Consider the following 55,765-nt stretch of genomic DNA (forward strand, 5'->3'; position numbering starts at 1 on the left):
TTGTATTCGCCGAAATACTTCGTGATCGCTGCCGTCAGCGACGTCTTGCCATGGTCGACGTGGCCGATCGTGCCAATGTTAACGTGCGGCTTATTGCGCTCAAATTTGCTCTTTGCCATGGGGTCAAGTTTCCTGTGATCAATGAGAATGCACCATACCGGCGGCGCCGGTTTGGGGAGGCGTTTAAGGGTTTCGGGCGGAATGCGCAAGACTTAATTATTTTGCGCGCCGTCAAGGCCTTGCGGCCTGGATGAAGCCTATGTGGGGATGATGCTTGGCAATTCCAATGCCTGCCGCGCCGAAGGCGGAAGCAATCTCAAATCAACGGCTTGCAGAATTTTTTTAAAGCAAGGCCATAGAGGCAGCAGACGGTGGGAGCATTTTGATGGAGCGGGTAGCGGGAATCGAACCCGCGTATTCAGCTTGGAAGGCTGCTGCTCTACCATTGAGCTATACCCGCGGGTCAAGATCCGTCTGACAGAATGGTGGAGGGAGTTGGATTTGAACCAACGTAGGCTGAGCCAACGGATTTACAGTCCGTCCCCTTTAACCACTCGGGCATCCCTCCATTATTCTGTCGGGATCAAGCGACCAAGCTTTGCAGATCAAAGTGTTGTTTGCCGGGGCAAGTCAGCCCTTCAATCTGCGCCGGGTATATGACGGTCCCGTTTCATCCTGTCAACACGGCGCCTCAGAAAAAGTTGGGAAAATTGCGATAAAGATTGCCAGCTGCCGATTTCGCGAAAAACGGTTCCACGCGAACCGCATCGTCAGTATAAGACGGGTATGAGCAAAGATAATCCGGGCGACAAGAACGCCAAAGACACCCATTACGCCACTCTTCGCCGCGCGCATCGCGATGGCAAACGCGAACGCGGCGAAATTCCGACACCCGTGCAGGACAAGCGCAAGAAAAGCGCTGCACCAGACTGGAAGGCGCCGCAATTGGCGCCCGATCAGGTTCTGCTCTACGGCATCCATACGGTGCGTGCAGCCCTCGACAACCCCGAGCGCAAGATCACCAAGCTCTCCGTGACGCAGAATGCGCTGGTGCGGCTTGAAACCGGACCGATCGAAGACCTCGGCTTCCCCGTGGAAATCGTCACGCCGCAGGACCTCGACAAGATACTGGGACCGGACGCCATCCATCAGGGTGCGATGCTGGAAACGGTTCCCCTGCCCGTCCGCCGCCTTTCGGCACTCAATGACAGCCCTTTGATTCTCGTCCTCGACCAGGTGACCGATCCGCACAATGTCGGCGCCATCATGCGCTCGGCCGTTGCCTTCAATGCCGGCGCCCTGATCACGACACAGCGCCACAGCCCGACCGAATCGGGCGTCATGGCCAAATCGGCCTCCGGCGCTCTGGAAATGATCCCCTATATCCAGATCACCAATCTCGCCGACGCGCTGGAAGAGCTGCACAAGCTCGGCTTCGTCTCGATCGGTCTTGATTCGGAAGGCCCGGAGCCGCTCGAACAGACACTCTCCGGCGCAAAGATCGCACTCGTTCTCGGTGCTGAAGGCAAGGGATTGCGGCAGAAGACACGCCAGACCGTCAACGCGCTTGCCCGTCTCGACATGCCGGGCGCCATCAAGTCGCTGAATGTCTCCAACGCGGCCGCAATCGCCATGTACGCGGCACGCGGCCATCTGGCCAAAGCCTGACACGCTACCGTGTCAAAGGCAGCACGGCAACCGACAAGCGGGCTTCGGGGCATTCGTCCCGGAGCTTGCGCCAAGTCATGACGTTGAGCTCTTTTTCGCAGCGCGCCAGGTAGGCGGTGTCGCCCACCCGGATACAGGTCGTCTGGCCGAGTTCGAGTCTGGAACCGTCCCGGTTTCTGCAGGTGCAAATGGGATCGGCAGCAACGGACGCACTGAGAGAGGTTCCGGCAAAGGCCGAAACAAGCGCCACCATCCAGAGTGCCGGAACGCTTTTCATAAGCAGAGTGTAATACAAAAACGCGGTGCGTCGAGTCCCGCCGAACGTACCGACCGCAGTCCGCTGATCCTTGCGGCTCAGGCCTTCTTGAGAAACTCCGTGCGCAGCACCAAGCCCTTGATCTTGGCATGCCGGCATTCGACTTCGTCCGGATCTCCGGTCAGGTGGATGCCCTTGATCATCGTGCCGCGCTTCAAGGTTTCGGATGTGCCCTTGACCTTGAGATCCTTGATCAGCGTGACATTGTCTCCCTCGACGAGAATCGCGCCGTTGCTGTCCCTGACATCCGTCATTGCCATTCCAATCCGTTTTCCGTCGGGCCAGGCCCTCTGACGTCGGCTCTACCGCCTCGCGGCATCCCTGTCCAGCGCACGGTACGCCGTAATGGCGCCAACAAGTCACGCGAAAGCCGGGCACCTGTTGCCCGGCTTTCCCTCACACAGATTCAGCCAGTCGATCAGGCCGCGATATCGAAATGCCCCCGGCCGGCAATAGCCTTTTCAGCCTCGGTGATGGCGGCTTCCTTCGAGTCCGGGCTGATGGCCAAGCCTTCGGCACGGACGAATTCGACATTGGTGATGCCGATGAAACCGAACACCGTGTTAAGATAGGTTTCCTGGTGATCCATGGCGCTGATCGGCGACGCACCGGAATAGTGGCCGCCGCGGGTCGAGGCGACGATGACCTTCTTACCCTTGGCGAGGCCTTCGACGCCCGCCTCGGTATAACGGAACGTCGTTCCGGCCACGAGAATGCGGTCGATCCAGGTCTTCAGCTGGCTTGGAATGGCGAAATTGTACATCGGTGCGCCGATGACGACGACGTCGGCGGCAAGAAACTCGTTGAGCGAGGCGCGGGCGGCATCGAGCTCCGAAACCAGGGTCGGGTCGAGGCCTTCCGGGTTGGCGGAAGCCGCCATCAAATGGGAGCCGTTGAGATGGGCAAGCGGAGCGGCGGCAAGATCGCGGTAGGTGACGCTGTCACCGGGCCGTTCGGCCTTGATGCGCGCGACGATCGATGCGGTCAGACGGCGGGAAACCGAATGATCTCCGAGAATGCCGGAGTCGATGTGGAGAATGTTCATGATGGCACCTTTATGTGCGTGTGGCGTTTGGGTGCATCACATATGAATTTAAAACAATCCGCTGATAAGCTAACCCTTTTTCGACACGCCGTTTCCTGATAGAAACAATGGTGGCGGTCATCGATGGAAACGAAGGTGTGACATGCAGGACCTGAACGATATCGCGCTGTTTGCCGCAGTCGTGAAACACAAGGGCTTTTCCGCAGCTGCGCGTGCCCTCAACGTCCCCAAATCCAAGCTCAGCAAGCATGTGGCCCGGCTCGAGCAGCAGCTCGATGTCCGCCTTCTCGAACGCTCGACCCGCAAGCTGCGGGTGACGGAGATCGGCCAGGCCTTCTATGAGCGCTGCGAAACCATCCTGTCCGGCGTCGAGGCCGCCGAAGCGGTGGTTGCCGCAGCAAAGAGCGAGCCGACGGGTGTCGTGCGTCTTGCCTGTCCGATCGGCTTTGCGCCCCTCGTCGGCCATATCCTGCCCGCCTTTCATCGGCGCTATCCGGACGTCCGGCTGCTGATCACCGCCTCCAATCGCCGGATCGACCTGGTCGAGGAGCGCATCGACATTGCACTTCGGGCGCGCGCCCAACTGGATACGGACAACAACCTCATCGTGCGCAAACTGGGCGAGGCGCGTCAGTTTCTCGTGGCCAGCCCTGCACTGATGGCGCGGATCGGCAATGTGACGATCGAGACGCTCGGCACGATGCCGACGCTGTCGATGAACGAGCAGCATCTCTCCGATACCTGGCATTTGAACCACGCCGATGGAACGAAGCGGGACATTACCCATCAGCCCATCATCGGCTGCGGCGATTTCGGCATCCTCGAACGGGCGGCCATCGAGGGTGTCGGCATTGCGCTTCTGCCGGACCATCTTTGCGGCCGGGGAATAAGAACAGGCGTCCTGGTGCCAGTGCTGCCGGAATGGGGCTCGAACGCCACCATAGCCCACCTGGTCTTCACGTCCCGCCACGGCATGCTGCCATCGGTCCGCGCACTCATCGACTTCATTGCCGACAATCTGCCTAGTGCAATGTCGCGCTGCACCGAAATCGATCCACCGACAACTGTGCGGGAAGCGGCGGAATAGGAGCTGCCTCTTAAGGGGCCAGGCCTATGATGCGGGCGTTTCACACAATCGGATCATATCCGGCGGAGGCAAAGTAGAATCATGACACGGGAGCGGCGGCGGCGCATCATCCGGAAGCGGCGCACGGGACTTGGCATCGTCCTCGTCGCCGCCATCTCGTTTCTCGCCGGCATGACGGATGCGGCCGGCCTTCTGATTGCCGGCAGCTTCGTCTCTTTCATGAGCGGCAACACCACCCGCGCTGCCGTCGCGCTCGCCGACGGGAAGCCGGCCTATGCGGGAATTCTGCTCGGCGCCCTTTTGATGTTCGTCGCCGGCAACGCGCTCGGGATCATCATCGCCCACAACGCTGCCCGGCGGGCGTTTCGCGTCCTTGCCGGCGTTACCGTCCTGCTTGCGTTTGCCGCCGTCATTACCGATCCAGATTTTGCAACGCTGCAATTCTACGCGATCGTGCTGGCCATGGGGCTCGTCAATGCCGCCGTCGAGCACATCGAAGGACTACCGATCGGGCTGACCTACGTGACCGGCGCCCTCTCCCGTTTCGGTAAAGGCATCGGCAGCTGGATCGTCGGCGCGCCGCGGCCAGACTGGTCGCTGCAGATCGTCCCCTGGCTTGGCATGGTGTCCGGGGGCATCTGCGGTGCCTTTCTCGAACGGGCGCTTGGCGCTGGTGTACTTTGGCTGGTCTGTGCGCTGTCGGCAGCGCTGGCGATTCTCACTTTTTCCATCCCCCCGCGGCTGCAACGGCGCCTCGCTCACCGCGCGCCACTGCAGGCGGCAAAAATGCGGCCGACAAAACCCGGCCAGTAATCAGCGCAAAACCACGATCGTTGCGCACTCAACCCGTGCCGGTGCGAAAAAGCAGCTGCCGACAGCATTTTTGCTTTACACGCGACCAGAATATGCTAATTCCCAGCCGCAAGTGCTGCCCTTATAGCTCAGTTGGTAGAGCACCTGATTTGTAATCAGGGGGTCTCGGGTTCGAATCCTGATGGGGGCACCATTTTTCCGCTGGCAAAATCCTCATTACCCGAATGTTTTGGCAACTCGCGGTGAGTTGGCGTATCCGATGGATTTGCAATTGCACACTTAGAATCAGGTCGCAGCAAGCTTATATAAGCAGTCGCGATACGCCGTTGGAACGGGCTTGAACGCCTGAGCGAAAAGCCGCGGCGCGAAATGAGGAATGACAAGCATGACGGCGGATGTCCTGGCTGCAAGTGGCGGCGTGAAACAGATTATTTGCATCAACTGGGGCACGAAATACGGCGCGCCGTTCATCAACCGGCTCTATGCGATGGTGGCGCGCAACATCACGCCCCCCTTCACCTTCACCTGTTTTACCGACAATCGGGATGGTCTGCGGCCAGAAATTCACCTGGAGGACCTACCGCCGCTGAATATCGAAAAGATGCCGGTGAAAACCAAGGGCATCTGGCCCAAGGCGCGCCTGTGGGGGCCTACTCTCGGCAGTCTGACCGGCCCTGTGCTGTTCCTCGACCTCGACCTTGTGATCGTCGGCTCCCTCGACTCCTTCTTTGAAATGGGCGGGCCGGATGATGTGATGATCGCCCAGAATCAGACCACGCCATTCGAGCGGCTTGGCCAGACATCTTTGTTCCGGTTTCCGGTCGGCAAACTTGTACCGCTGCTCGAGAAATTCCGCGCCGACCCGCAAGGGGTCGCTGACAAATATGAATTCGAACAACGGTTTGTCACCCGCAACGCTCCGGGCGGCGTCAAATTTTTCCCTCGCCGCTGGGTCCTGCATTTCAAACAGGATTGCCGTTGGCCGATCCCGCTGAACTATTTCCTGGTGCCCCGCCTTCCTACGAACGCCAAGGTCATCCTCTTCCCGCGCAACTTCTTCCCGCAGCATGCGATTGATGGGCAGTTCGGCGAGAGCGGGCATGCCACAACACCTCTCGACCATATTTACGGCGTGTTTGACGCGAGCCGGCGGAAACGCAAGGCACCGTTCAAGTACCTGCGCCAATATATCCTTCCAACACCGTGGGTCGCCGATCATTGGCGGGAATGAAGTTCAATCTTTTCTTCCCCGCAATGTTCTTTTGTGCATGATAACGTCTGTATTCTCTGCAGCGGCGCCTTCTGTCGGACTTCCAGACGGACCACATTTCGGGCCTTTCCATTTGGAACGGCCCTTATCGTAAAACAGACAGGCATTTCATGGCTCGCACGTTCAAAACCATCGCCTTCGCCGCTTCCTCCACCGACGAAGCCCAGGCGGCGGCAGAGGAGCTGATCGCGCTATACGGCCAGGAAGATCCGGACGAAGCAGACGTGATCGTGGCGCTTGGCGGCGATGGCTTCATGTTGCAGACGCTGCACAAGACGATGAATTCCGGCAAGCTGATCTACGGCATGAACCGCGGCTCGATCGGCTTTCTGATGAACCGCTACAGCACCGAAAACCTGCACAAACGCCTGGCAGATGCCGTGGAGAACACGTTCCGTCCGCTTGAGATGCAGACCACCGATGCCGACGGCAACAGTTTCAAGGCGCTGGCGATCAACGAGGTCTATCTGTTTCGCCAATCCTATCAGGCGGCCAAGCTGCGGGTCGTGGTCGATGATCGCGTCCGGCTGGAGGAACTGATTTGCGACGGCGTCCTGCTTTCCACGCCCGCTGGGTCCACGGCCTATAACCTGTCCGCCCACGGGCCGATCCTGCCGCTAGAGGCCCCGCTTCTGGCTTTGACGCCGGTCAGCCCGTTCCGGCCACGGCGCTGGCGCGGCGCATTGCTGCCCAACAAGGTGACCGTCGATATCGCCATTCTCGAACCGGAAAAACGCCCGGTCAACGCGGTCGCCGATCATGTCGAGGTCAAGTCGGTGGTGAAGGTGCGCATCGCCGAATCGGAAAACACGACGGCGCATATTCTTTCGGATCCGGATTATTCCTGGTCGGACCGTATCCTTGCGGAACAATTTTCCAACTAGAAGCTGTAGGCGTCTTTGCTGTCTGCCGCCGCAATACTTTGATTTCGAATCGATTTCGGCCGGAAACTGTGGCAGGGTTGAGTATGCCTTGGTGCCGGCAACGGATCGGCGCAGCAGAGCATCCGGCTTTTCACACGAGTTTACCGAAGGCGACGACGATGCTCCCTATCCCATGTTTCAGCGTGCGTTCGCTTTGGCGGCGGTTGCTGCCGCAACAGCGCGGGTATGCGGCCCGGCCACGCGCAGCCCCACTTTCCGTGCAGTGTCTGGCTGCGCTCGTTTTGGTGTTGCCGTTTGCCGTGGGGGCACCTGCCCGCGCGGACGAGACCGTACTGATGCCTGCCAATATCATTTTCGTGACAAGCACGGGATATTGGGAGGAAAGCGGCGATCCGCTGGCCGTCGTGGATCCGAGTGCTGCCAAGCCGGCGCAGGGTCAACCGGCGGCGGCGCAGCGTGGTTATTACAAGCTTGTCGCCGTGCGCCAGCCCGAGGGCAACGCTCACGTCTTCCTGCAGCAGGTGGCGCTGGATGCGGCCGGTCCCAAAGTTGTCTCGTCGGCGGAGCTTGAGGAATTTTCCGCGATGAAGGCCTATATCACCGATATCAGGCCTGAGACATCCGATGGTATCTCTAACCAGCCCGGCCTGTTCGCCACCGTCTATCTGAAGACCGATCCGACGGCAGCCGAACCTGAGACCTGGACCGTGCTGATCGACGATATCGGCGACATCAAGGTCGAGCGCGAAACGAACTGACCGCACAGTCTTAAAAAAAGCCGGGCGTCCAAAAGAAAAGCCGAGCGATTGGCGGGCCCGGCTTTTCGGATTTTCAGAGGATATGAGAAACAGGCTCACGCCAGATCGTCGACCACGGCATCGGCGCCGCCATTGACGCGGTGGGCGAGTGCCGCCTCCATGAACGCGTTCAAGTCGCCGTCGAGCACATCATCAGGTGCCGTGCTGGCAACGCCGGTGCGCATGTCCTTGACCAATTGGTAAGGCTGCAGCACGTAGGAGCGGATCTGGTGGCCCCAGCCGATATCGCTCTTCGATGCGGCTTCAGCATTGGCAGCTTCTTCGCGCTTCTTCAGCTCCGCTTCATACAGTCGGGCACGCAACATGTCCCAGGCCTTGGCCTTGTTCTTATGCTGCGAACGTTCCTGCTGGCACTGCACGACGATGCCGGACGGCATATGGGTGATGCGCACGGCCGAATCGGTGGTGTTGACGTGCTGGCCGCCGGCGCCCGACGAACGGTAGGTGTCGATGCGGCAATCGCTCTCGTTGATATCGATCTGGATCGAATCGTCGATGACCGGATAGACCCAGATCGACGAGAACGAGGTGTGACGGCGGGCATTGCTGTCGAACGGCGAGATGCGCACCAGGCGGTGGACGCCCGATTCGGTCTTCAGCCAGCCATAGGCATTGTGCCCCTTGACCAGCAGCGTTGCCGACTTGATGCCGGCCTCTTCGCCATCATGAACTTCGAGCAACTCGACCTTGTAGCCCTGGCGTTCGGCCCAGCGCGTGTACATGCGCAAGAGGATGTTCGCCCAGTCCTGGCTCTCGGTACCACCGGCGCCGGAATGGACTTCCAGATAGGTGTCATTGCTGTCGGCTTCGCCGGACAGCATCGCCTCCACCTGCCGGCGGGCTGCCTCCGTGCGCAGAACGCGCAATGCGTCTTCGGCTTCCTTGATGATATCGGCGTCGCCCTCTTCCTCACCGAGTTCGATAAGGTCGATGGCATCCTGCATCTGCTGCTCGAAAGCGCGGACGCTGGTGATGCCGTCGTCGAGATGCTGGCGCTCGCGCATCAGCTTCTGGGCTTCCGCCGCATCGTTCCAGAGGTTCGGATCCTCCGACTTGTTGTTCAACCAGTCCAGCCGTCTTACCGCCTGATCCCAGTCAAAGATGCCTCCTCAGCAGGCTTATGGCCTGCTTGATTTCGTCGACAATGTTCTCGATTTCGGTCCGCATGATCCTGCTTCTTGCGCTCGTATGGAATGTGCGCCGTGAATAGCGACGCCTGCCGCTTATGTAAAGACCGGCAGGCGTCTGCAAATGGGAAGGGTGGGGTTAAAACAGCCCGCTGGAGCCGCGGTTGATGGCGTCGTTTGCCTGCGGCGACGCCTTCAGGATTTCCTCCGGCGGGATGTACTGGTCGGCTCCGCCGATGACCGAGAAAGTGTCGGCCGGGCCGGTGCCGGGCTTGAAGGCCTCGATGATCGTATCCGGATCGCCGTCGGCTGCAGCCATCCCGGTCTTGCGGTTGACCGGGATCAGGCTCATGCCTTCCGGAACGACAAACTGGACCGGGCGCGTGCCCTGCGTTGCGGCCTGCATGAAGTCGTTGAAGACGGGGGCAGCCAGACCGCCACCGGTCGCACCGCGACCGAGCGGTGCCGGGCTATCGAAGCCGAGATAGAGGCCTGCGACCAAGTCCGGCGTATAACCGACGAACCAGGCGTCTTTTTCGTCATTGGTGGTTCCGGTCTTGCCAGCCACAGGGCGATCGAGCTTGATCTTGCCGGCGGCAGTCCCGCGCGAAATCACACCTTCCATCATCGAGGTGATCTGGTAGGCGGTCATCGGGTCGAGAACCTGTTCGCGGTTATCGGTCAGAACAGGCTCTTCCTGTTCCTGCCAATCGGCAGCATTGCAATTGTCGCAGGTGCGATCTTCATGACGGAAGATCGTCTTGCCGTAACGGTCCTGGATGCGGTCGATCATCGATGGCTTGATCTGCTTGCCGCCGTTGGCAAGTACGGAATAGGCCGAAACCATGCGCAGGACCGTCGTTTCGCCCGAGCCCAGCGACATGGCGAGAACCGGCAGCATCTTGTCATAGATGCCGAAACGTTCGGCATATTCGGCGACGAGGTTCATGCCCATATCGTTCGCAAGCCGCACCGTCATCAGGTTACGCGACTTTTCGATGCCGAGGCGCAGGGTCGAGGGACCGGCCGAACCACCGCCGTAGTTTTCCGGGCGCCAGACCTGACCGCCGGTAACGAGCTCGAAGGGGGCATCGAGAATGACGGATGCAGGCGTATACCCGTTATCCAACGCTGCCGCGTAGACGAAGGGCTTGAAGGAAGAGCCCGGCTGGCGCATCGCCTGCGTCGCCCGGTTGAATTCCGATTGGCCATAGGAGAATCCGCCGGCCATCGCCAGCACACGGCCGGTCTGCGGGTCCATGGCGACAAGGCCGCCCTGCACTTTCGGCGGCTGGCGCAGGCGATATTCTCCCGCAGTATCGGTGGGCTCGACATAAACCACATCGCCTGGGCCAACGACACCTTCCGGCGACTTTGCCGACTTGCGGTCCCCGGCGGAGGAACGATAGGCCCACTGCATGTTCTTGGCAGTGATTCGACCAGTCAGCCGGTCGGTGCCAACCTTGCCGCCTGCGTCCTTTTCCGGCTGGATGCCGATATCGGCGCCATCGCCATCGACGGAAAGAACAACTGCCAGCTTCCATTCGGGCACATCGGACAGTGCGTTCAGCTTGCCGAGCGGCTCGCCCCAGTCTCCGCCGATCTCGATTGCCTTCATCGGGCCGTGGAAACCACGGCGCTCGTCATAGGAGACCAGTGCATTCTGCAAGGCCTTGCGGGCTTCGACCTGCAGTCTCGGGTCAAGCGACGTGCGAACGGAGAGACCGCCTTCATAGAGAGCATTGTCTCCATAGCGCTGGATGATCTGGCGGCGGACTTCCTCGGCGAAATAATCAGACGCGAACAGATGCGATCCGCCCCGGCGAACGCTGACGCCGAGCGGCTGCTTCTTGGCCTCTTCGCCATCGCTCTTGGCGACATAGCCGTTCTCGACCATACGGTCGATAACCCAGTTGCGCCGCTCGATCGCCGCTTCGGCCTTTCGGAACGGATGATAGTTTGCCGGCCCCTTTGGCAGAGCTGCAAGGTACGCGGTTTCGGCAATGGTCAGTTCGGTTACGGACTTGTCGAAATAGGTCAGTGCGGCGCCGGCGATACCGTAGGAATTGAGGCCGAAGAAGATTTCGTTCAGATACAGTTCGAGAATACGGTCCTTGCTGTAGGCCTGTTCGATGCGGAAGGACAGGATCGCTTCCTTGACCTTGCGGTCGATCGTCTGGTCGGCGGACAGCAGGAAGTTCTTGGCCACCTGCTGGGTGATCGTCGAGGCGCCAACCGGGCGGCGGCCGGAGCCGAAATTCTGCAGGTTGACGAAGATGGCGCGGCCAAGGCCGGTGATGTCGACGCCGGGATGCTGATAGAAATTCTTGTCTTCGGCCGAAATGAAGGCGGCCTTGACGCGATCTGGAATGGCCTGGATCGGCAAATAGAGGCGTCGCTCGCGGGCATATTCGGCCATCAGCGCACCGTTGCCTGCGTGGACGCGGGTCGTTACCGGCGGCGCATAGCTGTTGAGGACCTCATAATCTGGCAGGTCCTTGGTCACATGGCCAAGATAGATGGCAGCAGCTGCGGCAACGCCGAGCACAAGAAATGCGCCAATGCCGAAGAAATATCCAATCAGTCTGATCATCAGCCAGGTACCGGTATCCAGTTGTCGTTTATCTGTGCGCAGCACATGTTGAAGGTGGGCCTAACCCGCACCTTGCCCGAATGCAATCACGCCAGCGCATTAAACAACGAATGAAACGCGCTCCGGATGTCCGGTGACGCTTCCCCCACGTTGCATGTTTACGGCTGGCCATCTTCGTTCAGATAACCCACCGCACAATTCAGATTTCCGGATAGCGACCGGATTGTGAGCAAAATAGGGCTTGCAGCCGTTTAAACATAGGTCATCCCGTTGAAAACGATAGCGCTGTTACTCGAGCGACACAAATCACAACACATGTAATTACTGATCCAGCCCCTGGAACGGCAGGCGATGAAGCTCGGGCTGAGCCGCCCTCAACCGCCGTTTGCCAAGGTCTCGCCGCGATAGCGGCGCACGGCGACGGCGAGCAAACCGGCGACCTTGCTGCGCCAGACTGGATCGACGAGGAGCTTTTCATCCTCCTTATTGGACAAAAAGCCCAGCTCCAGCAGAATCGACGGCACATCCGGGGCCTGCAGCACACGGAACCCGGCATGACGGTGGGGATTGTTGATCAGGTTGATCTGACCCTCGAATGACGAAACGACGGACCGCGCCAAGTTAACCGAGAATGCCTGCGTTTCGCGGCGCGTCAGATCGATCAGAATGTCGGCAACTTCAGCCGGTTCGCTCTTGAAGGCGACGCCGGCGATCTCGTCCGACAGGTTTTCGCGTGCGGCGAGGTTGGCGGCCAGGTGGTCGGATGCCTTGTCGGAAATCGTATAGACGGTGGCGCCGCGAATATCGCGCTGCTTCAGCGTATCGGCATGGATGGAGATGAACAGGTTGGCACTATGCTGACGGGCGACCTGTACACGCTCCGGCAAGGAAAGAAATTCATCCTTGTCGCGGGTCAGGAACGCTTTGACGCCGTTCTCCTTGTTGAGCGTCTCGACGAGCTGCGCGGCGAAAGCGAGCGTGACGCTCTTTTCCTCCATCTTGGTCTCACTGCCGATCGCACCGGTATCGATACCGCCATGGCCTGCATCGACTGCAACGATGAATGCTCCGGGCGCCGCCGGCTCGACCAGCCTGTCGGTTTTTGCCGCCGTCACGGTGCCAGTCCACTTCTGCTCTTCGATCAGGCTGGAAAAACGCGCCTCGGTCACCCGCTCTGCATCGAGCACCAGGCGAAACCCCTTCCCTTCTTCATCAGCCTTGACGTCCGCAACCGTCACGGCAACGGGCTTGTTGGCCGTGAGCACCACACGAGCACTGCCGGGCCCCATGGCGCCATAGCGGATTTCGGTGAACAGGCCGCGCGCCTTCAGGTCCTCGGGCTTCAGGCCGAAGGAGGTTTCCGGCAGATCGACGATGACACGGGGAGGATTGGCAACATAGTGGACGAAGAAAATCGGCTTGCGATCGAATTCGATCACCACCCTTGTGCGGGCATCGTCGCCGGCAATCCGGGCACCGTAAGCGAGCAACGGCGCATCCGTGGCATGGGCGACTGGCGCCATGGACACAAGCATGAGGCCCAGCAGGCACCGTCGTATCATTGCTGACAGGATCAAATCCGCTTTTCCTTGTTGCACATGCCCGCCGGAGCCGGGTCGTCGCGTCTCCCGAAATCCGGTCTCGATGTCTCGTTTCGGGACAAAGCCCTACACCCGGCGTGTTACCGCCTATGGTACCCTTGACGCCATATGATTAACCAAACCTTGCTTTCCCCACTTTCAAGGCGCACCGGCCGCCCTCTCCGACGCCATTAAAGCGCATAAAGACGGCAGGAAACCGGCACTCCGGCAGTACACACCCCGACAAGCGAATCAATCAATATTATGGCAGTTCCGGCTTTTCCCTTGCCATTGTGACATAGAAAACATAAAAGCCTTGCAGGGAGAAAGTGTTGACGGGATAGAATCGACGACCGGCAGCCAAAGGGTTTTTTAAGCCTTGGCGCCAGAGCGTGATCGGGACGGGTAAAACCGCTTCAACGCAGATCACGTCTCGGACAAGCAGTCGCGCTTCATCCGCCGTCGCTCCACTTTTTCTTCGCATGCTGAATCGAGAAATTCCGGCGGTGGCCGGAGCGTTTATGGTGACGATCACCGCAGGCCCGTGACCGGGCACATTCATCGGGCCGTCAAGGCCTACTACATTGGCATTCTTGTTTGGTCATTAACGTTGTCCCAGCAGTATCGGTCAGAAGTAAACAGGCCCCGGAACAGACTAGTTCCGGCTGCCGTCTGGCTGTTGGACGACCTCCCCAACCATACAGGAACATTCACATCCGGCGAAAAACCTGAGCTGCATGGAAAGTCTCCTCCGGGAGGCAATTTTCCTGCCGTTTCCAGGGTGCGCCGAGGAGCACCACCTACATGGCAGAGAAAATGCTTATCGATGCGTCTCACGCTGAAGAGACGCGCGTCGTTGTCGTACGCGGAAACCGCATAGAAGAATTCGACTTCGAATCCGAACACAAGAAGCAAATACGCGGTAACATCTACCTCGCGAAAGTGACGCGCGTCGAGCCGTCGCTACAGGCGGCCTTCGTCGATTACGGCGGCAACCGCCACGGCTTCCTGGCCTTCGCCGAAATCCACCCCGATTATTACCAGATCCCGCTTGCCGACCGGCAGGCCCTGTTGCGGCAGGAAGCCGAAGAAGCGCGCCGCGACGACGACATCGAGCATGTCGAAACCGGCACGGATCTCGGCCCTGACACAGAGGATGAGTTGGTAGAGACGACGGTCGAAAACGTCGTCGAGATCATCGAGACCGCTGCCGAGCCGGTAGAGACCTTGGAAGCGGCAGTCGAGGCTGACGAAAAGCCGAAGGCAAAAGCCAAGCGCCCGCGCCGCACCAAGAAGGCTGCTGCGGCCGAAGCTGCAGACGGCGACGAAGGCAACGGCGGCGAAATGGCTGCCATGGTCGATACCGACAGCATTTCGGAAGACACACGCGGCGGACGCCGTGGCCACGATGACGACGATGATGACGATGGTCATCACGAGGAAAAGGAAATCATCGAATCGGTTGGCGCCGAAGACGCCATGGAAGAAGTGCCGGACCGGCAGGCCAGCCGCCGTCCGCGCAAGCAGTACCGTATCCAGGAAGTCATCAAGCGCCGGCAGATCCTGCTGGTGCAGGTGGCCAAGGAAGAACGCGGCAACAAGGGCGCAGCCCTCACCACCTACCTGTCGCTTGCCGGCCGCTATTCGGTCCTGATGCCGAACACGGCGCGTGGTGGTGGTATCTCCCGCAAGATCACCAACCTGCCAGACCGCAAGCGCCTGAAGGAAATCGCCCGCGCGCTCGACGTGCCGCAGGGCATGGGCGTCATCCTGCGCACCGCCGGTGCCAACCGCACCAAGGTCGAAGTCAAGCGCGACTTCGAATACCTGATGCGCCTGTGGGAAAACGTTCGCACGCTCACCCTGTCCTCGACGGCCCCCTGCCTCGTCTATGAGGAAGGCTCACTGATCAAGCGCTCGATCCGCGACCTTTACAACAAGGATATCAGCGAGATCATCGTTGCCGGCGAGGAAGGCTACAAGGAAGCCAAGGGCTTCATGAAGATGCTGATGCCGAGCCACGCCAAGGTGGTTCAGCCTTACCGCGACGTGCATCCGATCTTCTCGCGCTCGGGCATCGAAGCCCAGCTCGATCGCATGCTGGTGCCGCAGGTAACGCTGAAGTCCGGCGGTTACATCATCATCAACCAGACCGAAGCGCTGGTTGCCATCGACGTCAACTCGGGCCGTTCGACCCGCGAACACTCGATCGAGGACACTGCCCTCCAGACCAACCTTGAAGCCGCCGAAGAAGTCGCCCGCCAGCTGCGCCTGCGCGACCTTGCCGGTCTCGTGGTCGTCGACTTCATCGACATGGAAGAAAAGCGCAACAACCGTTCGGTTGAAAAGCGCCTGAAGGACCATCTCAAAAACGACCGCGCCCGCATCCAGGTTGGCCGCATCTCGCATTTCGGCCTGCTCGAAATGTCGCGCCAGCGCATTCGCGCTTCGGTGCTTGAATCGACGATGCAGGTCTGCTCGCATTGCAACGGCACGGGCCACGTCCGTTCGCAGTCCTCCGTCGCCCTGCATGTCCTGCGCGGCGTCGAGGAATATCTCTTGAAGAACACCACGCACAATATCACCGTGCGTACGACCCCGGATATCGCGCTCTATCTGCTCAACCACAAGCGCGGCACGATCATCGATTATGAAGAGCGTTTTGGCGTTCAGATCATCATCGAGGCGGACGCCCATGTCGGTGCGCAGCATTTTGCCATCGATCGCGGCGAAGCCGTAGAGAACCCGGTCAAGATCGATCAGATCATCCAGTTCGAGCCAGAAATCGACGAAGACGACGATATCGTCATCGAAGAGGATATCGAAGACGACGAAGAACTCGTGGTCGAAGCCAAGCCGGAACGCGCAGAGCGGGCCGAGCGCAGCGAACGGGCTCCTGCCGAGCCGGGTGACGATCAGGGTAACCGCAAGCGCAAGCGCCGGCGTCGCCGGCGTGGCGGCCGCCCGGGCGGCGACCAGGCAACGGAAGCCGGTGTCAGCGCCGACGATGCCTCCGATGAGGATGGCGATGAGGACGAAGCCGATGACGTTGCCGCACAGGCAGGTTCCGAAGATCCACAGGACGCAGGCCTGAGCGAAGAAGAACGCCAAAAGCGCAAGCGCCGCCGTCGCGGCAAGCGGGGCGGGCGCCGCAATCGTCCGGACGAGGCAGAAGGCGAAAACCTGGCAGCCGACGGCGAAGCCGCTGGTGAAGAAGCTACCATCGATGCGCCAGAAGCGGACGCTGCTGCTGCGGTTTCAGCCGAAGCTGTCGTTTCCGCCGTTGTGGTCGAAGAGATCGCCGAAGCTCCGGTTGTTGCCGAGGAAGAGGTGAAGCCGGCCAAGCCGAAGCGTAGCCGCAAGAAGGCCGTGGCTGCCGTTGACGAGGCCGTTGCCATTGCCGAGCAGGCGCCTGTCGCGACCGCCGATGCGGATGCCCAGGCTGCTGTCGAAGCAAAGCCGGAAGCGGTTGCTGCCGTCGAGGAGCCGGCTGTCGAAAAGGCCGCTGCGGATCTCGGAGACACCAAGCTCGACGAGACGAAACCGGTGCGCGCCAACCGCGATGTCGAGACGATTGCCCGCGAACCGGTGGTCAAGTCGTCCTCCGTTAAGAAGGACGAAGGCGACGCGGATCCGGCAAAGCCCAAGAAGGGCGGCTGGTGGCAGAAGCGCGGCTTCTTCTGAGCCGAACGAACATCTGAGACATGAGACAGGAAAAACCGGCCAAGCGATTGGCCGGTTTTTTCGTTTCAAGCCTGTTCCATAAGTAACTGCGAAAATACCAGAGCTGCGGCAGATTGTGCTTCGCTGGACGAGATGGGCTCGCCCGGCACCAGCCGGAGGAGGCAATCATGCGACGTTTCCTTGTCGCAGCGGCGCTCGTCGCCATTCCCGCCATTTCGCTTGCAGCCACACCGCAGGCCGGCAGCAATGGCCGCCAGCGGTACAATGACTTCTACTACAAGAGTTATGACACAGCTTTTGAACCGGTGTGTGTAATCAGGATAGTCCGCAAGACGGACGAGCAAGGCAACCCCACCATACAGAAGGTCCGTATCTGCCGCTGAGGCAAACGGTTCGAAACGCGCCACAGGCATGCGCGTCCACTGGGCGCGCATGAAACACCGGCGTATCGAACCTGTACCAGCTCCCAATCCGATTCACAGCTGTGACAGACTGAATCCGGAAACCCCTTTAACAGACTGAGATCGCTACAGGATCACGCCAGCCAGCGGGCAATTCGGTCCATTGCAATGATCATTTCAGCTTCTGCCCCCGCATAGGAAAACCGCATCGCGCGATGCCCTTCGACAGGATCGAAATCGAGCCCAGGCGTTGCGGCGACATTGATCTCGGCCAGCATCTTGCGGGCAAAATCCATGCTGTCATTGGTGAAGCGGCTGACGTCGGCATAGGCATAGAAAGCGCCATCCATCGGCGAAGCGATGGTAAAACCGATCTCCGGCAGACGAGTCAGAAGAAGATCGCGATTGGCGGCGTAGGATGCCTTGTAGACATCCAGTTCCGCCTCGCAGCCGAGCGCTGCTTCCGCCGCGATTTGCGACAGTTCCGGCGGCGAAATATATAGGCTTTGAGCAATCCGCTCGAAGGCGCGAACCTGGATCTCCGGCAGGATCATCCAGCCGATCCGCCAGCCGGTCATGCAATAATATTTCGAGAACGAGTTGATGATGACCGCTTCATCGGTCACCGCAAGCGCCGTCGTCTCCTCGCCAGCAAAAGTCAGGCCGTGATAGATCTCGTCCGAGATGAAGGCGATATTGTTGTCATGGCAATAGTCGGCGAGCGCCTTCAGCCCTGCTTTGCCGGTCACCGTTCCTGTCGGATTGGCCGGGCTGGCGAGCAGAACGCCGTTTAACGGCCTCCCTGCTTTTTTGGCCGCAGCCTCAAGGTTTTGCGGTGTCAGAGTGAAGCCGCTTTCGGCATCCGCCTCAACCTCGACGACCGTCAGACCGAGGGCTGCCAGGATATTGCGGTAGGCCGGGTAGCCCGGGCGGGCGATAGCGACACAGTCGCCCGGATCAAACAGCGCCAGAAAAGCCAGATTGAAGCCGGCCGACGATCCCGTCGTTACGGCAACGCGCTGCGGGTCGATATCGATACCGTAGCGTGAACGATAATGCCGGGCGATCGCGATTCTGAGCGACGCAGTTCCAAGTGCATCGGTGTAACCGAGACGGCCGTGGCCAAGCGCCGTTCGCGCCGCTTCCAGCGCTGCCTTCGGTGCTGGATGGCTCGGCTGGCCGACAGCCATCGAGATCACCGGGTAACCGGCCTCGCGGCGCTTGGTGGCCTCGGCCAGAACATCCATGGCATGAAACGGTTCGACGGAACTGCGGGCGGACAGAGGCTTCAACGGCACATCCTCGATGTTTTTGACGTGACAGGCATGTGCCTGATCGCAAAGGGCTTCACAAGTGCGCGAGCGCCGCATTTCCGCCGATTTTGCGGTTTCGTTTGGCGCCGCGCCACCCTATGGTCGGCGGCGATATTCTGTTGTCCTTCAAACAAGCCTGTTGACGCGGCCTTAGCACTTGAACGACAGACTGCAGCAACGAAAGACAACGAGGACCATCATGGCATTCAACGTTCGCAAGATCATCGCCGCTTCGCTCATCCTTTTGACGGCGAGTGCTGCTACCTCTCCGGCAGCCTACGCGCTGGATGCCAAGCAGAAGCAGGAAATCGGCGATTTCATCAAGGAATACCTCGTCGCCAATCCTGAAATTCTTCTCGAAGCCCAGCAGGCATTGAAGAAGAAACAGGCCGACGAACAGTCGGCGCAGGCGCAGAGCGCCATCTCCGACAATGAAAAGGCCATCTTCCAGTCGCCCTATGACGTGACGCTCGGCAATCCGAAGGGCAATGTGACCATCGTCGAATTCTACGATTACAATTGCGGCTACTGCAAACGCGCCCTGTCGGACATGGAAACCATTCTGGAAAAGGACAAGAACGTCCGTTTCGTCCTGAAGGAACTGCCGATCCTCGGACCGGATTCGATGGCCGCCCATAAGGTCAGCACCGCCTTCCGCGCCATCGCGCCGGAAAAATATGGTGACTTCCATCGCGCCCTTTTGGGCGGCGAGGACCGCGCCAACGAGGAAACGGCGATGGCCGTTGCCACCGGTCTTGGCGTGACCGAGGCCGACCTGCGCAAGAAGATGGCTGAGAACACGCAGGATGATGCCGTCAAGGAGGTCTACACACTTGCCAACGATCTCGGCATTACCGGCACCCCGTCCTACGTGATCGGCAAGGAAGCCGTTTATGGCGCCGTCGGCGCAGAAGAAATTGAAACCAAGGTCACCAACGTCCGTACCTGCGGCAAGACCGTCTGCTAAGTTCCATTTTTGGGTAAGCGGCGCGTTATGGCTTGTGGACAAATGCCGAGGGGGGCCAAAGGGCTTTTCCTCGGCAGTTCGCCGGTCTATACGTAGCGCTCGATTATCGGACCGGATCCCTTATGCCATCGACCATTTTCGTGCTGAACGGCCCCAACCTCAACGCGCTCGGCAAACGCGAGCCCGGTATTTATGGGGGCCAGACGCTGGCCGACATCGAGGCAATGTGCGTCGAGCATGGCAATACGCTCGGCCTCAACGTCGTTTGCCGCCAGAGCAATCATGAAGGCGATCTCGTCGACTGGTTCCACGAGGCAGGCAGCGTAGCGCAGGGCATCGCCATCAATGCCGGCGCCTACACCCACACATCGATCGCATTGCACGATGCGGCAAAGGCGATCGGTATTCCGGTTGTCGAAGTGCATCTCTCCAATGTTCATGCCCGCGAGGAATTCCGGCACAAATCGATGCTGGCACCCGCCGCAAAAGGCGTGATCTGCGGCTTTGGTGCCGACAGTTACATTCTGGCGCTCAATGCGCTAAAGACACTCACACAACAGACGAAATAAAAAGAACACGAGGCTCATATCCATGGCTGACAAGAAACCCGGCATCGACCAGTCGCTGATCCGCGATCTCGCCAACATTCTGAACGAAACCGATCTCACCGAAATCGAAGTGGAACAGGATGACCTGCGTATCCGCGTTTCCCGCGCCGGTACGCCGCAATACGTGTCCGCTCCTGTTCCGGTCGCTGCACCGGTCCAGGCCGCTTCGGCCGGCGTTTCTGCGATCTCCGCTGCAGAAACCGCACGGGCGTCCAAGAACGCCCTGACCGCACCGATGGTCGGCACGGCTTATCTGTCGCCTGCTCCCGGCTCGCGCCCCTTCGTCGAAGTCGGCGCCACCGTCAAGGAAGGCCAGACGATCCTGATCATCGAAGCCATGAAGACGATGAACCAGATCCCGGCGCCCCGCTCCGGCAAGGTTACCGAAATCCTCGTTGAAGACGGCGCACCGGTCGAGTACGGCGAAGCGCTTGTCGTCATCGAATAGGCCGAGCAAATGATTTCAAAAATCCTCATCGCCAATCGCGGCGAAATCGCCCTTCGGGTGCTGCGCGCCTGCAAGGAACTCGGCATTGCCACCGTCGCGGTTCATTCGACCGCCGACGCCAACGCGATGCATGTGCGGCTTGCCGACGAGAGCGTCTGCATCGGCCCGCCGCCCTCGCGCGACAGCTATCTCAACATCCACCAGATCGTTGCTGCCTGCGAGATCACCGGCGCCGACGCCGTGCATCCGGGCTACGGCTTTCTGTCCGAAAATGCCAAGTTCGCCGATATCCTCGACGCCCATGGCATCACCTTCATCGGACCGACCGCCGATCACATCCGCATCATGGGTGACAAGATCACGGCCAAGGAAACCGCCAAGTCGCTTGGCATTCCGGTCGTTCCCGGTTCGGCCGGTGAAGTGTTACCGGAAAATGCGCTTGAGATCGCCCGCGAAATCGGCTTCCCCGTGCTGATCAAGGCCACCGCCGGAGGCGGCGGACGCGGCATGAAGGTGGCGAAGAACGAGGAAGAACTGTCCGAGGCGGTTTCCACAGCACGTTCAGAAGCGCTTGCCGCTTTCGGCAACGACGCCGTCTACATGGAAAAGTATCTCAGCAAGCCACGCCATATCGAAGTTCAGGTCGTTGGCGACGGCGAAGGCAATGCCATTCACCTCGGTGAACGTGACTGCTCTTTGCAGCGCCGCCACCAGAAGGTCTGGGAAGAAGCCAATTCGCCGGCCCTCAATGTCGAGCAGCGGATGAAGATCGGCGAAATCTGCGCCGATGCCATGCGCAAGCTGAAATACCGCGGCGCCGGCACGATCGAGTTTCTCTACGAAAATGGCGAGTTCTTCTTCATCGAGATGAACACCCGCCTGCAGGTCGAGCATCCGATCACCGAAGCCATCACCGGCATCGACCTGGTGCACGAGCAGATCCGCGTCGCTTCCGGCGGTGGTCTGTCGGTGACGCAGGACGAGATCGTCTTTTCCGGCCATGCCATCGAATGCCGTATCAATGCCGAGGATCCGCGCACCTTCGTGCCGTCGCCCGGCACGATCACGCATTTCCATGCTCCGGGCGGTCTCGGTGTTCGCGTCGATTCCGGTGTCTATCAGGGCTACAAGATTCCGCCCTACTACGACAGCCTGATCGGCAAGCTGATCGTGCACGGACGCACCCGCGTCGAATGCATGATGCGGCTGCGCCGCGTGCTCGATGAATTCGTCATCGACGGCATCAAGACGACCTTGCCTCTGTTCCAGGACCTGATCAACAATCAGGACATCGCCAACGGCGACTACGACATCCATTGGCTGGAAAACTATCTGGCCCAGTCGGCCGAATGAGGTTTTGAATGAAGGGGACCCGCAGCAGGCAGCCGGATATTACACCGGATTTGCTGTTGCGGGCCTATTCCATCGGCCTGTTCCCGATGGCCGACAGCGCTGACGATCCCGAACTGTTCTGGGTCGAGCCTGAATTGCGCGGCATTATCCCGCTCGACGATTTCCACATTTCCAAAAGCCTGGCCAAGACGATCCGGCGCGCGCCTTTCGATATCCGGTACGACACGGCCTTCGAGCAGGTCATGGACGGATGCGCCGCCCCTGCCCCGGACCGCCCGACCACCTGGATCAACGCCAGGATCCGCTCGCTCTACGCCACGTTGCACGGCATGGGCCACGCGCATTGCGTCGAAGCCTGGGACGGTGACGAACTGGTGGGCGGCCTCTACGGCGTGTCGCTTGGCTCGGCGTTCTTCGGCGAAAGCATGTTTTCGCGCCGCACCGATGCCTCGAAGATCTGCCTCGTGCATCTGGTCGAGCGGCTGCGAAAGCAGGGTTTTGTCCTGCTCGACACGCAGTTCACCACCGAACACTTGAAAAATTTTGGCGCAATCGATGTACCCAAGTCGCGCTATGAAAAGATGCTGGCACGGGCGATTGCAACGCCGCATCTGAAGTTTTGATACGCAGGCTCGCGTCACTGCGGTGGCGAGCGTCACTCATGACGCCGCAACACACGCACGTCCCCTCATCCGGCTGAGGGGCAACCCAGCGCAAAAAAACCGAGCTTTATCGCAGTTTCATGAGACCCGCTTCGGTCTTTCTGAAACCGCAATTGCGATGGAACGCGGCCAGATGCGCTTCGAAATCAACATGCAGCCAAAGCGCTCCCCGTTCACGGGCGAGCGTTTCGGCTGCCTTCACCAAGCGGGTCGCGATACCCATGCGGCGCTTGGCGGGATGCACGCAGGTGTCGAGAATGAAGGCGTGGATACCGCCGTCCCAGGCAACGTTGACGAAGCCGATCAGATGCCCATCGTCATAGGCGCCGACATGAGCAAGGCTTCGCGGCAGGATGCCCGAAAAATCTCTCGGCGTGTGTTCGCCCCAGGCTGCTGCCCACAGCGCGTTCAGCTGGTCGTTCGGGGGAAACGGATCGGTGCGGATTTCGATGGTCAACGCGATCCTTAAAGCATTACTGCTTGGCTGCGGAATCCGGAGGCGGCAGGTCGGACTTGGCCTTGCAGCTGTTCAGCCAGACGTCATAGACGGGATGCTCGACGGCGTTCAGGCCGGGGCTGTCGGCAAACATCCAGCCGGTAAAGATGCGGCGGATCTTGCGGTCCAGCGTTATTTCGTCGACCTCGACAAACGTGTCGGTCTTCGGCGCTTCGGTCTCGTCGCGGCTGTAACAGACGCGCGGCGTCACCTGCAGTGCGCCGAACTGGACGGTCTCGCCGATATAGACATCGAAGGTGGTGATGCGACCGGTGATCTTGTCGATACCGGAAAAAACGGCAACCGGGTTGGTGATCCTTGCTGCGTCGGCGGCCGTCATCATCGAAAGAACGGCGGTGCTGGCAATCGCGAACAGCGAGGCTGCCGCAAACATCCGGCGCTTTGAAATTCGCAGACTTGAAACTACCATTCTAACGCCCGTCTCCCGCGCAATCCCCGGCCAAGGTGCCGGGCATCAGGCGCTAAACATCAAATGTGGCCGAGGCATGTTGCCTGCGGTGCAATCAACAATCCCGAAGAACTGTTTGCAAATCCGGTTCAGGAGCGTGGCGTCCAGGCATCATAGTCGCCGGTAACGCGCGGACGCTCGCCGGTGGCATTGATCGAGCCCGGCGGCCGGTAAGCCTGGGCAGAACCGGTGCCGTTCGGCTGATGCGGCTTCTGCCACTCGCGCGCATTGTAGCTCTCGTCGGCCGGCGACACGTCGGTGCGGTGGTGCATCCAGCCGTGCCAGCCCGGTGGGATGGCGGAGGCATCGGCATAACCGTTATAGATCACCCAGCGGCGCGTGCGGCCCTCGGAATCAGTGCCGCCCTGATAGTAGACATTGCCGGCCGCATCTTCGCCCACTCTTTTGCCGAAGCGCCAGGTGTGAAAGCGGGTGCCGATCGTCTGTCCATTCCACCAGGTAAAAATCTGCAGCAGAGACTTCATGATGTCCGTCCTTGGCCGCGCCAAATAAACGCGCGGGATATCCTTGAGTACTGCTCCGCTTATGCCGCGCAGCCTGCCGCTTGTCCAGTGATTCCGTTGCAGCGCCGCTATTTCAACCGAATCTTGAAGCCGAGATGGGAGGGCTCGAACCCGACCCGCTCATAAAACCGGTGGGCATCAAGGCGCTGCTTGTTGGAGCTCAGCTGCACCTTGGAAAGACCTTGCGCACGGGCCGTATCGATAGCGAACCGCATCATCGTCTCGCCGATCCCCCTGCCGCGCATGTCCTTCCGGGTCTGCACGGCCTCGATCAGCAGGTTGGAGCTACCCCGGCCGGACAACGTCGTCAGGATCGTGGTCTGGAACGTACCGACCACCGCACCATCGACCTCGGCGACATACAGCGTCTCATTGGGTGTGGCGATGATGCGCTCAAAAGCCGCGAGATAGTCGGCAAAGGCATCCGGCGCAGTGGTGTCGCCGTGACCACCGAGCATATCGGAGGCGAACAGGGCGATGATCTCGGTGAGATCTTCGCGGTTTGCCTGCCTGATCGATACATTCAGTGTTGGGGGTAGTTTTGGTGCGTGCATGTCTTCCGATTCCCGTTTTCTGACCGTGGCTTGCCAGCGGATGAAGAAGGAAATGTGACAGCAGCGCGCGCGAGAACCAACGCAACCTCAGTCCAGAGGCTTTTCCATCACGATCGTTGCAATGCCCCAGGTCGCAGCCCCAACGCCTGCCCTGACGAAGCCATGCGCGTCATAGAAGCCGATAGCCTTAGCGTTGTTCTCCTCGACCTCGACCCGCATCGTGCCCGCATAGGGAAAGCAGGTTTCGAGTTCGGCAAAAATATCGCGGGCAATTCCCTGCCGCTGAAACTGCGGCAGGACGTAGAGCTGGTGCAGCACCGCCGTTTCATGCAGCGTTTCGGACATCGAGGCAAAGCCCATGCCGCCGATCAACTTGCCATCGTCGGCGACCAAGAATTCGCCATTCTTGCGCTGAAGATTGGCCTTCAGCGCCGTCACGGAATGCCACTTGGCTGATATCTCGTTGATCTTCTCGGCACCGTATTGCGCGTCATAAGTCGCATGCGCGGTCTCACCGAGAAGCGCCGAGACTTTCGCCAGATCGCGCTCGGTGGCTGTGCGGACGAAGAACATTTTTTGGGCCTTTCAATCGCAATTCCGGACGGAAAAACGGGTCACGCTTTTCTTGGAATTGCTCAGTCCTCGATTTTCGATCGCAATTCCGGACGGAAAACCGTTTCACACTTTTCCTGGAATTGCTCGATTCTCGACTTTCAATCGCAATTCCGGACGGAAAACCGTTTCACACTTTTCCTGGAATTGCTCAGTCCTCGATGCCGAGCTTGGCCTTGACCAAAGCCTGCACCGCCTGCGGGTTGGCCTTGCCGCCGGTCGACTTGATCACCTGGCCGACGAACCAGCCGGCAAGCGAGGGCTTGGCCTGAACCTTGGCGACCTGATCGGGGTTGGCGGCGATGATCTCGTCGACAGCCTTTTCGATGGCGCCGGTGTCCGTGACCTGCTTCATGCCGCGGCTTTCCACCAGCTCGGCCGGGTCGCCGCCTTCGGTCCAGACGATTTCAAACAGGTCCTTGGCGATCTTGCCGGAGATCACTTCCGACTTGATGAGGTCGAGAATGCCGCCGAGCTGGGCGGGGGAAACCGGAGTCTCTTCAATGGCTTTGCCGGCTTTGTTCAAGGCGCCGAGCAGGTCGTTGATGACCCAGTTGGCGGCAATCTTGCCGTCGCGGCCAGCGGCCACGGCCTCAAAATAATCGGCAATCACCTTTTCCGACACCAGCACGGATGCGTCATAGATCGACAGGCCGAGATCGCGAACGAAGCGCTCCTTCTTGTCGTCAGGCAGTTCCGGCAGGTCGGCCTTCAGCGCTTCGACGAAGGCATCGTCGAATTCGAGCGGCAACAGGTCCGGGTCCGGGAAATAGCGGTAGTCATGCGCGTCTTCCTTCGAGCGCATCGAGCGGGTCTCGCCCTTGCCCGGGTCGAACAGGCGGGTTTCCTGGTCGATCGAGCCGCCATCTTCGAGAATGCCAATCTGGCGGCGGGCTTCGTACTCGATCGCCTGGCCAATGAAGCGGATGGAATTGACGTTCTTGATTTCGCAGCGCGTGCCGAAATCCTCGCCCGGACGGCGCACGGAAACGTTGACGTCGGCGCGTACAGAGCCTTCGTCCATGTTGCCGTCGCAGGTGCCGAGGTAACGCACGATCGACCGCAGCTTGGTGACATAGGCCTTGGCTTCATCGGACGAGCGCATGTCGGGCTTGGAGACGATTTCCATCAGCGCCACGCCGGAGCGGTTCAAATCGACATAGGACATGGTCGGGCTCTGGTCGTGCATCGACTTGCCTGCATCCTGTTCCAGATGCAGCCGCTCGATGCCGATTTCGATATCCTCGAACTGGCCCTGACGATCCGGGCCGACCGAAATGACGATCTGGCCCTCGCCGACGATCGGATCCTTGAACTGGGAAATCTGGTAGCCCTGCGGCAGGTCCGGATAGAAATAGTTCTTGCGGTCGAAGATCGAGCGCTTGTTGATCTGCGCCTTCAGGCCGAGACCCGTGCGCACCGCCTGCTTGACGCATTCCTCGTTGATGACGGGCAGCATGCCGGGCATCGCCGCATCGACCAGCGAGACGTTGGAGTTCGGTGCATTGCCGAATGTCGTCGAGGCACCCGAAAACAGCTTCGAATTGCTCGTCACCTGGGCATGAACTTCCAGGCCGATGATGACTTCCCAATCGCCAGTGGCGCCGGGAATATAGCGTTTCGGTTCTGAGATGCGGACGTCGACGAGGGTCATGGAATGCTCTTCTGTAAGCTTCAATTCGTGTGTCTCTGGGTAGAACAATTGGCTTTGGCGTGCAAGGCTTGTCGCGGGCGAGACCATGGAAACCCTCCGAAGTCAGCTTGTTTGCAGTCCTTTCAGATTTGCCTGGCAAAATGAAACCATGACAACAAGCCAGACCATCATTCTGATCATTCTGCTGATCAACATCATAACCTTCTGCACCTTCTGGTGGGACAAGGACGCGGCGCGCGAAGGTCATTGGCGCGTACCGGAAAGCAGACTACTCGGCCTCGCGCTAATTGGCGGCAGCCTTGGTGCGATCGCGGGACAACAACTGCTTCGTCACAAAACCCGGAAAGAACCCTTCCGCACCGAACTCATGCTGATCGTTACGATTCATATCGCCGCGCTTACGGCGTGGCTTTCAGCGCCCCTGTGGCTTCCGCACGTTCTCGCTAAGTAATGACGAAGGTCTGTCTTGAACGTCCTATTCCGGCTTGACGTGCAGCACGATTCGTAACTATTGTTATTACATGAAAAGAAACAGCCGCCTTTCCGCAGTGCTGCACGCATTGCTGCACATGGCAGAACGCGAGCGGCCGATGACATCGGACGAGCTTGCCGTCTGCCTCCACACCAACCCTGTCGTGGTCCGGCGCACCATGGCCGGGCTGCGCGAGGCAGGCCTTGTCACCTCCGGCCGTGGCCATGGCGGCGGCTGGACGCTGGCCCGGTCGCTGGAGGATGTCACCATGCGCGACATCTATGCAGCACTGGGCGAGCCGATGCTGTTCCAGATGGGCAATGTCAGCGAAAGCCCGGGCTGCCTGGTCGAACAGGCCGTCAATCACGCGCTCGACGATGCTTTTCGCGATGCGGAGGCCATGCTGATTGCGCGCCTCGGGCAAGTGACGCTGGCCACGCTTGCCGATGATTTCAAGCGGCGCTTTGCCGAACACAGGGCCGCACTGAAACCGCCCGGCTGAAACACAGCCCGGCTAACATCCCTATCAACACTGATGTCTCCCCAATCCGGTTTCTCATGAAATTTTCGGATGGCGGAGCTATGGAAGGAACGACCATGCAACAGGATGCAATCATCATCGGCGGCGGCTTTGCCGGACTGTCGGCCGCCTATATTCTCGCCCGTGCCCGGCGGCATGTCACCATCATCGACAGCGGCACGCCGCGCAACCGGTTCGCCGCCCATTCCCACGGCGTGCTGGGGCTCGACGGCAAATCAGGACTGGAGATCCTTACCGATGCACGCGCCCAGCTTGCTGCCTACCCTACGGTAACCTTCGTCGAGGGCGAGGCTGACGCCGCGGAAGGCGTACTCGACGACTTCCATGTCAGCGTCGCTGGGCACGGCTCGATTGCTGCCCGGCGACTGCTTCTCGCCAGCGGCGTCGAAGACCGCCTGCCCGATATTCCAGGCCTTTCCGAACGCTGGGGCAAGACGGTGCTTCATTGCCCCTATTGCCACGGCTATGAAATCGGCGGCGGGCCGATCGGCGTCCTGGCGACACAGCCGATGTCGGCGCATCAGGCGGCAGTCGTTGCCGACTGGGGCGATGTCACCCTCTTTACCAACGGCATGCCGGAGCCGGACGAAGAGACACTTGCCCTTCTCGAGAGGCGTAACGTAACCCTCCAGCCGGGTGCGGTTGGCGTGATCGAGACCAGTACCTGCGATATGCTCCGGGTTCGGCTGGAGAACGGCCGGACTTTTGACGTCAAGGCGCTGTTCGTCGCGGCCGATCTGCATATGCGCGGCACGATCGCCGAAAGCCTCGGCTGCGCACTAACGGAGACACCCGCCGGCAAGATCCTCACCACCGACACCGTCAAGGCGACCAGCGTCGCCGGGGTTTATGCCGCCGGCGACAATGCCCGCGCCTTCGGAAATATCACGCTGGTTTCCGCCGATGGCGTCATGGCCGGCCTCGGCATGCACCAGTCGCTGATGTTCGCATCGCATTCTTGACGGCGCTGCCATCCTTCGCTTAAAAACGGCCGTCCTTATGGAGTTTTGATGTTTTCTATATCCGAGATTGCCTGAAGGCCCTGCCTGCAAAAGTCTTTTGCGGGCACGGGCCGGAAAACGAAGCCCTGACGTTCGACTGAACGGCAGACCCGTTTTCATGCGTTCACGCGAACGCTTTTCGGATCTCGACATCATGGACATTTCACGCGAAGAACAGCGTATTCTACATCTCATGGCCCAAGGCGGCCGCATCGAAATCCTCCGCCTGGACGGCAAGACCATCGACAGCGCTCGATGCTTCACCCGCGACGGCTGGCTTTATCCCGGCTTCGGCCTCGATATGTTTCGTAAACTGAAACGGAAGAAGGCAATCTCGTCATCCGGCGGCAAGCCCTACCGGATTACCCAACGCGGCCTTGTTCTCGTGCGCTCGCAGCTGAACAACTGCTAACAAAACAAAGCCGGTGGGACCGTTCACTCGGTCTCGCCGGTTCTTTTGCGTTCAGAACCACTGCTCATCGTTATGGACAACAGGATCTCCCAGTATTTTCGTCATGCCGACCGATTCGACATCCCGGTCGAGTTTTGGTGCATAGGCCGTCGACAGCGAACTGATCGCATATCCGTGCTTGCGGAAAAACCCGATGGCCTTGTCATTCTGCGCATGAGTCCGAATGATGGCGGCCTCGAAACCGTCAGCCAGAATTCTGTGCTCCAGATCGGCAAGCAGCGATGAGCCGAGACCGTTTCTCTGCAGCGATGGCTCTATCCAAAGATCGGATATCGTGCCGTCCTCATCCTCGCGCGCCGCCCAACCGGCCACCACGCCGCTGATTTCAACGACGCTGACCGAAAACCAGTTCGATCTGAGAAAGGACAGGAACGACAATTCGGCAACGCGGCGCATCGCCTGCGCATCGGCAACGCCGGAAACGGCTTTCTCCCAGGCATCAAGCCCGATCATGGCAAGTTCTGGAACTTCGTGTTCGCGCGCAAGGCGGACGATGATCATGCAGCGGTCCCCTTCCGCAGCAAGTAGAGCATCATAGGATCGATTTTTCCAGACGCACCTTGGCCTGGTCCAGACCAAGCGACGGAGAAAAATCCGTGCCTTGCCAGACCTCGGTAAAACCGAGCTTTTTGTAAAGGGAAAGAGCCGGATCGTTGGCCGCATCGGTCTCGATGCTGGCGACACCCAGATTTTCAAAGTGCATACGGGAAAGAAGCTCGCCGATCAGCGCCGAGCCGATGCCCTTGCCCTGCCAGTGCGGAGCAATCCAGATATCGGAAATATAATCCCAGCCGCGGGACCGGTCGCCGGGATGTTCGCGGCTGTCGCGAGCGCCCCAGCCAATCACTTCATTGGCCGCAACGGCGACCAGGACTTCGGCGTCCGGCCGTCCGGCAAATGTCAGAAAGCTGTCTTCAACGCGCGTTTCGACGGTGGGCTCAAACCAGTTCTGGTGAATGCGGTTGGATTTCCAGGCCTCAAATCCGATCAGCGCGACTGCCCCGGTGTCCGCGGCAGTCATATTGCGAAGGCGGAAGGCCGTTTCTACCACCACTTGACCGGCTGGAATTTTCCGGCGGCCTGCTCGATGACATGCGCTGTCTTGAACAGCGTTTCCTCCTCGAACGGCTTGCCGATCAGCTGCAGACCGAGCGGCAGACCCTTGTGGTCGAGACCGGCGGGAACGGCGATACCCGGAAGACCAGCCATGTTGACCGTCACCGTGAAGATGTCGTTGAGGTACATCTTGACCGGATCGGAAGCCAGATCCTCGTCGGCAATGCCGAAGGCGGAGGACGGCGTGGCGGGCGTCAGGATCGCATCGACGCCGGCATGAAAGGCCAGTTCGAAGTCGCGCTTGATCAGCGTGCGGACCTTCTGGGCCTGCAGGTAATAGGCGTCGTAGTAACCGGCCGACAGCACATAGGTGCCGATCATGATGCGGCGCTTGACCTCGGTGCCGAAGCCGCTCGCGCGGGTCTTTTCATACATGTCGGCAATGTCCTTGCCATCGACGCGCAGGCCGTAGCGGACGCCGTCATAGCGGGCCAGGTTGGACGAGGCTTCGGCGGGTGCGACGATATAATAGGCCGGAAGCGCATATTTGGTGTGCGGCAGGCTGATATCGACGATTTCGGCACCGCCGTCCTTCAGCCAGGCAATGCCTTGGCTCCAGAGGGTTTCGATTTCGTCCGGCATGCCATCGACGCGGTATTCCTTCGGAATGCCGATCTTCATGCCCTTCAGCGACTGGCCGAGCGACGCCTCATAATCCGGCACCGGCAGATCGACCGAGGTCGTGTCCTTGGCATCGACCGACGCCATCGACTTCAACAGGATGGCCGCATCGCGCACGTCGCGGGCGATCGGGCCAGCCTGGTCGAGCGAGGAGGCAAAAGCGACGATGCCCCAGCGCGAGCAGCGGCCATAGGTTGGCTTGATGCCGACCGTGCCGGTAAACGCTGCCGGCTGGCGGATCGAGCCGCCGGTATCGGTGGCCGTGGCACCGGCGCAGAGGAACGCCGCAACGGCAGCTGCCGAACCGCCGGAAGAGCCGCCCGGAACCAGATCGAGGTTCGAGCCGGTGGCGCGCCAGGGGTTTTTCACCGGGCCGTAATAGGAGCTTTCGTTCGACGAGCCCATGGCGAACTCGTCCATGTTGAGCTTGCCAAGCATGACGGCGCCGTCGTTCCACAGGTTCTGGGTGACGGTGGATTCGTAACGCGGCTTGAAACCGTCGAGAATGTGGCTGCAGGCCTGGGTATGGATGCCTTCCGTGCCGAACAGATCCTTGATCCCGAGCGGAATGCCTTCGAGCGCACCGGCCTTGCCGCTGGCGATGCGGGCATCCGATGCCTTGGCCATCTCGCGGGCCTTGTCCGGCGTGGTGACGACATAGGCATTCAACGCACCGTTGGCCGCGTCGATCGCGCCGATATAGGCTTCCGTCAGTTCGACGGCGGAGATTTCCTTGGAGCTCAGCTTTGTGCGCGCTTCAGCGATGGTCAGGCGGGTCAGGTCGGTCATGGGCAGGCTTTCAAAATCGGGTGCGTTCGGGCGGCGGCAGCGGCGAAGGCTTATTCGACAACCTTCGGGACGAGGAAGAAATTGCGATCCTCGTTCGGCGCATTGGCGACGATATCGCCGACCTTGTTGCCGTCGGTCACTTCATCGACGCGCTTCTTCATCGCCATCGGGGTCACCGATGTCATCGGCTCGACTCCATCGACATTGACCTCGGAAAGCTGCTCGACGAAACCGAGGATGCCGTTCAGTTCGCCAGTCATGCGCAGCACTTCCTCTTCAGTGACGGCAATGCGGGCAAGGCGCGCGACGCGCTTCACGGTGGCGAGGTCTACGGACATGGGTGTCTCCGGTCTTCAAGGAACTTTCCCCCGCTATAATAGCCGCAGTGCTGCCACGCAACGGGGGAATGCAAACGCAAGCCGCTTAGACGGCAACAATACCGCCGACTGCGGGCGCTTCGACCTTCGCCGACGCGCCGTCCATGCCTGTGATGAAGAGCTCCGGCGTCTGGTCGATGACGCCGAACGAGCCGTAGTGGCAAGGAAGCACGGTGGCGAATTTGAAGAAGCGCTGGCAGGCCAGCGCTGCCACGGCACCGCCCATGGTGAACCGGTCGCCGATCGGCACGAGACCGATTTCCGGCTGGTGCAGTTCCTGGATCAGCGCCATGTCGGAGAAGATATCGGTATCGCCCATGTGATAGAGCGTCGGCTCGTCCTCGAAATGCAGGACGAGGCCGTTCGCGTTGCCGAGCGAGTGCGACACGCCGTCCTCGGTCAGCTGCGCCGAGGAGTGCAGCGCGTTGACGAAGGTGGTGGAAAAGCCGTCGAGATGGATGGTGCCGCCGGTATTGCCCATTTCGATCGCCTGAACGCCCTTCGAGCCCAGCCATGTGGCGAGATCGGCATTGGCAACGACGGTTGCTCCGGTTTCCTTGGCGAGCGCAATCGTATCACCGACATGGTCGCCATGACCGTGGGTGAGGAGAATATGGGTGAGCCCGGCGGCGGCATCCTTGCGCAAGGATTCGTCGAAGGAGGGATTGCCGGTGAAAAAGGGGTCGATGAGGATTTTCGATTTGGCGGTTTCCACATGGAACGCGGAATGTCCGAGCCACTTGATCTTCATGACAATACTCCTTGATTTATCGCGGGGTGATTTGGGATTTATGGCGGGGATGATTTGGCGGCAGGATAGGGATATGGATCACCCGAGTAATCCTAAAAGACCGAATCGGCAAATCACATGGCTGTTCTCAGCATCGAAGACCTCGCATCCGCTCTCCTGCCCAGCCAGGCCATCGCCGGGCTTGATCTCGGCACCAAGACGATCGGCATTTCGGTGTCCGATCTCGGACGCCGGTTCGCCACGCCGCGCGCAGTGATCAAGCGGGTCAAGTTCGGGCTGGACGCGCAGGCGCTGCTTGCGTTGGCCGAGAAGGAAAAGATCGCCGCCTTCATTATCGGCCTGCCGATCAACATGGATGGTTCGGCCGGTCCGCGCGCCCAGGCGACCCGGGCTTTCGTGCACAACATGGCGCAGAAAACGGAACTGCCGTTCATCTACTGGGACGAACGGCTATCGACCGTGGCGGCCGAGCGGGTGCTGATCGAGATGGATGTTTCGAGAAAGAAGCGGGCCGACCGGATCGATTCGGCCGCCGCCTCCTTCATTCTTCAGGGCGCGCTGGACAGGTTGGCATCCTTGGCGAAGGCCGCAGCCACAGATTCGGACGGCTGAGCCGGTGGAAACCGCTTGTTATACCAGGCGCGGATTTCACGGCGCTTGCGGTAGGCGATGATGGCAAACACCAGCAGGCTATCGAAGGCGATGGCGCGAGCGACCAGCGGCGGAATGGTTTCCGGCGGAATGCCGAGCACATTGCCATAGATGGTAAAGACCAGATCGTGCGCCTGACGCGTCAGCATGAAGATGCCGAAACTCATGTCGTAATAGGATAGGCCGTACCAGCCGGTGAGCAGGATGACCGGGCACGCCCAGAGGATCAGGAACCACTTCATGCTGCTCTCCCCTCCACCAATGCGCCATACTTGAACTGCGCCGACAACCGGTCCAGAGCGAGCAAGCTCACAAGGATGACAGCCGGAACCGCCAGATCGAGCGCGAGGCTCGCAAAAAACATCGTCATGATGATGATCAAGCCAGTTCTCACCGAACGTGCTCCATTTCGCAAAACGTTAAAAAACTCTTCAGGTCCACTCTTGCCCGTTAACCTTGAGGGCGCAACGTAAACCATTTGTTAAGGTTAATTTCCGCGTGGCGCGGTTGCCGCGCTGTGGACAAGCGTCTATCGGTGGCCTCTCTCCATGCGTTCAGGCCCTCCCCCATGACGATCATCTTCGAAAGCATCCTGCCGATCTTCCTGCTGGTTTCGCTGGGTGTCTGGCTGAAGCGTTCATCGCTGGTTGATAATACACTGTGGGAAGGACTGGAGCAGCTCGGCTATTATATCCTGTTCCCTGCCCTGTTGTTTTCGACACTGGCAACGGCCGACTTTGCCGGCATGAAGACCGATTCGACCGCGCTCGCGACGATCGGCAGCATTACCCTGATGTCGGCAGCCTTGCTGCTCCTCTGGCCACTGCTGCGTGCCCGCCACGTCTCGTCCGCCGCCTTCACCTCGATCTTCCAGACGGCAACGCGCTGGAACGGCTTTATGGCGCTCGCCATCGCCCAGAAACTCTACGGGCCGCTCGGTCTCAGCCTGACGGCGCTGGTGATGACCTTGGTGATCATCCCCATCAATCTCTACAATATCGGCGTGCTGATCGGCTTCAACGGCGGACCGAAGGGCCTGCGATTCTTCGTCTTCAAGATTGCTACCAATCCGCTGATCGTTGCTTCGGTGCTCGGGATCGTGCTGAATTTCTTTCGGGTTCCCGTCTACGAGCCGGTGCTGACCGCAGTCGAGATGTTGGCCAGCGCCTCGCTCAGCCTTGGACTGGTCATGGTCGGGGCGGGACTGAAGGTCTCGGACGCGCTGCGGCCAAGTTTAGTCGCCCTGCTCGCGGTCTTTCTGAAACTGATCATCATGCCGGTGTTCATGGTCGGCACCGCCTATCTGCTCGGTATCCGCGGCGATGCGCTGCTGGTGATCGCCCTTGGCGCCAGCGTGCCGACGGCGATGAATGGCTATCTGCTGGCCAAGCAGATGGGCGGTGACGCGCCGCTCTATGCTGCCGTCGCTACCATCCAGACAGTCGTGTCGTTCTTTACCATACCGCTGGTTCTAACCGTGACCGGCTATATCGCCGCCGGATAGAGCAGATCGACGATATAGGCGGAATCGAAGCGCGAATCGAGCATGCCATAGGTCGAGCGCCAGCCGGCGGCCAGCCGCGACTCAAGGAACGCATCGGCAATCCGCCCTGCGCCGAGCCGATAGAGTTCGGCAGCAGCAGCAGCCAGCGCCAACTGTTCGACCAGCATGCGGGCTGCCCCCTCGTCGCGCTCGCAGAGCGACATCGCTGCCCTGAGCACATCGACGGTCTTCTTGGCGGATGGGCCGAGATCGCGGCTGATCACCTGGAACAGCAGTTCGAACAGATCCTTGCCACGGGTCAGAACACGCAGCACGTCGAGCGCCATGACGTTGCCGGAGCCTTCCCAGATAGCATTGACCGGTGCCTCGCGATAATGCCGGGCGATCGGCCGTTCCTCGACATAGCCGCTGCCGCCAATACACTCCATCGCTTCGGCGATCAGAGCAGGTGCAATCTTGCAGCTCCAGTATTTGGCAACCGGCGTCATGATCCGCGCGTAAGCGGCGTCTTCGGCGCTGTCGCGCGCCCTGTCGAAGGCTTCGGCAAGACGGAACGACAATGCGCTGGCAGCGGCAACATCGAGCGCCATGTCGGCCAGAACCCGGGTCATCATCGGCTGCGCCACCAGCGGCTTGCCGGAGACCTTGCGGCCGCGCACATGGTGCACGGCTTCGGCCAGCGACGCGCGCATCATACCTGCCGAAGCCAACGAGCAATCGAGGCGCGTCAGCGTCACCATGTCGAGGATGGTGCGGATGCCGGCATCGGGCGAACCGAGCACGAAACCGAACGTATCGGAAAATTCGACCTCGGAGGAGGCATTCGAGCGGTTGCCGAGCTTGTCCTTCAGCCGCTGGAAGCGCAGGCCATTGGCCGAGCCGTCTTCGAGAAGCCGCGGAACAAGGAAACAACCGAGACCGTCACGGGTCTGAGCCAGCATCACGAAGGCATCGCTCATCGGCGCCGACATGAACCATTTGTGGCCGTTCAGCCGGTAGATGCCCTCGCCTACCCGCTCGGCGGTCGAGGTATTGGCGCGCACATCCGTGCCGCCCTGCTTTTCCGTCATGCCCATGCCGATTGTGACGGAGGCCTTCTGCATCCACGGCCGGTTGGACGAATCATACTTCCGCGAAAGGATTTTTGGCGCCCATTCCTTCTGGACGGCCGGCGACGCGGAGATCGCAGCCACCGAGGCGCTGGTCATGGTCAGCGGGCAGAGATGGCCGCATTCGAGCTGCGCCGTCAGGTAGAAGCGCAGGGCGCGAGCCTTGTGCGAGCGGCCGCGCTCATCGGCAATGTTTTCCCAGGCAGACGCGTGCAGGCCCGATGTCACCGAGCGGCGCATCAGCGCGTGCCAGGCGGGGTGGAATTCGACGACGTCGAGCCGCTCGCCGCGCGGCCCATGGGTGCGCAGCTTGGGCAGGCCTTCATTGGCCATACGCGCCAGATCTTGCGCCTCGGGCGAGGTCGCGTAACGGCCGATCGTCTCGAAATCGTCGCGCAGGGGACGCGGCATCGACGCGGCGATATCGACCAGCAACGGGTCGGAGCGGAAGGCATTGATCCCCGACCAGGGTTTCGGCTGGTTCAGATCGGCGAATTTCTGTTCGGTGCGGTTCAGAGTCATGTCGCGTTTCTAACCCAAGTCCCTATGCTTAGGAACAGCAGCGGGATGCGATAAATGCCGCTTCCCGCAACAATTTGCGCGCGGTGCGTTATCGCCACAAAAGCGTGGGGATGTCACGGGTTTGCGCAGCCTTTGCCTTGCCGGGTGGCGCCGCAGTCATTATAGACCCACGCAACTTCACAAAATGAGGCGGCTCCCCATGGATTTCTTTCCGCATCGCCACCTGCTCGGCATCAAGGGCCTGAACGAACAGGACATCACGCTCCTGCTCGACCGGGCCGACGAAGCCGTCAAGATTTCCCGCCAGCGAGAAAAGAAGACCACGACGCTGCGCGGCCTGACGCAGATCAACCTGTTCTTCGAAGCCTCGACCCGGACGCAATCCTCCTTCGAACTCGCCGGCAAACGGCTCGGCGCCGACGTGATGAACATGTCGGTCAGCAACTCCTCGGTGAAGAAGGGCGAAACACTGATCGATACGGCGATGACGCTAAACGCCATGCATCCGGACGTTCTGATCGTGCGCCATTCGTCTGCCGGCGCCGCCGCGCTGCTGGCTCAAAAAGTCTCCTGCTCCGTCGTCAATGCCGGAGACGGCCAGCACGAACATCCGACCCAGGCGCTGCTCGACGCGCTGACAATCCGCCGCGCCAAGGGCAAGCTGTCGCGCATCATCGTCGCGATCTGCGGCGACGTTTTGCATTCGCGCGTTGCCCGCTCCAATATCCTGCTCCTCAACCAGATGGGCGCCCGCGTCCGTGTGGTCGCTCCGGCAACCCTCCTCCCCTCCGGCATCGCCGACATGGGCGCCGAGGTCTACCACTCGATGGAAGAAGGCCTGAAGGGTGCCGATGTGGTGATGATGCTGCGCCTGCAGCGCGAGCGCATGGCCGGCTCGTTCGTGCCTTCGGTGCGCGAATATTTCCGCTATTACGGCCTCGACGCCGAAAAACTGAAAGCTGCCAAGGACGACGCGCTCGTCATGCATCCCGGCCCGATGAACCGCGGCGTCGAGATCGCTTCTGAGATCGCCGACGGACCGCAAAGCGTCATCGAGCAGCAGGTTGAAATGGGGGTTGCGGTGCGCATGGCCGTGATGGAGACGCTTCTTCTTTCGCAGAACCAGGGGCCACGCACATGAGCAACGCCCTCGTCCTGAAAAACCTGCGCATCATCGACCCCTCGCGCAACCTCGATGAAACCGGCGATATCATCGTCGAAAACGGCGTCATCGTTGCCGCCGGACAGTCTGCCCAGAACCAAGGTATTCCCGAAGGCGCCGAAATCAAGGACTGCACCGGCCTCGTTGCCGTGCCCGGCCTGGTCGATGCCCGCGTTTTCGTCGGCGAGCCCGGTGGCGAGTATCGCGAAACCATCGAATCCGCATCACGGGCTGCGGCCGCCGGTGGTGTCACCTCGATCATCACCATGCCCGATACCGATCCTGTCATCGACGATATCGCGCTGGTGCAGTTCGTCCAGAAGACGGCGCGCGACAAGGCGCTGATCAATGTCTATCCGGCGGCAGCGCTGACCAAGCATCTCGACGGTGAAGAGATGACAGAGTTCGGCCTGCTGCGCGAAGCCGGCGCCGTCTGCTTCACCAATGGCCGCCGCCCGGTGCACGACACGCTCGTCCTTCGCCGCGCCATGACCTATGCCCGCGAATTCGGCGCCGTCATCTCGCTCGAAACCCGCGACAAGTATCTCGGTGCGGATGGCGTCATGAACGAAGGGCTGCTCGCCAGCTGGCTTGGCCTCTCCGGCGTGCCGCGCGAAGCCGAAATCATTCCGCTGGAGCGCGACCTGCGCATCGCCGGACTGACCAAGGGCGCTTATCACGCCGCAAAAATCTCGCTGCCGGAATCGGCCGACGCCATCGCCACGGCCCGCAAACGTGGCGCCAACGTCACTTGCGGCATCTCGATCAATCATCTGACATTGAACGAGAACGATATCGGCGAATACCGCACCTTCTTCAAGCTGTCGCCGCCGCTGCGTGGCGAAGACGATCGCGTCGCGATGGTTGAGGCTCTGGCCAACGGCACGATCGACATCATCGTTTCGTCGCACGATCCGCAGGACGTCGATACCAAGCGCCTGCCGTTTGCCGATGCCGCCGACGGCGCGATCGGGCTGGAGACCTTGCTGGCTGCCGCCTTGCGCCTGCACCACAGCGGCACCGTGCCCCTGATGCGCCTGATCGATGCAATGTCGACACGGCCCGCCCAGATCTTCGGGCTTGATGCCGGCACGCTGAAACCCGGCGCCAAGGCCGACATCACGCTGATCGATCTGGAAGAGCCCTGGATTTTCGGCAAGGACGCGATCGTCTCCCGCTCGAAAAACACGCCGTTCGAAAATGCCCGCTTTACCGGCCGGGCCGTTCAAACCTATGTTGCGGGAAAACTGGTCTATTCGCTGTAATCAAGCGACGGAGCTGCCCCTTATCCGCCCCTACTTGTTTGAGAACAAGGGCGGGCACCCTCTCCCCGCAAGCAGGGAGAGGGATTTGCGGCAAGCTTCGTCGTCCCCTCGCCCCACATCCGGGAGAGGGTGAGGGTAAGGGGCAATATCCGCCGAGGCGGAATTGGGGAGGCAATAGGTGTCTGACATATTTTCCTGGCAACTCGGGCTGGCGCTGACGGCCGGTGCCGCAATCTTCGGCTATCTGCTCGGCTCCATCCCCTTTGGCCTCATCCTCACCCGCATGGCCGGGCTGGGCGATGTGCGCAAGATCGGCTCCGGCAATATCGGCGCGACCAATGTGCTGCGCACCGGCAACAAGAAGCTGGCTGCCGCGACATTGCTGCTCGATGCCCTGAAGGGAACTGCCGCTGCGGCCATTGCCTCACGCTGGGGCATCGAGGCCGGTATTGCCGCCGGTTTCGCCGCATTCCTCGGGCATCTCTATCCCGTCTGGCTCGGATTCAAGGGCGGCAAGGGCATTGCGACCTATATCGGCGTGCTGCTCGGGCTGGCCCCGATCATGGTTCTTCTATTTGCCGCAATCTGGCTGGCGATGGCGAAGCTCACCCGTTACTCCTCCCTCTCGGCGCTGGTTGCAACGCTTATCGTTCCGGTTGTATTGTTGGCAGCCGGATACGGAAAGATCGGTCTGCTGTTCGTGGTGATGAGCATCATCACCTGGATCAAGCACCGGGCAAATATCCAGCGGCTTTTGGCCGGCACGGAAGGCCGGATCGGGGAAAAGGGATAGGCCATTATGTCGAGCGACGGCGCAGGACGAAACGGGATTGCGCTTTCGGAACGACAAAGAATAGCCTGGCTGAGGCTGATCCGCAGTGACAATGTCGGCCCGGCAACATTCCGCGATCTGATCAATCATTTCGGCTCGGCTGAAACCGCGCTTGCGATGTTGCCCGAACTGTCACGGCGCGGCGGCTCGACCCGGGCAATCCGCATCGCCTCTGTGGAAGAAGCCGAAAAAGAACTCGCTGCCGCCCACCGGTTCGGCGCACGCTTCATCGGCATCGGCGAACCGGATTATCCGCCGGCCCTGCGCCAGATCGACGGCGCCCCGCCGCTGCTCGCCGTCAAGGGTAACTCCAACATCGGTACCATTCCGTCCCTCGGCATCGTCGGTTCGCGCAACGCCTCGATCAGCGGCACGAAATTCGCTGCCATGATCGCCCGCGACGTCGGGCGCACCGGATACTCCATCATATCCGGGCTTGCACGCGGCATCGATACGGCGGCACACCGCGCCAGCCTGGAGACGGGGACGATCGCGGCGCTAGCCGGCGGTTTGGACCAGCCCTATCCGCCCGAAAATATCGGCCTGCTGGACGAGATCACCGAAGGCAATGGTCTGGCAATCAGCGAAATGCCGTTCGGCTGGGAGCCGCGCGCCCGCGACTTCCCACGCCGCAACCGGTTGATTGCCGGTGTCAGCCTCGGCCTTGCAGTCGTTGAAGCGGCATCCCGGTCAGGATCCCTGATCACAGCCCGCTATGCCGCCGATTTCGGCAGGCTCGTTTTTGCAGTACCCGGCTCGCCGCTCGATCCGCGCTGTCATGGCACCAATGGGCTTTTGAAGGATGGTGCGATCGTTACGACAGAGGCACAGGATATCTTGCAGGCGCTCGCACCGCTCAGCCGTATCGACCTGTTTTCGCCACCGCAGGCGGAGGAACCGGGCGAACATGATGCCGGGCCGATGGCGCCGCCGCCGAATGAGAACGATCGTATGCGGATCACTGACGCGCTCGGGCCGACGCCCGTCGAGATCGACGATATCATTCGCCACACCGGCCTTTCCGCATCAGCCGTCTATCTTGTCCTTTTAGAATTGGACCTTGCCGGACGGCTTCACCGGCATCCCGGCGGCCTTGTTTCCCTCAGCATTGGAGAATGACAGCTGTCTTTTCCCGGACAGGATGTCGCCGGCTTCGACAAAAGCCATTTCGATCAGGTAGCACAGCATATCGGCACCCTCGTTGGCGGCGACGCCACGGAGCTCTCCGAGCATATGCCGGATATAGGCGACCTTTTCGCGGGCCTGTGCTTCTTTCCTGCCGGCCCCGGTTGAATTCGGAATCATCGGTTTTCCCTGTGGTGCATTCAAAATCCGCCCATAGACAGGCACGCATTGGTCGAGCGGAACACCATACAACACCGTTCGGTCGTGTTGGCTGCCAGCTCAAGGAAAGGCTCCGGAAGCACCGCTTTCCGCCATTACCCCGGGAGATGGAAACTACACTTCAAAGACGATATCGCATTTATCTTTAATTGCAATATGCACGTAATCCCTTATAGGTTGCATCTCGTTGTGGCGGCTTATTTTAGACCGAGCACTTGACCGCAGACGAATCCCTGTCCATGTCGGGGCATCGATATTTCCCATTGTGCCGCCCCTCCCCGGCCTGGCACAGCTTTGAACGGTTGCTTTGAGAATATGACCATGAATGTCGTCGTCGTGGAATCGCCTTCAAAGGCGAAGACCATCAACAAGTATCTGGGTCCCGGTTACAAGGTTCTCGCCTCCTTCGGTCACGTCCGCGACCTGCCAGCCAAGGACGGCTCGGTTTTGCCGGACGACGATTTCGCCATGCTGTGGGAAGTGGACACCGCGTCCGCCAAGCGCATGAAGGACATTGGCGACGCCTTGAAATCGTCCGATGGCCTCATTCTCGCAACCGACCCGGATCGCGAGGGGGAAGCGATTTCGTGGCACGTGCTCGATCTGCTGCGGAAGAAGAAACTGATCGGCGACAAGCCGGTTCAGCGCGTCGTCTTCAACGCCATCACCAAGAAGGCCGTGCTCGATGCGATGGCCAATCCGCGCGATATCGATATCCCGCTGGTCGATGCCTATCTCGCACGCCGGGCGCTCGATTATCTCGTCGGCTTCAATCTTTCGCCGGTGCTGTGGCGCAAGCTGCCGGGCGCCCGCTCGGCCGGCCGCGTACAGTCCGTGACGCTGCGTCTGGTCTGCGACCGCGAATCGGAAATCGAACGCTTCGTTTCGGAAGAATACTGGAATCTCTCGGCGCTTCTGAAGACACCGCGCGGCGATGAGTTCGAGGCGCGGCTGGTCTCGGCTGCCGGCAACCGGCTACCGCCGCGTGGCGTGACCAATGGTGAGGACGCCGGCAAGCTCAAGGCTTTGCTCGACGGCGCCGCCTACACGGTCGACAGCATCGAAGCCAAGCCGGTGAAACGCAATCCGTCGCCACCTTTCACCACATCGACGCTGCAGCAGGCCGCCTCTTCCAAGCTCGGATTTTCGGCGTCGCGCACCATGCAGGTGGCGCAGAAGCTTTATGAAGGTATCGATCTCGGCGGCGAGACCGTCGGTCTCATTACCTATATGCGTACGGACGGCGTGCAGATGGCAGGTGAAGCGATCGACGCGGCGCGCAGCGCCATCAGCGACCAGTTCGGCAGCCGTTACGTGCCGGAAAAGGCTCGCATCTATTCGACCAAGGCGAAGAATGCCCAGGAAGCGCACGAGGCGATCCGCCCAACCGACTTCACCCGCATTCCCGACCATGTCCGCAAGTTTCTCGATGCCGACCAGTTGCGTCTCTACGACCTGATCTGGAAGCGCGGCATTGCCAGCCAGATGGCGTCAGCCGAAATCGAGCGGACCACCGCCGAGATCACCGCCGACAACAAGGGCGAAAAGGCCGGCCTGCGGGCCGTTGGCTCGGTCATCCGTTTCGATGGCTTCATCGCGGCCTATACCGATCAGAAGGAAGATGGCGAGAGCAGCGACGATGGCGACGAGGACGGCCGCCTGCCGGAGATCAACGCACGCGAAAACCTCGCCAAGCAGAAGATCAACTCGACCCAGCACTTCACCGAGCCGCCGCCGCGCTATTCGGAAGCTTCGCTGATCAAGAAGATGGAAGAGCTCGGCATCGGCCGCCCCTCCACCTATGCCGCGACGGTGACGACGCTGCTTGATCGCGAATATATCATCAACGACAAGCGCAAGCTCATCCCCGAAGCCAAGGGCCGGCTGGTCACCGCCTTTCTTGAAAGCTTCTTTGCACGCTATGTCGAATATGATTTCACCGCATCGCTGGAAGAAAAGCTCGACCAGATTTCCGCCGGTGAACTGAACTGGAAGGATGTCCTTCGCGATTTCTGGAAGGACTTTTTTGCCCAGATCGAAGACACCAAGGAACTGCGCGTCACCAACGTGCTCGACGCGCTGAACGAAGAACTGGCCCCGCTGGTCTTCCCGAAGCGCGAAGACGGCAGCGATCCGCGCATCTGCCAGGTCTGCGGCACCGGCAAGCTGTCGCTGAAACTCGGCAAATACGGCGCCTTCGTCGGCTGCTCGAACTATCCGGAATGCAATTTCACCCGCCAGCTTTCCTCAGACAGCAAGAACGGCGACGAGGCTGCCGTCTCCAACGAGCCGCTGGCACTCGGCAAGGATCCACATACGGGCGAGGAAATCACCCTGCGCTCGGGCCGTTTTGGACCCTATGTCCAGCGCGGCGACGGCAAGGAAGCCAAGCGCTCGAGCCTGCCCAAGGGCTGGACGCCAGCCAACGTCGATCATGAAAAGGCGCTGGCCCTTCTGTCGCTGCCGCGCGATATCGGCGCCCATCCGGAAACCGGCAAGATGATCTCGTCCGGCCTTGGCCGCTACGGGCCATTCATCCTGCACGACGGCAAATATGCCAATGTCGAGAGCATCGAGGACGTGTTTTCGATCGGCCTCAACCGCGCGGTCTCGGTTCTTGCCGACAAGCAGGCGAAGGGTCCCGGCGGACGCGGAGCCTCAGCTGCCCCGCTCAAGGAAGTCGGCGATCATCCCGATGGCGGACCGATTACCGTCAAGGACGGCAAGTATGGTCCTTACGTCAACTGGGGCAAGGTCAATGCGACCCTGCCGAAAGGCAAGGACCCGGTATCGGTGACGATGGAGGATGCCCTCATGCTGATCGCCGAGCGCATTGCCAAGGGCGGCATCAAGCCGGCCAAGGGCAAGGCAACCAAAACCTCCAAGCCGAAAGCTGCCGCAAAGGCCGATACAGCCACGACCAAGTCGGCCAAGCCAAAGGCAGCCGCCAAACCGAAGGCCGCTGCAAAGCCGAAGGCGGCGACCAAGCCAAAGACAGCTGCAAAAGCAAAGAAAGACTGAACGTGACCAAAAACCCGCGCGATCGAACCGAACGGCCCGGAAAACCCGCAGTCCGGATCGGACGCGCGGGCAAGAAGGCCATCATGCCGGCCGATGACACCGTGATCATCCACGGCGCTGTGCCCCCGCGCGACGTGTTGATGCGCTTCATTTCGGAAAATCCGGACAAGGCCTCCAAGCGCGAAATCTACAAGGCTTTTGGCCTGAAGGGTGAAACGCGCATCGAGCTGAAATCCCTGCTGCGCGAAATGGAACAGGACGGGCTTCTAGAAAAGAAGCGGAATTCACTGGTGCGCCCCGGCGCCCTGCCCCCCGTCACCGTTCTGGACATCACCACCCGCGACAAGGATGGCGAACTGATCGGCCGTCCGGCCGAATGGCCGGATGACGCGGGCGTTGCACCCGCCGTGTCGATCCGTCAGTCGAGCGTCGGCCAGTCGAAGGGCAAGATGCCGGTCGGCGGCATTGGCGACCGAGTTCTGGCCAAAATCTTTCCAGCCAAGGATCGCGGTGGCCCGGCCTATACGGCGCGCATCATCAAGGTGCTCGACCGCAAGCGCAATAATAACGCGGCCCTTGGCGTCTTTCGCGCTTCGCCGGATGGCGGCGGCCGGATCATGCCGATCGAGAAGCGCGGCGAGGAAATGCAGGTCGATGCCGAGCATCAGGGGCCGGCCAAGGACGGCGATCTGGTCGAGGTCGAAATCGTCCGCTCCGGCCGCTTCGGCCTGCCGCGCGCCGCAGTCAAGACCGTCATAGGCTCGGTTGCCACCGAAAAAGCCATCTCGATGATCGCCATTCATGCCCATGGCATTCCCTATATCTTCCCCGACAGCGTCATTAAGGAAGCCGATGCTGCCGGTCCCGCCACCATGTCGCATCGCGAGGACTGGCGCTCGCTGCCGCTGATCACCATCGATCCTGCCGACGCCAAGGACCATGACGACGCCGTCCATGCCGAGCCCGACCCATCGCCCGATAATGAAGGCGGCGTCGTCGTCACCGTCGCGATCGCCGATGTCTCCTGGTATGTACGGCCGAAATCGGCGCTCGATCACGAAGCCGCCAAGCGCGGCAATTCCGTCTATTTTCCCGACCGCGTCGTGCCGATGCTGCCTGAGCGGATTTCCAACGAATTGTGCTCGTTGAAACAGGGTGTAGACCGGCCGGCGCTCGCCGTGCGGATGCGGTTCTCGAAGGAAGGCCGCAAGGCTGGCCATACCTTCCATCGCATCATGATGAAGAGCGCTGCCAAGCTCTCCTACAATCAGGCACAGGCGGCGATCGACGGCAACCCGGACGATCAGACCGGGCCGTTGCTGGAACCGATCCTGAAGCCGTTATGGAACGCCTACGCGATCCTGACGCGCGGCCGCGAACGGCGCCAGCCGCTCGAACTTAACATGCCCGAACGCAAGATCGTCCTGAAAGCCGACGGCACCGTCGACCGCGTCTTCGTGCCGGATCGCCTCGACGCCCACAAGCTGATCGAGGAGATGATGATCCAGGCCAATGTGGCCGCTGCCGAGACGCTGGAGATCAAGCGCCAGCCGCTGGTGTACCGCGTCCATGATGCGCCCTCGCTCGCCAAGCAGGAGACGCTGCGCGAGTTTCTGGCAACGCTCGATCTCTCGCTCGTCAAGGGCGGCAATCTGCGCTCCAACCATTTCAACGGCATTCTGTCCCAGGCCGTCGATAAGCCTTACGAGACGATGGTCAACGAGATGGTGCTGCGCTCGCAAAGCCAGGCGATCTATAGCCCGGAAAATATCGGCCATTTCGGCCTCAATCTGATGAAATACGCGCACTTCACTTCGCCGATCCGCCGCTACGCCGATCTGATCGTGCACCGCGCGCTGGTCGGTACGCTGGGGCTCGGCGAAGGCGGCATCACGCCGGCCGAGGAAGCGGCGCTCAACGATATCGCGGCCGAAATTTCCACATTCGAGCGCCGGGCGATGGCCGCCGAGCGCGATACGGTCGACCGGCTGATTGCCCATCATCTCAGCGGCCGGATCAACGAGGAATTCGACGGACGCATATCTGGTGTGACCAAGGCGGGACTATTTGTCACTCTTCCCGCCTATGGCGCCGATGGGTTCGTACCTATATCTACGCTGGGACGCGATTATTTCATCTATGACGAGGCCCATCAGGCCCTTTCCGGCGAAAAAACCGGACTTGGCTATCGTCTTGGCGATCAGATCCGCGTCAAACTGGTGGAAGCTGTGCCGCTTGCCGGCGCGCTCCGCTTCGAGATGATCAGCGAAGGACGCAAGATGCCGACGGCAACGCGCTCCTTCCACAAGTCCGGCCGCAGGGATCGCAGCGGCGCTCGCAAGATGCCGGGAACGCGACTACCGCGCGGCAAGCGATAAAGGATGTGAGGGATTTGCCTTGCGTCCGCAGATTGAGGATATGGACATGCAGGCAACTGGCAGCACTCCGGAAACCGTCCGCTTCGAGCAGACGCGCGAAGCCGATCGTCCCGTTGGACGATCGATCAAGCGCGGGCTTTTGAACCAGTGCCCAGCCTGCGGCAGCGGCAAGCTGTTCGGCCGTTTCCTCAAGACCGTGCAGGCCTGCTCGTCCTGCGGCGAGCAGCTCGACAAGCATAGCGCCGACGACTTTCCGCCCTATATCGTCGTCACCATCATGGGTCACATCGTGCTTGGCGGCTTCATGGCAACCGAAATGATCCTGCCAATGTCCAACTGGGGGCACCTGGCGATCTGGGTGCCGATCACCGTCATCGGCTCGCTCGCCATGATGCAGCCCGTCAAGGGCGGCGTCGTCGGCCTGCAATGGGCCCTGAAGATGCACGGTTTTGGCGGTCACGATGACGAACCGGCGGACGCCCTGCCGGTACCGGACCGGGCTGCGTGACCACCAGCCGCGACGGGTCGGTGAACGACACGCCCTCGGACATGGTCAAAATTCGCTCGCCGCGGCCGCGTGAAGCCGCGTCGATCATGCTGCTCGACCGCTCGCAGAATTGCGTGCGCGTTCTCGTCGGCCGGCGCAACAAGGCGCATGTCTTCATGCCGAACCTGCACGTCTTTCCAGGCGGACGCAGGGACAAGGACGACCATAGGCTCGCCTTCAGCGGCGATATCCACCCGGATGTGCTGGAACGCCTCAAAACCGCTTACAATTACGCCGCCTCCGAAAGCCGGCTGCGTGCCATTGCGCTTGCGGCAGTGCGTGAACTGCACGAAGAGGCGAGCATCGCAGTCGGCACCAAAGACTGCGGAAACACTCTGTTACCTTTCCTTCCCGATCTGACAAACTTGCGCTATATGGCACGGGCGATTACGCCGCCAGGACATCCGCGCCGTTTCGACACCCACTTCTTCGCCCTGTTCACGGACGAGGCGGGCGTCGATCCCCGCGATATCCGCGACAGCCGGGAGCTCGAAGATTTGAGATGGATTGATGTGAACGATGTGTCAGCGGTCCGGTTGCCGGACATTACCGGGATCATCCTTGGCGACTTGAGGGCAAGCCTTCAATCCGACGCATCTCTGCCCTTCGGGAGACCGGTGCCGTTCTACCACACGCGTCATGGGCGCCTTGTCCGCGACCTCCTTTAGGGAATTTCACTGCATGTCACAGCCGCCGTCCGGCACGCCTGCGCCGGTTGAGGAAATACACTGGCCATCACTGGTTGCTGCCATCGCTGCGATCTCGGCCGTTGGCATCGCGATTGGCCTCGGTCTGCCGCTGCTCAGCATCATCATGGAAAAGCGCGGCATCTCCTCGACGATGATCGGGCTGAATTCGGCGATGGCTGGTCTTGCCTCGATGGCGGCAGCGACCGTCACAGCGAAGATCGCCCATCGTTTCGGCGTCGCCAATACGATGCTGCTCGCCATTGTCTTTGCCGCGATCAGCGCGCTCGGCTTCTATTATATCGAAAACTTCATATTGTGGTTTCCGCTGCGCGTCGTCTTCCACGGCGCGATCACCGTGCTGTTCGTCCTCTCAGAGTTCTGGATCAACGCCACGGCGCCGCCGAGCCGCCGCGGGCTTGTTCTCGGCATCTACGGCACAGTCCTGTCGCTCGGCTTTGCAGCCGGCCCCCTGCTCTTCTCCATTCTTGGCAGCGAGGGCATCCTGCCATTTGCGTTTGGTGCCGGCGTCATTCTGCTGGCGGCCATTCCGATCTTCCTCGCCCGCAACGAAAGCCCGGAACTCGACGAGAAACCGGAGCTGCATTTCATGCGCTACGTGTTCCTGGTCCCAACCGCGACCGCCGCCGTGTTCATTTTCGGCGCCGTCGAATCGGGTGGCTTGTCGCTCTTTCCGATCTACGGAACCCGCAGCGGCTTCACCGAATCGCAGGCTGCCCTGCTTTTGACCGTCATGGGCATCGGCAACGTCATTTTTCAGATTCCGCTCGGCATGCTGTCCGACCGCATGACGGACCGTCGCAATCTGCTTGCCTTGATGACCGTCGTCGGCTTGATCGGCGCACTCTGCCTCCCCCTGCTGCAGGGCAACTGGTGGCTGATGGCAATCGTGCTGCTGTTCTGGGGCGGAAGCGTCTCCGGCCTTTACACCGTCGGCCTCAGCCATCTCGGTTCCCGCCTGACCGGCGCCGACCTCGCGGCCGCAAATGCAGCCTTCATCTTTTCCTATGCAGTCGGAACTGTGGCAGGCCCCCAGGCTATCGGTGCCGCCATGGATATTTCGGGGAATAACGGATTTGCCTGGGCAATCGCCGGATTCTTCGGGCTTTATGTGGTACTTTCCGTGGTGAGAATCGTTTTCAATCCAAAACGGACTTGACTTTTCGGGCGCGATTTGTAGTTTCGCGCCAAGTTTGCCGGGACCATTTCCTTTGGAAGTCCGCGGCTATGTTTTTTTTGTAAAGGCAGGACGACCATGGCGAAAGCTGCAAAAATCAAGATCAAGCTGCTGTCGACGGCCGACACAGGTACATTCTACGTGACCTCGAAGAACAGCCGCACCAAGACGGACAAGATGTCCTTCACCAAGTACGATCCGGTCGTACGCAAGCACGTCGAATTCAAGGAAACCAAGATCAAGTAAGATCTGGTTTCCGTTTTGGAATACGAAGGCGCCGGCTGAAAAGCCTGGCGCCTTTTTCTTGTGGTTTTTTGGGCGTTGGTGCGGCGGCAATCTGCGGGAATTGGATCAAATAAAAAACGCCGTCCCCATGACAGGGACGGCGCTTTAATGGGCGTCGGCTGACCGCTACCGCGGCACGAGGAACCGCATTGGCAACAAATCAGCCGACAAACCCCACGACCCAGGAGATGCGGCGGACCTGACATCATGGGGTAAATATTGGGAGTTGTTTTCTCCCTTGCCTAGGAGAATTGACCGAAAACAAAAAAAAATCAATGAATTCTTAAAGACGGCGCGCAACAGCGCATAGGCATGATTAAATTACCCATGCCTAATAGACCATCCAGCGCTGATTCTGCGGCGAGCCGATCCTTGAAAGATTGCTTTTTAAAAGTAGTATTACTACTTCACAGAATGGCGAAATGGCAATGCGAAAAGCTTCATTAAGGCAATCGAAATATTTAAATATTTGAATTGTAAATGTTATTTCAACACACTAGAAATTACCCATTACTTCTCCCGCCTGCATAGCAGACATTAGCGCTCTATTTAACAACCCAAGCACGATCATATATATAAAAAACACGTATTACGGTTATCTTATAATGATGTCAGAATCAGCCTGTTTTTTTCCTGTGGAAAAAAGCGGTGAGAAGCCGATGCCCTTCTCCAATCCTACTCAAGCTGCGGCGGCAACCACCCGGTTACGGCCATTGTTCTTGGCTTGATAAAGCGCCGTATCCGCACGTTTCAACAGGGCTTCCGGCGTATCACCCTGCGGGTTCAACGTCGCAATACCAAGCGACGCGGTGATCGACAGAGGCGTATCGGAGTTCGGCAGTGCGAAGCTCCTGTCCTCGACGATCGTGCGCAGGCGTTCGGCAATCGCGGCGGCCGCATCTGCATTTGTGTCCGGCATCACGACGACGAATTCCTCACCGCCAAACCGGCAGGCAAGATCGGCGCCACGCACCGTCGAGCGGACGCGATGAGCGAAATCACGCAGCACCTCGTCTCCGGCGTCATGACCATAGGTATCGTTGACGCTCTTGAAGCGATCGATATCGGTAATACAGATCGACAGCGGCCGGCCGCGCGCAAGGGCGCGGTCGATCAGAAGCTTCAGATGGTTGTCGAGATAGCGGCGATTGTGCAGGCCGGTCAGCCCGTCGGTCACCGCCAGCTCGATCGTCTGCTTGACGCTGGCGCGCAGCCGGTCATTGCAGTGCTTGCGGCGGATCTGCGTCAGGCTGCGGGCAACGAGTTCGTTCGGATCGACGGGTCGCATCAGATAGTCGGTGACGCCGAGATCAAGCGCGCGAACCACCATGTCGTCATGCCCCTGCTCGGCGATGATGAGCAGCGGAATATAGCGCGTGCGCTCCAGCGAACGAAGCTGCGAGCAAAGCCGCAACGGATCGTAGTCGTCGAAATTCGAGTTGACGATGACCAGGTCAAAACTGTTTTCGGCGGCCTCGAACAAGGCCGCCTGCGGATCCGACATCGCCGTCACTTCCGCGACCGGCTTCAAGGCCCGGATGATGCGCTCCTGCGAACTGCCCCTGCCATCGACAAGCAGGACATTGCCGAACTCGTCAGGCCGATCCGAAGAGGTCATATCCTGCAGACCGACATTATGGGCGGTTTCGGCGCGAAGGCGCAGCTCGTCGCTGACATTCTTCAGCCGAACCAGGCTTTTGACGCGCGACATCAGTTGCAGGTCGTTGACGGGCTTGGTGAGAAAATCGTCAGCGCCGGCTTTCAGCCCTCTCACGCGGTCCGATGGCTGATCAAGGGCGGTGACCATGACGACGGGAATATGCGCCGTGCGCGGGTTCGACTTCAGCCGTTCACAGACTTCAAACCCGTCAATTCCCGGCATCATAATATCGAGCAGGATGAGATCGACCGGCTGTTTCTCGCAGATTGCCAAAGCCTCATAACCATCGGCTGCCGTCAGCACATCAAAATACTCAGCCACAAGGCGCGCCTCGAGCAACTTGACGTTGGCCGGGATGTCATCGACGACGAGGATCCGTGCAGTCATGCAATCTTTCCTGCCAATACGCGCCTGAAACAGAAAGCCGGTTCAACTTTCAATGCCGTTTCACGCGCCAGAATATCGTTGAGGGGCATTCCTGCTGGAAACCCCTGGCGCTGCATCAGGCATCGCCCAAATAAGTCTTGATCGTCTCGATAAATTTCGGCACCGAGATGGGCTTGGAGACATAGGCCTCGCAGCCTCCCTGCCGGATGCGCTCTTCGTCGCCCTTCATTGCGAATGCCGTGACGGCGATCACCGGGATGACATGCAATTCGTCGTCTTCCTTCAGCCACTTGGTCACCTCCAGCCCGGAAACCTCTGGAAGCTGGATGTCCATCAGGATCAGGTCAGGGCGATGTTTGCGCGCAAGATCAAGGGCTTCCATACCATTCCGGGTCTGAATCGTCGTGTATCCGGATGCCTCGATCAGGTCACGAAAGAGCTTCATGTTCAGCTCATTGTCTTCAACAATCATAACCTGTTTGGGCATTTCGATCCCTTGATTTGCGGTTCCGGCTTGCATGGCCGCCGCATCGCTATAAGTTGCGGCGCGGTTGGGCGCATCGCCCCGGAAGCTTGAAGCTACAGCGATTTGGTTGAAAAACCGGTAATATTCCGTAGAAAATTACCCGAATGCAAGAAGGACATCTGGACGTGACCCCATCCGAAGAAACAGCGATTTCCATCCTCGGCTGGCTTGCAAACGAACCGGAACTGCTCGGACGTTTCCTCGCATTGACGGGCACCGATCCATCATCCATGCGCCAAGCCGCCGCCGACCCCAGTTTCCTTGCCGGCATCGTCGATTTCCTCATGGGCCATGAGCCGACCCTCATGGATTTCTGCGCGGCGACCGGCACGCGGCCCGAGGATGTGGTGCGCGCCCATGCGATCCTGTCTGGCCCGGACAATCCGGGAGATTTCTGACCGTGACGGATACGCTTGATCTCAACCATATCCGTCTGACCGACCGGCCGCTGATCGTCTGCGACATCGATGAGGTTGTGCTTGAATTCCTGACACCATTTAGCAACTTTCTGCGCGCGTGCGGCCGTGATCTTCTGCCCCGCTCCTTTCGCCTGCATGGCAATATCGTAGAGCTTGACAGCGGCTTGCCGGTCGAGGACGCGAAAACGAGCGAACTGCTGGAGACTTTCTTCCGGCTGCAGGACCAGTGGCAGACGCCGGCAGATCGCGTTGTCGATACCCTGGCCGGGCTTTCCGCTGAAGCGGATATCATCTTCCTGACCGCGATGCCGCCACGTCACAGCGGCACACGCCGGTCGCTGCTCGACCGCCACGGCTTGCACTATCCCCTGCTTGCCAGCGAAGAGCCAAAGGGACCGATCATCAAGCGCCTGCACGATGCCCGCGACGTGCCGCTGGTCTTCATCGACGATATCCTGCGCAATCTGCAGTCCGTTCAGACCCATGCGCCGGATTGCCTGCTGATCAACCTGATGGCCAACGACCAGTTCCGGGCGATGGCACCCGATCCGGGCGACGGTATCGCCAAGGCGGAGAGCTGGACGGACGCAGCCGCGATCATCCGCACGCATCTGCTGCGGTGAATGCCGGCCGGAAAACCGACGCTGGGCACAAAAATCGCTCAAGCTGACCTTTCCTGGGGAGGTCAAAGATTGCCTTCCCATGTCTTGAGACTCGTCAGTTTAGGGCGTATCGTGAAAATGTTCAACTTTTGTTCTGATCGATGCAAACAGACGCGCAGCAATTTCCAGGGTTTTGCCGAGACTGTCTCACGGGCCAACCGGCCGGCATTCGCCGTTGCCGGGCCTGCGGCAGCCCACGCCTGCTCTATCATTCCGAACTCTATCAGCTGACGCTCGCCCATATCGATTGCGACGCCTTCTATGCCTCGGTGGAGAAACGGGACAATCCGGACCTTGCCGACAAACCGGTGATCATCGGCGGCGGCAAGCGCGGTGTCGTGTCCACCGCCTGCTATATCGCCCGCATCCATGGGGTGCGCTCCGCCATGCCGATGTTCAAGGCGCTGGAAGCCTGTCCGCAGGCCGTCGTCATCAAGCCGGACATGGAAAAATACGTGCGGGTCGGCCGGCAGGTACGCACCCTGATGCAGGAACTGACGCCGCTGGTTCAGCCGCTGTCGATCGACGAGGCCTTTCTGGAGCTGAAAGGCACCGAGCGCCTGCATCACGATCCCCCTGCCCGGACACTGGCAAAATTCGCCCGGCGGATCGAACAGGAAATCGGCATTACCGTCTCGGTCGGCCTGTCCTATTGCAAGTTCCTTGCCAAGGTCGCGTCCGACCTGCAGAAGCCGCGCGGCTTTTCGGTGATCGGCGCCGCCGAGGCGCTGGATTTCCTGAAAGACAGGTCGGTGACGCTGATCTGGGGCGTCGGCAAGGCCTTTGCGGCAACCCTGGAGCGCGACGGTATCCGCACCATAGGCCAGTTGCAGACAATGGACGAAACCGACCTGATGAAGCGCTACGGCACGATGGGGCAGCGCCTCTACCGGCTGTCACGCGGCCAGGACGAGCGCACCGTCGATATCGACGGTGAGGCCAAGAGCGTTTCCTCGGAAACGACATTCAACGACGACCTCTGTAACTATGACGACCTGGTGACGCATCTGCGCCGGTTGAGCGAACAGGTGGCCCACCGGCTGCGCAAGGCCGACATTGCCGGCCAGACCGTCGTGCTCAAGCTGAAGACCGCCGACTTCAAGAGCCGGACGCGCAACCGCCGTCTCGACAGCCCGACCCGGCTTGCCGACCGGATTTTCCGCACCGGCATGCAGCTTCTGGACAAGGAGACCGACGGCACGAAATTCCGCCTGATCGGCATCGGTGTCTCCGACCTCTCCAATCCCGACCTTGCCGATCCGCCCGATCTCGTCGATACGCAGGCGACGCGGCGCGCGGCGGCGGAAGCCGCGATCAATACGCTGCGCGACAAATTCGGCAAGGCGACGGTCGAGACCGGCTATACGTTCGGCAAGGGCCGGCGAAAATAACCGGCTTCACATTCCCGTGTTCCGCGCGGAGCAGCAAAGTTTCCTTAAACCTCTCAGGCTAGGCTGATGTTGTTTTTGTTGCGTCCGGATGTTTCTCATGGTTTTGCGTTTTACATTTGGTCTCGGCCTCGCCTCCGCCCTGTCTGCCAGCGTGGCATTCGCGGGCGAGCAGGCTCCCCTGCAGATCGTCGTGTCCCGGGACCAGCAATCGCTGGTGGTCTATGATGGCAACACAGTCGTCGCCACGTCGAATGTCTCGACGGGCAAAGCCGGTCATTCGACGCCGACAGGCATTTTCTCGATCCTGGAAAAACGACGGTTTCACAAGTCGAACATCTATTCGAACGCCCCGATGCCGTTCATGCAGCGGCTGACCTGGTCGGGCATCGCGCTGCACGCCTCCAATCACGTTCCAAGCTATCCGGCCTCGCATGGCTGCGTGCGGCTGCCGGACGCCTTTGCCAAACAGCTGTTCAAGATGACCGGCCGGGGCCAGCATGTGCTGATATCCGATCGCCAGCTGACGCCGGTTGCGATCGCCGATCCGTTGCTGTTCCAGCCGAAAGAGAAAGAACCGGCATTGCTGTCGGACGCGACGTTGCGGCCAAGTGTTTCACAGATCCCCACTCAATCCGTCGAAGTTGCCACGATCGAGCCCGCACCGGAAAAACCGGTTGCCGTCGAGATGGAAAAACTGCCGCCGATCCGGATGCTGATCACCCATCGCGGCACACGCGAAATCACCATGGATATTCAAAGCCTGCTCAACGAACTCGGTTATGCCGCCGGTCTGGCCGATGGATATGCGGGCATGCAGACCACCGATGCCATCAAGGCATTCCAGACCGCAGAAAAATTGACCGTCGATGGCAAGCCGACGCCTGCCTTCATCGAAGCGCTCTATGCCAGGGCGGGCAAGGGCAAGCCACCGAACGGCCAGCTTCTCGTTCGCCGCGAATTCGAGCCGCTGTTCGAAACACCTGTACGGATCGACAGGCCAGAGGTCGCACTCGGCACACACTTCTTCCAGTTCCAGGATATCGATGCCACCACGGGCAAGGGCGAATGGTTCGCCATGACGCTCGACAATACGTTGTCAGGGCCGATGAAGAAACGCCTCGGTATCACCA

At 60.2% G+C, this 55,765-nt stretch carries 58 protein-coding genes, 3 tRNA genes and 1 pseudogene (1 of these 62 cut by a window edge); 34 read left to right on the top strand and 28 right to left on the bottom strand.

Annotated features, from left to right (window positions below; translation table 11 throughout):
* The 3 genes from ACP7BS_RS22155 to ACP7BS_RS22165 form a co-directional block, all read right to left on the bottom strand.
* Nucleotides 1-119: GTP-binding protein (locus ACP7BS_RS22155; RefSeq protein WP_426123582.1), on the bottom strand; the 119-nt coding region annotated here is incomplete at its 3' end.
* A gap of 267 nt (nt 120-386) precedes the next feature.
* Nucleotides 387-460, bottom strand: a tRNA-Gly gene (locus ACP7BS_RS22160).
* A 23-nt stretch (nt 461-483) separates the two neighbouring features.
* Nucleotides 484-568: transfer RNA gene (locus ACP7BS_RS22165), tRNA-Tyr, on the bottom strand.
* Nucleotides 569-786: 218 nt separating this feature from the next.
* Between ACP7BS_RS22165 and ACP7BS_RS22170 the strand changes: the two genes are divergently transcribed.
* Entirely contained in the window at nt 787-1,668 is an 882-nt protein-coding gene (locus ACP7BS_RS22170) for a TrmH family RNA methyltransferase (RefSeq protein ID WP_426230057.1), read from the top strand.
* A gap of 4 nt (nt 1,669-1,672) precedes the next feature.
* Here the strand turns inward: ACP7BS_RS22170 and ACP7BS_RS22175 are convergent, their stop codons facing one another.
* The 3 genes from ACP7BS_RS22175 to ACP7BS_RS22185 form a co-directional block, all read right to left on the bottom strand.
* A complete protein-coding gene (locus tag ACP7BS_RS22175) occupies nt 1,673-1,945 on the bottom strand; it encodes a hypothetical protein (RefSeq protein WP_426239851.1) in 273 nt (90 codons plus the stop codon).
* Between the two features lie 77 nt (nt 1,946-2,022).
* Nucleotides 2,023-2,238: an alkylphosphonate utilization protein gene (locus ACP7BS_RS22180; protein ID WP_426230056.1), complete on the bottom strand. Its 216-nt coding sequence runs from the start codon at nt 2,236-2,238 to the stop codon at nt 2,023-2,025.
* Nucleotides 2,239-2,402: 164 nt separating this feature from the next.
* A complete protein-coding gene (locus ACP7BS_RS22185) occupies nt 2,403-3,029 on the bottom strand; it encodes an FMN-dependent NADH-azoreductase (protein WP_426230055.1) in 627 nt (208 codons plus the stop codon).
* A gap of 142 nt (nt 3,030-3,171) precedes the next feature.
* Here ACP7BS_RS22185 and ACP7BS_RS22190 point away from each other — a divergent pair, with 142 nt between their 5' ends.
* From ACP7BS_RS22190 to ACP7BS_RS22215, 6 genes are all read left to right on the top strand, one after another.
* A complete protein-coding gene (locus tag ACP7BS_RS22190; protein ID WP_426239852.1) occupies nt 3,172-4,116 on the top strand; it encodes a LysR family transcriptional regulator in 945 nt (314 codons plus the stop codon).
* An 81-nt stretch (nt 4,117-4,197) separates the two neighbouring features.
* Nucleotides 4,198-4,929 (top strand): YoaK family protein, encoded by a 732-nt coding sequence (locus ACP7BS_RS22195; RefSeq protein WP_426239853.1) that lies wholly within the window; start codon nt 4,198-4,200, stop codon nt 4,927-4,929.
* A gap of 117 nt (nt 4,930-5,046) precedes the next feature.
* Nucleotides 5,047-5,122, top strand: a tRNA-Thr gene (locus tag ACP7BS_RS22200).
* 192 nt (nt 5,123-5,314) lie between these two features.
* Complete coding sequence (locus ACP7BS_RS22205) at nt 5,315-6,160, top strand: glycosyl transferase (protein WP_426230052.1); 846 nt, start codon at nt 5,315-5,317, stop codon at nt 6,158-6,160.
* A 149-nt stretch (nt 6,161-6,309) separates the two neighbouring features.
* Entirely contained in the window at nt 6,310-7,083 is a 774-nt protein-coding gene (locus ACP7BS_RS22210; protein WP_426230051.1) for an NAD kinase, read from the top strand.
* Between the two features lie 257 nt (nt 7,084-7,340).
* On the top strand, nt 7,341-7,841 hold the full coding sequence (locus ACP7BS_RS22215) for a hypothetical protein (RefSeq protein WP_426239945.1): 501 nt from the start codon (nt 7,341-7,343) through the stop codon (nt 7,839-7,841).
* A 95-nt stretch (nt 7,842-7,936) separates the two neighbouring features.
* Here the strand turns inward: ACP7BS_RS22215 and prfB are convergent.
* From prfB to ACP7BS_RS22235, 4 genes are all read right to left on the bottom strand, one after another.
* Nucleotides 7,937-9,068 (bottom strand): peptide chain release factor 2 gene (gene prfB, locus ACP7BS_RS22220; protein ID WP_426123054.1). Its coding sequence is split into 2 segments (ribosomal slippage): nt 7,937-8,998 and nt 9,000-9,068, totalling 1,131 coding nucleotides; the frame shifts between segments, so codons are not numbered across the junction.
* Nucleotides 9,069-9,167: 99 nt separating this feature from the next.
* Nucleotides 9,168-11,621: a penicillin-binding protein 1A gene (locus ACP7BS_RS22225; protein WP_426230049.1), complete on the bottom strand. Its 2,454-nt coding sequence runs from the start codon at nt 11,619-11,621 to the stop codon at nt 9,168-9,170.
* A gap of 374 nt (nt 11,622-11,995) precedes the next feature.
* Nucleotides 11,996-13,156: an N-acetylmuramoyl-L-alanine amidase gene (locus ACP7BS_RS22230; RefSeq protein WP_426239946.1), complete on the bottom strand. Its 1,161-nt coding sequence runs from the start codon at nt 13,154-13,156 to the stop codon at nt 11,996-11,998.
* A gap of 307 nt (nt 13,157-13,463) precedes the next feature.
* Nucleotides 13,464-13,763 carry a hypothetical protein gene (locus tag ACP7BS_RS22235; RefSeq protein WP_426230048.1) on the bottom strand — a complete coding sequence of 100 codons (300 nt, stop codon included), beginning with the start codon at nt 13,761-13,763 and terminating at the stop codon, nt 13,464-13,466.
* A gap of 242 nt (nt 13,764-14,005) precedes the next feature.
* On the opposite strand from ACP7BS_RS22235, the gene ACP7BS_RS22240 reads away from it, so the two are divergent.
* The gene (locus ACP7BS_RS22240) at nt 14,006-16,885 is read left to right on the top strand and encodes an Rne/Rng family ribonuclease (RefSeq protein WP_426239854.1); all 2,880 of its coding nucleotides are present in this window, start codon (nt 14,006-14,008) and stop codon (nt 16,883-16,885) included.
* A gap of 167 nt (nt 16,886-17,052) precedes the next feature.
* Nucleotides 17,053-17,268, top strand: coding sequence for a hypothetical protein (locus ACP7BS_RS22245; protein WP_426230046.1), 216 nt, complete (start codon nt 17,053-17,055; stop codon nt 17,266-17,268).
* Between the two features lie 152 nt (nt 17,269-17,420).
* Here ACP7BS_RS22245 and ACP7BS_RS22250 read toward each other — a convergent pair whose 3' ends face one another.
* Nucleotides 17,421-18,533 carry a pyridoxal phosphate-dependent aminotransferase gene (locus ACP7BS_RS22250; protein WP_426239947.1) on the bottom strand — a complete coding sequence of 371 codons (1,113 nt, stop codon included), beginning with the start codon at nt 18,531-18,533 and terminating at the stop codon, nt 17,421-17,423.
* Between the two features lie 265 nt (nt 18,534-18,798).
* Between ACP7BS_RS22250 and ACP7BS_RS22255 the strand changes: the two genes are divergently transcribed.
* The 5 genes from ACP7BS_RS22255 to aat all read left to right on the top strand — a co-directional run bounded on the left by ACP7BS_RS22255 (nt 18,799) and on the right by aat (nt 22,598).
* Complete coding sequence (locus ACP7BS_RS22255) at nt 18,799-19,566, top strand: DsbA family protein (RefSeq protein WP_426239855.1); 768 nt, start codon at nt 18,799-18,801, stop codon at nt 19,564-19,566.
* Nucleotides 19,567-19,688: 122 nt separating this feature from the next.
* Nucleotides 19,689-20,135 carry a type II 3-dehydroquinate dehydratase gene (gene aroQ / locus ACP7BS_RS22260; RefSeq protein ID WP_426230044.1) on the top strand — a complete coding sequence of 149 codons (447 nt, stop codon included), beginning with the start codon at nt 19,689-19,691 and terminating at the stop codon, nt 20,133-20,135.
* Nucleotides 20,136-20,157: 22 nt separating this feature from the next.
* The gene (gene accB, locus ACP7BS_RS22265) at nt 20,158-20,622 is read left to right on the top strand and encodes an acetyl-CoA carboxylase biotin carboxyl carrier protein (RefSeq protein ID WP_426123060.1); all 465 of its coding nucleotides are present in this window, start codon (nt 20,158-20,160) and stop codon (nt 20,620-20,622) included.
* Nucleotides 20,623-20,631: 9 nt separating this feature from the next.
* Nucleotides 20,632-21,975, top strand: coding sequence for an acetyl-CoA carboxylase biotin carboxylase subunit (accC, locus tag ACP7BS_RS22270; protein WP_426230043.1), 1,344 nt, complete (start codon nt 20,632-20,634; stop codon nt 21,973-21,975).
* Between the two features lie 8 nt (nt 21,976-21,983).
* A complete protein-coding gene (aat, locus tag ACP7BS_RS22275; RefSeq protein ID WP_426239856.1) occupies nt 21,984-22,598 on the top strand; it encodes a leucyl/phenylalanyl-tRNA--protein transferase in 615 nt (204 codons plus the stop codon).
* A 106-nt stretch (nt 22,599-22,704) separates the two neighbouring features.
* On the opposite strand, the gene ACP7BS_RS22280 is transcribed toward aat, so the two are convergent.
* From ACP7BS_RS22280 to gatB, 6 genes and pseudogenes are all read right to left on the bottom strand, one after another.
* Nucleotides 22,705-23,094 carry a GNAT family N-acetyltransferase gene (locus tag ACP7BS_RS22280; RefSeq protein WP_426239857.1) on the bottom strand — a complete coding sequence of 130 codons (390 nt, stop codon included), beginning with the start codon at nt 23,092-23,094 and terminating at the stop codon, nt 22,705-22,707.
* A 16-nt stretch (nt 23,095-23,110) separates the two neighbouring features.
* Nucleotides 23,111-23,464: pseudogene (locus ACP7BS_RS22285) on the bottom strand (DUF2155 domain-containing protein); the annotation flags it as partial.
* Between the two features lie 227 nt (nt 23,465-23,691).
* On the bottom strand, nt 23,692-24,087 hold the full coding sequence (locus ACP7BS_RS22290; protein ID WP_426230039.1) for an NADH:ubiquinone oxidoreductase subunit NDUFA12: 396 nt from the start codon (nt 24,085-24,087) through the stop codon (nt 23,692-23,694).
* 107 nt (nt 24,088-24,194) lie between these two features.
* A complete protein-coding gene (locus ACP7BS_RS22295) occupies nt 24,195-24,680 on the bottom strand; it encodes a GNAT family N-acetyltransferase (protein WP_426230038.1) in 486 nt (161 codons plus the stop codon).
* Nucleotides 24,681-24,767: 87 nt separating this feature from the next.
* Nucleotides 24,768-25,253, bottom strand: coding sequence for a GNAT family N-acetyltransferase (locus ACP7BS_RS22300; protein ID WP_426239858.1), 486 nt, complete (start codon nt 25,251-25,253; stop codon nt 24,768-24,770).
* Between the two features lie 190 nt (nt 25,254-25,443).
* On the bottom strand, nt 25,444-26,946 hold the full coding sequence (gene gatB / locus ACP7BS_RS22305) for an Asp-tRNA(Asn)/Glu-tRNA(Gln) amidotransferase subunit GatB (RefSeq protein ID WP_426239859.1): 1,503 nt from the start codon (nt 26,944-26,946) through the stop codon (nt 25,444-25,446).
* Nucleotides 26,947-27,031: 85 nt separating this feature from the next.
* On the opposite strand from gatB, the gene ACP7BS_RS22310 reads away from it, so the two are divergent.
* The 4 genes from ACP7BS_RS22310 (at nt 27,032) to ACP7BS_RS22325 (ending at nt 29,372) form a co-directional block, all read left to right on the top strand.
* A complete protein-coding gene (locus ACP7BS_RS22310; RefSeq protein WP_426239860.1) occupies nt 27,032-27,397 on the top strand; it encodes a DUF1294 domain-containing protein in 366 nt (121 codons plus the stop codon).
* Between the two features lie 70 nt (nt 27,398-27,467).
* A complete protein-coding gene (locus tag ACP7BS_RS22315; protein ID WP_426239861.1) occupies nt 27,468-27,920 on the top strand; it encodes an Rrf2 family transcriptional regulator in 453 nt (150 codons plus the stop codon).
* Nucleotides 27,921-28,015: 95 nt separating this feature from the next.
* On the top strand, nt 28,016-28,921 hold the full coding sequence (locus tag ACP7BS_RS22320) for an NAD(P)/FAD-dependent oxidoreductase (protein ID WP_426239862.1): 906 nt from the start codon (nt 28,016-28,018) through the stop codon (nt 28,919-28,921).
* Between the two features lie 193 nt (nt 28,922-29,114).
* Entirely contained in the window at nt 29,115-29,372 is a 258-nt protein-coding gene (locus tag ACP7BS_RS22325; RefSeq protein ID WP_426230032.1) for a YjhX family toxin, read from the top strand.
* Between the two features lie 51 nt (nt 29,373-29,423).
* On the opposite strand, the gene ACP7BS_RS22330 is transcribed toward ACP7BS_RS22325, so the two are convergent.
* The 5 genes from ACP7BS_RS22330 to ACP7BS_RS22350 all read right to left on the bottom strand — a co-directional run bounded on the left by ACP7BS_RS22330 (nt 29,424) and on the right by ACP7BS_RS22350 (nt 33,086).
* On the bottom strand, nt 29,424-29,933 hold the full coding sequence (locus ACP7BS_RS22330; protein WP_426239863.1) for a GNAT family N-acetyltransferase: 510 nt from the start codon (nt 29,931-29,933) through the stop codon (nt 29,424-29,426).
* 31 nt (nt 29,934-29,964) lie between these two features.
* Nucleotides 29,965-30,453 carry a GNAT family N-acetyltransferase gene (locus ACP7BS_RS22335; protein ID WP_426239864.1) on the bottom strand — a complete coding sequence of 163 codons (489 nt, stop codon included), beginning with the start codon at nt 30,451-30,453 and terminating at the stop codon, nt 29,965-29,967.
* Between the two features lie 23 nt (nt 30,454-30,476).
* Nucleotides 30,477-31,958 (bottom strand): Asp-tRNA(Asn)/Glu-tRNA(Gln) amidotransferase subunit GatA, encoded by a 1,482-nt coding sequence (gene gatA, locus ACP7BS_RS22340; RefSeq protein WP_426239865.1) that lies wholly within the window; start codon nt 31,956-31,958, stop codon nt 30,477-30,479.
* 50 nt (nt 31,959-32,008) lie between these two features.
* Entirely contained in the window at nt 32,009-32,296 is a 288-nt protein-coding gene (gene gatC, locus ACP7BS_RS22345) for an Asp-tRNA(Asn)/Glu-tRNA(Gln) amidotransferase subunit GatC (protein WP_426239866.1), read from the bottom strand.
* Between the two features lie 85 nt (nt 32,297-32,381).
* Nucleotides 32,382-33,086, bottom strand: a complete 705-nt coding sequence (locus ACP7BS_RS22350) for a metal-dependent hydrolase (RefSeq protein WP_426239867.1) — start codon at nt 33,084-33,086, stop codon at nt 32,382-32,384.
* Between the two features lie 117 nt (nt 33,087-33,203).
* On the opposite strand from ACP7BS_RS22350, the gene ruvX reads away from it, so the two are divergent.
* A complete protein-coding gene (ruvX, locus tag ACP7BS_RS22355; protein WP_426239868.1) occupies nt 33,204-33,698 on the top strand; it encodes a Holliday junction resolvase RuvX in 495 nt (164 codons plus the stop codon).
* Here the strand turns inward: ruvX and ACP7BS_RS22360 are convergent.
* Nucleotides 33,635-33,979 carry a DUF6105 family protein gene (locus ACP7BS_RS22360; protein WP_426123082.1) on the bottom strand — a complete coding sequence of 115 codons (345 nt, stop codon included), beginning with the start codon at nt 33,977-33,979 and terminating at the stop codon, nt 33,635-33,637. The two genes, ruvX and ACP7BS_RS22360, sit on opposite strands and share 64 nt — an antisense overlap.
* Nucleotides 33,976-34,119 carry a hypothetical protein gene (locus ACP7BS_RS22365; RefSeq protein ID WP_426230025.1) on the bottom strand — a complete coding sequence of 48 codons (144 nt, stop codon included), beginning with the start codon at nt 34,117-34,119 and terminating at the stop codon, nt 33,976-33,978. Before ACP7BS_RS22365 ends, ACP7BS_RS22360 begins: the two co-directional genes overlap by 4 nt.
* A gap of 186 nt (nt 34,120-34,305) precedes the next feature.
* Here ACP7BS_RS22365 and ACP7BS_RS22370 point away from each other — a divergent pair, with 186 nt between their 5' ends.
* The gene (locus tag ACP7BS_RS22370; protein ID WP_426239869.1) at nt 34,306-35,241 is read left to right on the top strand and encodes an AEC family transporter; all 936 of its coding nucleotides are present in this window, start codon (nt 34,306-34,308) and stop codon (nt 35,239-35,241) included.
* On the opposite strand, the gene ACP7BS_RS22375 is transcribed toward ACP7BS_RS22370, so the two are convergent.
* On the bottom strand, nt 35,223-36,872 hold the full coding sequence (locus ACP7BS_RS22375; RefSeq protein WP_426239870.1) for an acyl-CoA dehydrogenase family protein: 1,650 nt from the start codon (nt 36,870-36,872) through the stop codon (nt 35,223-35,225). The two genes, ACP7BS_RS22370 and ACP7BS_RS22375, sit on opposite strands and share 19 nt — an antisense overlap.
* 199 nt (nt 36,873-37,071) lie before the next feature.
* Between ACP7BS_RS22375 and ACP7BS_RS22380 the strand changes: the two genes are divergently transcribed.
* From ACP7BS_RS22380 to dprA, 4 genes are all read left to right on the top strand, one after another.
* Entirely contained in the window at nt 37,072-38,013 is a 942-nt protein-coding gene (locus ACP7BS_RS22380) for an aspartate carbamoyltransferase catalytic subunit (protein WP_426239871.1), read from the top strand.
* Nucleotides 38,010-39,299, top strand: a complete 1,290-nt coding sequence (locus ACP7BS_RS22385; RefSeq protein WP_426239872.1) for a dihydroorotase — start codon at nt 38,010-38,012, stop codon at nt 39,297-39,299. Before ACP7BS_RS22380 ends, ACP7BS_RS22385 begins: the two co-directional genes overlap by 4 nt.
* A 178-nt stretch (nt 39,300-39,477) precedes the next feature.
* Complete coding sequence (gene plsY, locus ACP7BS_RS22390; protein ID WP_426239873.1) at nt 39,478-40,092, top strand: glycerol-3-phosphate 1-O-acyltransferase PlsY; 615 nt, start codon at nt 39,478-39,480, stop codon at nt 40,090-40,092.
* 6 nt (nt 40,093-40,098) lie between these two features.
* Nucleotides 40,099-41,250 carry a DNA-processing protein DprA gene (gene dprA, locus ACP7BS_RS22395; RefSeq protein ID WP_426239874.1) on the top strand — a complete coding sequence of 384 codons (1,152 nt, stop codon included), beginning with the start codon at nt 40,099-40,101 and terminating at the stop codon, nt 41,248-41,250.
* Here the strand turns inward: dprA and ACP7BS_RS22400 are convergent.
* Nucleotides 41,179-41,436 (bottom strand): hypothetical protein, encoded by a 258-nt coding sequence (locus ACP7BS_RS22400; protein WP_426230018.1) that lies wholly within the window; start codon nt 41,434-41,436, stop codon nt 41,179-41,181. The genes dprA and ACP7BS_RS22400 overlap by 72 nt on opposite strands.
* Before the next feature lie 360 nt (nt 41,437-41,796).
* Between ACP7BS_RS22400 and topA the strand changes: the two genes are divergently transcribed.
* The 6 genes from topA (at nt 41,797) to rpmG (ending at nt 49,551) form a co-directional block, all read left to right on the top strand.
* A complete protein-coding gene (gene topA, locus ACP7BS_RS22405; protein ID WP_426239875.1) occupies nt 41,797-44,496 on the top strand; it encodes a type I DNA topoisomerase in 2,700 nt (899 codons plus the stop codon).
* A gap of 2 nt (nt 44,497-44,498) precedes the next feature.
* Nucleotides 44,499-46,874, top strand: a complete 2,376-nt coding sequence (rnr, locus tag ACP7BS_RS22410) for a ribonuclease R (protein ID WP_426239876.1) — start codon at nt 44,499-44,501, stop codon at nt 46,872-46,874.
* Between the two features lie 46 nt (nt 46,875-46,920).
* Entirely contained in the window at nt 46,921-47,382 is a 462-nt protein-coding gene (locus ACP7BS_RS22415; RefSeq protein ID WP_426239877.1) for a DUF983 domain-containing protein, read from the top strand.
* A gap of 41 nt (nt 47,383-47,423) precedes the next feature.
* The gene (locus tag ACP7BS_RS22420; protein ID WP_426239948.1) at nt 47,424-48,089 is read left to right on the top strand and encodes an NUDIX hydrolase; all 666 of its coding nucleotides are present in this window, start codon (nt 47,424-47,426) and stop codon (nt 48,087-48,089) included.
* A gap of 13 nt (nt 48,090-48,102) precedes the next feature.
* Nucleotides 48,103-49,287, top strand: coding sequence for an MFS transporter (locus tag ACP7BS_RS22425; RefSeq protein WP_426230014.1), 1,185 nt, complete (start codon nt 48,103-48,105; stop codon nt 49,285-49,287).
* A gap of 96 nt (nt 49,288-49,383) precedes the next feature.
* A complete protein-coding gene (gene rpmG / locus ACP7BS_RS22430) occupies nt 49,384-49,551 on the top strand; it encodes a 50S ribosomal protein L33 (RefSeq protein WP_037107821.1) in 168 nt (55 codons plus the stop codon).
* A gap of 718 nt (nt 49,552-50,269) precedes the next feature.
* Here the strand turns inward: rpmG and ACP7BS_RS22435 are convergent.
* Nucleotides 50,270-51,637, bottom strand: coding sequence for a PleD family two-component system response regulator (locus ACP7BS_RS22435; protein ID WP_426239878.1), 1,368 nt, complete (start codon nt 51,635-51,637; stop codon nt 50,270-50,272).
* Between the two features lie 115 nt (nt 51,638-51,752).
* The gene (locus ACP7BS_RS22440; RefSeq protein ID WP_003547430.1) at nt 51,753-52,124 is read right to left on the bottom strand and encodes a response regulator; all 372 of its coding nucleotides are present in this window, start codon (nt 52,122-52,124) and stop codon (nt 51,753-51,755) included.
* Nucleotides 52,125-52,288: 164 nt separating this feature from the next.
* Between ACP7BS_RS22440 and ACP7BS_RS22445 the strand changes: the two genes are divergently transcribed.
* The 4 genes from ACP7BS_RS22445 to ACP7BS_RS22460 all read left to right on the top strand — a co-directional run.
* Nucleotides 52,289-52,561, top strand: a complete 273-nt coding sequence (locus tag ACP7BS_RS22445; RefSeq protein WP_426239879.1) for a DUF3572 domain-containing protein — start codon at nt 52,289-52,291, stop codon at nt 52,559-52,561.
* Entirely contained in the window at nt 52,558-53,205 is a 648-nt protein-coding gene (locus tag ACP7BS_RS22450; RefSeq protein ID WP_426239949.1) for a hypothetical protein, read from the top strand. The genes ACP7BS_RS22445 and ACP7BS_RS22450 overlap by 4 nt, the downstream gene beginning before the upstream one ends.
* Before the next feature lie 140 nt (nt 53,206-53,345).
* Nucleotides 53,346-54,635, top strand: coding sequence for a DNA polymerase IV (locus ACP7BS_RS22455; protein ID WP_426230011.1), 1,290 nt, complete (start codon nt 53,346-53,348; stop codon nt 54,633-54,635).
* 103 nt (nt 54,636-54,738) lie between these two features.
* Nucleotides 54,739-55,765, top strand: partial view of a L,D-transpeptidase family protein gene (locus ACP7BS_RS22460; RefSeq protein ID WP_426239950.1) — the 5' portion only. 197 nt of this gene lie beyond the right edge of the window; only the first 1,027 of its 1,224 coding nucleotides appear in the window; it begins with the start codon at nt 54,739-54,741; its stop codon lies beyond the right edge, outside the window.

Origin of the sequence: Pararhizobium sp. DWP1-1-3 (assembly GCF_049896125.1) — a bacterium.
GTDB lineage: Bacteria > Pseudomonadota > Alphaproteobacteria > Rhizobiales > Rhizobiaceae > Pararhizobium.

Coding starts and splice junctions, on each gene's coding strand:
- ACP7BS_RS22170 (WP_426230057.1), top strand. CDS start 787: ATGAGCAAAGATAATCCGGGCGACAAGAACGCCAAAGACACCCATTAC.
- ACP7BS_RS22175 (WP_426239851.1), bottom strand. CDS start 1,945: ATGAAAAGCGTTCCGGCACTCTGGATGGTGGCGCTTGTTTCGGCCTTT.
- ACP7BS_RS22180 (WP_426230056.1), bottom strand. CDS start 2,238: ATGACGGATGTCAGGGACAGCAACGGCGCGATTCTCGTCGAGGGAGAC.
- ACP7BS_RS22185 (WP_426230055.1), bottom strand. CDS start 3,029: ATGAACATTCTCCACATCGACTCCGGCATTCTCGGAGATCATTCGGTT.
- ACP7BS_RS22190 (WP_426239852.1), top strand. CDS start 3,172: ATGCAGGACCTGAACGATATCGCGCTGTTTGCCGCAGTCGTGAAACAC.
- ACP7BS_RS22195 (WP_426239853.1), top strand. CDS start 4,198: ATGACACGGGAGCGGCGGCGGCGCATCATCCGGAAGCGGCGCACGGGA.
- ACP7BS_RS22205 (WP_426230052.1), top strand. CDS start 5,315: ATGACGGCGGATGTCCTGGCTGCAAGTGGCGGCGTGAAACAGATTATT.
- ACP7BS_RS22210 (WP_426230051.1), top strand. CDS start 6,310: ATGGCTCGCACGTTCAAAACCATCGCCTTCGCCGCTTCCTCCACCGAC.
- ACP7BS_RS22225 (WP_426230049.1), bottom strand. CDS start 11,621: ATGATCAGACTGATTGGATATTTCTTCGGCATTGGCGCATTTCTTGTG.
- ACP7BS_RS22230 (WP_426239946.1), bottom strand. CDS start 13,156: ATGCTTGTGTCCATGGCGCCAGTCGCCCATGCCACGGATGCGCCGTTG.
- ACP7BS_RS22235 (WP_426230048.1), bottom strand. CDS start 13,763: ATGAATGTGCCCGGTCACGGGCCTGCGGTGATCGTCACCATAAACGCT.
- ACP7BS_RS22240 (WP_426239854.1), top strand. CDS start 14,006: ATGGCAGAGAAAATGCTTATCGATGCGTCTCACGCTGAAGAGACGCGC.
- ACP7BS_RS22245 (WP_426230046.1), top strand. CDS start 17,053: ATGCGACGTTTCCTTGTCGCAGCGGCGCTCGTCGCCATTCCCGCCATT.
- ACP7BS_RS22250 (WP_426239947.1), bottom strand. CDS start 18,533: ATGGATGTTCTGGCCGAGGCCACCAAGCGCCGCGAGGCCGGTTACCCG.
- ACP7BS_RS22255 (WP_426239855.1), top strand. CDS start 18,799: ATGGCATTCAACGTTCGCAAGATCATCGCCGCTTCGCTCATCCTTTTG.
- aroQ (WP_426230044.1), top strand. CDS start 19,689: ATGCCATCGACCATTTTCGTGCTGAACGGCCCCAACCTCAACGCGCTC.
- accB (WP_426123060.1), top strand. CDS start 20,158: ATGGCTGACAAGAAACCCGGCATCGACCAGTCGCTGATCCGCGATCTC.
- accC (WP_426230043.1), top strand. CDS start 20,632: ATGATTTCAAAAATCCTCATCGCCAATCGCGGCGAAATCGCCCTTCGG.
- aat (WP_426239856.1), top strand. CDS start 21,984: ATGAAGGGGACCCGCAGCAGGCAGCCGGATATTACACCGGATTTGCTG.
- ACP7BS_RS22290 (WP_426230039.1), bottom strand. CDS start 24,087: ATGAAGTCTCTGCTGCAGATTTTTACCTGGTGGAATGGACAGACGATC.
- ACP7BS_RS22295 (WP_426230038.1), bottom strand. CDS start 24,680: ATGCACGCACCAAAACTACCCCCAACACTGAATGTATCGATCAGGCAG.
- ACP7BS_RS22300 (WP_426239858.1), bottom strand. CDS start 25,253: ATGTTCTTCGTCCGCACAGCCACCGAGCGCGATCTGGCGAAAGTCTCG.
- gatB (WP_426239859.1), bottom strand. CDS start 26,946: ATGACCCTCGTCGACGTCCGCATCTCAGAACCGAAACGCTATATTCCC.
- ACP7BS_RS22310 (WP_426239860.1), top strand. CDS start 27,032: ATGGAAACCCTCCGAAGTCAGCTTGTTTGCAGTCCTTTCAGATTTGCC.
- ACP7BS_RS22315 (WP_426239861.1), top strand. CDS start 27,468: ATGAAAAGAAACAGCCGCCTTTCCGCAGTGCTGCACGCATTGCTGCAC.
- ACP7BS_RS22320 (WP_426239862.1), top strand. CDS start 28,016: ATGCAACAGGATGCAATCATCATCGGCGGCGGCTTTGCCGGACTGTCG.
- ACP7BS_RS22325 (WP_426230032.1), top strand. CDS start 29,115: ATGGACATTTCACGCGAAGAACAGCGTATTCTACATCTCATGGCCCAA.
- ACP7BS_RS22330 (WP_426239863.1), bottom strand. CDS start 29,933: ATGATCATCGTCCGCCTTGCGCGCGAACACGAAGTTCCAGAACTTGCC.
- ACP7BS_RS22335 (WP_426239864.1), bottom strand. CDS start 30,453: ATGACTGCCGCGGACACCGGGGCAGTCGCGCTGATCGGATTTGAGGCC.
- gatA (WP_426239865.1), bottom strand. CDS start 31,958: ATGACCGACCTGACCCGCCTGACCATCGCTGAAGCGCGCACAAAGCTG.
- gatC (WP_426239866.1), bottom strand. CDS start 32,296: ATGTCCGTAGACCTCGCCACCGTGAAGCGCGTCGCGCGCCTTGCCCGC.
- ACP7BS_RS22350 (WP_426239867.1), bottom strand. CDS start 33,086: ATGAAGATCAAGTGGCTCGGACATTCCGCGTTCCATGTGGAAACCGCC.
- ruvX (WP_426239868.1), top strand. CDS start 33,204: ATGGCTGTTCTCAGCATCGAAGACCTCGCATCCGCTCTCCTGCCCAGC.
- ACP7BS_RS22360 (WP_426123082.1), bottom strand. CDS start 33,979: ATGAAGTGGTTCCTGATCCTCTGGGCGTGCCCGGTCATCCTGCTCACC.
- ACP7BS_RS22370 (WP_426239869.1), top strand. CDS start 34,306: ATGACGATCATCTTCGAAAGCATCCTGCCGATCTTCCTGCTGGTTTCG.
- ACP7BS_RS22375 (WP_426239870.1), bottom strand. CDS start 36,872: ATGACTCTGAACCGCACCGAACAGAAATTCGCCGATCTGAACCAGCCG.
- ACP7BS_RS22380 (WP_426239871.1), top strand. CDS start 37,072: ATGGATTTCTTTCCGCATCGCCACCTGCTCGGCATCAAGGGCCTGAAC.
- ACP7BS_RS22385 (WP_426239872.1), top strand. CDS start 38,010: ATGAGCAACGCCCTCGTCCTGAAAAACCTGCGCATCATCGACCCCTCG.
- dprA (WP_426239874.1), top strand. CDS start 40,099: ATGTCGAGCGACGGCGCAGGACGAAACGGGATTGCGCTTTCGGAACGA.
- ACP7BS_RS22400 (WP_426230018.1), bottom strand. CDS start 41,436: ATGATTCCGAATTCAACCGGGGCCGGCAGGAAAGAAGCACAGGCCCGC.
- topA (WP_426239875.1), top strand. CDS start 41,797: ATGAATGTCGTCGTCGTGGAATCGCCTTCAAAGGCGAAGACCATCAAC.
- ACP7BS_RS22415 (WP_426239877.1), top strand. CDS start 46,921: ATGCAGGCAACTGGCAGCACTCCGGAAACCGTCCGCTTCGAGCAGACG.
- ACP7BS_RS22420 (WP_426239948.1), top strand. CDS start 47,424: ATGGTCAAAATTCGCTCGCCGCGGCCGCGTGAAGCCGCGTCGATCATG.
- ACP7BS_RS22425 (WP_426230014.1), top strand. CDS start 48,103: ATGTCACAGCCGCCGTCCGGCACGCCTGCGCCGGTTGAGGAAATACAC.
- rpmG (WP_037107821.1), top strand. CDS start 49,384: ATGGCGAAAGCTGCAAAAATCAAGATCAAGCTGCTGTCGACGGCCGAC.
- ACP7BS_RS22435 (WP_426239878.1), bottom strand. CDS start 51,637: ATGACTGCACGGATCCTCGTCGTCGATGACATCCCGGCCAACGTCAAG.
- ACP7BS_RS22440 (WP_003547430.1), bottom strand. CDS start 52,124: ATGCCCAAACAGGTTATGATTGTTGAAGACAATGAGCTGAACATGAAG.
- ACP7BS_RS22455 (WP_426230011.1), top strand. CDS start 53,346: ATGCAAACAGACGCGCAGCAATTTCCAGGGTTTTGCCGAGACTGTCTC.